This is a genomic window from Halorubellus amylolyticus (assembly GCF_034808145.1).
Taxonomy (GTDB): Archaea; Halobacteriota; Halobacteria; order Halobacteriales; family Natrialbaceae; genus Halorubellus.
On sequence record NZ_JAXHGM010000003.1, the window covers coordinates 57,281 to 114,951 of the forward strand.

General features: G+C 69.6%; 44 protein-coding genes (2 of these 44 running past the window's edge). 19 read left to right on the forward strand and 25 right to left on the reverse strand.

Features of this window, described 5'->3' with window-relative positions:
* Positions 1 to 1,319 carry the 5' portion of a PGF-CTERM sorting domain-containing protein gene (locus tag SM754_RS09195; protein WP_323675927.1) on the reverse strand. It extends 766 nt beyond the left edge of the window, so 1,319 of the gene's 2,085 nt are visible here — the first part of the coding sequence; the start codon lies at positions 1,317 to 1,319; the stop codon falls past the left edge of the window.
* Positions 1,320 to 1,754: 435 nt separating this feature from the next.
* Between SM754_RS09195 and SM754_RS09200 the strand changes: the two genes are divergently transcribed.
* Positions 1,755 to 3,278 carry a lipopolysaccharide biosynthesis protein gene (locus SM754_RS09200; RefSeq protein ID WP_323675928.1) on the forward strand — a complete coding sequence of 508 codons (1,524 nt, stop codon included), beginning with the start codon at positions 1,755 to 1,757 and terminating at the stop codon, positions 3,276 to 3,278.
* 92 nt (positions 3,279 to 3,370) lie between these two features.
* On the forward strand, positions 3,371 to 4,465 hold the full coding sequence (locus tag SM754_RS09205) for a GNAT family N-acetyltransferase (protein WP_323675929.1): 1,095 nt from the start codon (positions 3,371 to 3,373) through the stop codon (positions 4,463 to 4,465).
* A gap of 88 nt (positions 4,466 to 4,553) precedes the next feature.
* Here the strand turns inward: SM754_RS09205 and SM754_RS09210 are convergent, their stop codons facing one another.
* The 3 genes from SM754_RS09210 to SM754_RS09220 form a co-directional block, all read right to left on the reverse strand.
* A complete protein-coding gene (locus SM754_RS09210; protein ID WP_323675930.1) occupies positions 4,554 to 5,582 on the reverse strand; it encodes a glycosyltransferase family 2 protein in 1,029 nt (342 codons plus the stop codon).
* On the reverse strand, positions 5,579 to 7,066 hold the full coding sequence (locus SM754_RS09215) for a twin-arginine translocation signal domain-containing protein (RefSeq protein ID WP_323675931.1): 1,488 nt from the start codon (positions 7,064 to 7,066) through the stop codon (positions 5,579 to 5,581). Before SM754_RS09215 ends, SM754_RS09210 begins: the two co-directional genes overlap by 4 nt.
* 404 nt (positions 7,067 to 7,470) lie before the next feature.
* Positions 7,471 to 9,813: a right-handed parallel beta-helix repeat-containing protein gene (locus SM754_RS09220; protein WP_323675932.1), complete on the reverse strand. Its 2,343-nt coding sequence runs from the start codon at positions 9,811 to 9,813 to the stop codon at positions 7,471 to 7,473.
* A 474-nt stretch (positions 9,814 to 10,287) separates the two neighbouring features.
* Here SM754_RS09220 and SM754_RS09225 point away from each other — a divergent pair, with 474 nt between their 5' ends.
* A complete protein-coding gene (locus SM754_RS09225; protein ID WP_323675933.1) occupies positions 10,288 to 11,580 on the forward strand; it encodes a DegT/DnrJ/EryC1/StrS family aminotransferase in 1,293 nt (430 codons plus the stop codon).
* Between the two features lie 73 nt (positions 11,581 to 11,653).
* On the forward strand, positions 11,654 to 13,072 hold the full coding sequence (locus SM754_RS09230) for a carboxylate--amine ligase (RefSeq protein WP_323675934.1): 1,419 nt from the start codon (positions 11,654 to 11,656) through the stop codon (positions 13,070 to 13,072).
* 79 nt (positions 13,073 to 13,151) lie between these two features.
* Here the strand turns inward: SM754_RS09230 and SM754_RS09235 are convergent, their stop codons facing one another.
* The gene (locus SM754_RS09235) at positions 13,152 to 13,982 is read right to left on the reverse strand and encodes a hypothetical protein (protein ID WP_323675935.1); all 831 of its coding nucleotides are present in this window, start codon (positions 13,980 to 13,982) and stop codon (positions 13,152 to 13,154) included.
* 161 nt (positions 13,983 to 14,143) lie between these two features.
* Complete coding sequence (locus SM754_RS09240; RefSeq protein WP_323675936.1) at positions 14,144 to 15,076, reverse strand: polysaccharide deacetylase family protein; 933 nt, start codon at positions 15,074 to 15,076, stop codon at positions 14,144 to 14,146.
* 372 nt (positions 15,077 to 15,448) lie between these two features.
* Here SM754_RS09240 and SM754_RS09245 point away from each other — a divergent pair, with 372 nt between their 5' ends.
* Genes SM754_RS09245 through SM754_RS09260 form a run of 4 tightly spaced genes read left to right on the forward strand, consistent with a single transcriptional unit; the run spans position 15,449 to position 19,392 of the window.
* The gene (locus SM754_RS09245) at positions 15,449 to 16,426 is read left to right on the forward strand and encodes a Gfo/Idh/MocA family protein (RefSeq protein ID WP_323675937.1); all 978 of its coding nucleotides are present in this window, start codon (positions 15,449 to 15,451) and stop codon (positions 16,424 to 16,426) included.
* Positions 16,423 to 17,808: a nucleotide sugar dehydrogenase gene (locus SM754_RS09250; RefSeq protein WP_323675938.1), complete on the forward strand. Its 1,386-nt coding sequence runs from the start codon at positions 16,423 to 16,425 to the stop codon at positions 17,806 to 17,808. The genes SM754_RS09245 and SM754_RS09250 overlap by 4 nt, the downstream gene beginning before the upstream one ends.
* Complete coding sequence (locus SM754_RS09255; protein WP_323675939.1) at positions 17,805 to 19,151, forward strand: DUF354 domain-containing protein; 1,347 nt, start codon at positions 17,805 to 17,807, stop codon at positions 19,149 to 19,151. The genes SM754_RS09250 and SM754_RS09255 overlap by 4 nt, the downstream gene beginning before the upstream one ends.
* Positions 19,144 to 19,392 carry a hypothetical protein gene (locus tag SM754_RS09260; RefSeq protein ID WP_323675940.1) on the forward strand — a complete coding sequence of 83 codons (249 nt, stop codon included), beginning with the start codon at positions 19,144 to 19,146 and terminating at the stop codon, positions 19,390 to 19,392. Before SM754_RS09255 ends, SM754_RS09260 begins: the two co-directional genes overlap by 8 nt.
* A gap of 241 nt (positions 19,393 to 19,633) precedes the next feature.
* Here the strand turns inward: SM754_RS09260 and SM754_RS09265 are convergent, their stop codons facing one another.
* Together SM754_RS09265 and SM754_RS09270 are read right to left on the reverse strand one after the other, a co-directional pair.
* The gene (locus tag SM754_RS09265; RefSeq protein ID WP_227133045.1) at positions 19,634 to 19,840 is read right to left on the reverse strand and encodes a cold-shock protein; all 207 of its coding nucleotides are present in this window, start codon (positions 19,838 to 19,840) and stop codon (positions 19,634 to 19,636) included.
* Between the two features lie 269 nt (positions 19,841 to 20,109).
* The gene (locus SM754_RS09270; RefSeq protein WP_323675941.1) at positions 20,110 to 21,417 is read right to left on the reverse strand and encodes a sulfatase; all 1,308 of its coding nucleotides are present in this window, start codon (positions 21,415 to 21,417) and stop codon (positions 20,110 to 20,112) included.
* Between the two features lie 249 nt (positions 21,418 to 21,666).
* Here SM754_RS09270 and SM754_RS09275 point away from each other — a divergent pair, with 249 nt between their 5' ends.
* From SM754_RS09275 to SM754_RS09285, 3 genes are all read left to right on the forward strand, one after another.
* Positions 21,667 to 22,674, forward strand: a complete 1,008-nt coding sequence (locus SM754_RS09275) for a glycosyltransferase (protein ID WP_323675942.1) — start codon at positions 21,667 to 21,669, stop codon at positions 22,672 to 22,674.
* 238 nt (positions 22,675 to 22,912) lie between these two features.
* Entirely contained in the window at positions 22,913 to 24,889 is a 1,977-nt protein-coding gene (locus SM754_RS09280; RefSeq protein ID WP_323675943.1) for a putative glycosyltransferase family protein, read from the forward strand.
* Entirely contained in the window at positions 24,889 to 25,911 is a 1,023-nt protein-coding gene (locus SM754_RS09285; protein ID WP_323675944.1) for a DUF1616 domain-containing protein, read from the forward strand. The genes SM754_RS09280 and SM754_RS09285 overlap by 1 nt, the downstream gene beginning before the upstream one ends.
* A gap of 95 nt (positions 25,912 to 26,006) precedes the next feature.
* Here SM754_RS09285 and SM754_RS09290 read toward each other — a convergent pair whose 3' ends face one another.
* From SM754_RS09290 to SM754_RS09305, 4 genes are all read right to left on the reverse strand, one after another.
* Positions 26,007 to 26,402: a RidA family protein gene (locus SM754_RS09290; protein ID WP_323675945.1), complete on the reverse strand. Its 396-nt coding sequence runs from the start codon at positions 26,400 to 26,402 to the stop codon at positions 26,007 to 26,009.
* 766 nt (positions 26,403 to 27,168) lie between these two features.
* The gene (gene glmS / locus SM754_RS09295; RefSeq protein ID WP_323675946.1) at positions 27,169 to 28,980 is read right to left on the reverse strand and encodes a glutamine--fructose-6-phosphate transaminase (isomerizing); all 1,812 of its coding nucleotides are present in this window, start codon (positions 28,978 to 28,980) and stop codon (positions 27,169 to 27,171) included.
* A gap of 460 nt (positions 28,981 to 29,440) precedes the next feature.
* A complete protein-coding gene (locus SM754_RS09300; protein WP_323675947.1) occupies positions 29,441 to 29,650 on the reverse strand; it encodes a hypothetical protein in 210 nt (69 codons plus the stop codon).
* A gap of 452 nt (positions 29,651 to 30,102) precedes the next feature.
* Positions 30,103 to 30,513: a DUF5658 family protein gene (locus SM754_RS09305; RefSeq protein WP_323675948.1), complete on the reverse strand. Its 411-nt coding sequence runs from the start codon at positions 30,511 to 30,513 to the stop codon at positions 30,103 to 30,105.
* Between the two features lie 143 nt (positions 30,514 to 30,656).
* On the opposite strand from SM754_RS09305, the gene SM754_RS09310 reads away from it, so the two are divergent.
* A complete protein-coding gene (locus SM754_RS09310; RefSeq protein ID WP_323676304.1) occupies positions 30,657 to 32,273 on the forward strand; it encodes a cobyric acid synthase in 1,617 nt (538 codons plus the stop codon).
* Positions 32,274 to 32,296: 23 nt separating this feature from the next.
* On the opposite strand, the gene SM754_RS09315 is transcribed toward SM754_RS09310, so the two are convergent.
* The 7 genes from SM754_RS09315 to SM754_RS09345 form a co-directional block, all read right to left on the reverse strand.
* Positions 32,297 to 32,842 (reverse strand): DUF7970 domain-containing protein, encoded by a 546-nt coding sequence (locus tag SM754_RS09315; protein ID WP_323675949.1) that lies wholly within the window; start codon positions 32,840 to 32,842, stop codon positions 32,297 to 32,299.
* Complete coding sequence (locus SM754_RS09320; RefSeq protein WP_323675950.1) at positions 32,839 to 33,711, reverse strand: ParA family protein; 873 nt, start codon at positions 33,709 to 33,711, stop codon at positions 32,839 to 32,841. Before SM754_RS09320 ends, SM754_RS09315 begins: the two co-directional genes overlap by 4 nt.
* Positions 33,712 to 34,800: 1,089 nt before the next feature.
* Positions 34,801 to 37,566 (reverse strand): cation-translocating P-type ATPase, encoded by a 2,766-nt coding sequence (locus SM754_RS09325; RefSeq protein ID WP_323675951.1) that lies wholly within the window; start codon positions 37,564 to 37,566, stop codon positions 34,801 to 34,803.
* 147 nt (positions 37,567 to 37,713) lie between these two features.
* A complete protein-coding gene (locus tag SM754_RS09330) occupies positions 37,714 to 38,931 on the reverse strand; it encodes a CBS domain-containing protein (RefSeq protein WP_323675952.1) in 1,218 nt (405 codons plus the stop codon).
* 219 nt (positions 38,932 to 39,150) lie between these two features.
* The gene (locus SM754_RS09335) at positions 39,151 to 40,122 is read right to left on the reverse strand and encodes an AAA family ATPase (RefSeq protein WP_323675953.1); all 972 of its coding nucleotides are present in this window, start codon (positions 40,120 to 40,122) and stop codon (positions 39,151 to 39,153) included.
* 106 nt (positions 40,123 to 40,228) lie between these two features.
* Positions 40,229 to 41,098 (reverse strand): universal stress protein, encoded by an 870-nt coding sequence (locus SM754_RS09340; RefSeq protein WP_323675954.1) that lies wholly within the window; start codon positions 41,096 to 41,098, stop codon positions 40,229 to 40,231.
* Between the two features lie 68 nt (positions 41,099 to 41,166).
* Positions 41,167 to 41,973, reverse strand: coding sequence for a cytochrome b family protein (locus tag SM754_RS09345; RefSeq protein ID WP_323675955.1), 807 nt, complete (start codon positions 41,971 to 41,973; stop codon positions 41,167 to 41,169).
* A gap of 212 nt (positions 41,974 to 42,185) precedes the next feature.
* Here SM754_RS09345 and SM754_RS09350 point away from each other — a divergent pair, with 212 nt between their 5' ends.
* Positions 42,186 to 43,394, forward strand: coding sequence for a hypothetical protein (locus SM754_RS09350; RefSeq protein ID WP_323675956.1), 1,209 nt, complete (start codon positions 42,186 to 42,188; stop codon positions 43,392 to 43,394).
* A 37-nt stretch (positions 43,395 to 43,431) separates the two neighbouring features.
* On the opposite strand, the gene SM754_RS09355 is transcribed toward SM754_RS09350, so the two are convergent.
* The 6 genes from SM754_RS09355 to SM754_RS09380 all read right to left on the reverse strand — a co-directional run bounded on the left by SM754_RS09355 (position 43,432) and on the right by SM754_RS09380 (position 48,958).
* Entirely contained in the window at positions 43,432 to 45,141 is a 1,710-nt protein-coding gene (locus tag SM754_RS09355) for a hypothetical protein (protein WP_323675957.1), read from the reverse strand.
* Positions 45,138 to 45,941, reverse strand: a complete 804-nt coding sequence (locus SM754_RS09360; protein ID WP_323675958.1) for an ABC transporter ATP-binding protein — start codon at positions 45,939 to 45,941, stop codon at positions 45,138 to 45,140. Before SM754_RS09360 ends, SM754_RS09355 begins: the two co-directional genes overlap by 4 nt.
* A gap of 123 nt (positions 45,942 to 46,064) precedes the next feature.
* A complete protein-coding gene (locus SM754_RS09365; RefSeq protein ID WP_323675959.1) occupies positions 46,065 to 46,943 on the reverse strand; it encodes a DUF726 domain-containing protein in 879 nt (292 codons plus the stop codon).
* A gap of 168 nt (positions 46,944 to 47,111) precedes the next feature.
* A complete protein-coding gene (locus SM754_RS09370; protein ID WP_323675960.1) occupies positions 47,112 to 47,633 on the reverse strand; it encodes a P-loop nucleotide/nucleoside kinase family protein in 522 nt (173 codons plus the stop codon).
* Positions 47,634 to 47,864: 231 nt separating this feature from the next.
* Positions 47,865 to 48,512, reverse strand: coding sequence for a class I SAM-dependent methyltransferase (locus SM754_RS09375; RefSeq protein ID WP_323675961.1), 648 nt, complete (start codon positions 48,510 to 48,512; stop codon positions 47,865 to 47,867).
* Between the two features lie 152 nt (positions 48,513 to 48,664).
* Positions 48,665 to 48,958 carry a PadR family transcriptional regulator gene (locus SM754_RS09380; RefSeq protein ID WP_323675962.1) on the reverse strand — a complete coding sequence of 98 codons (294 nt, stop codon included), beginning with the start codon at positions 48,956 to 48,958 and terminating at the stop codon, positions 48,665 to 48,667.
* A 280-nt stretch (positions 48,959 to 49,238) separates the two neighbouring features.
* On the opposite strand from SM754_RS09380, the gene SM754_RS09385 reads away from it, so the two are divergent.
* The 6 genes from SM754_RS09385 to SM754_RS09410 all read left to right on the forward strand — a co-directional run.
* Complete coding sequence (locus tag SM754_RS09385; protein ID WP_323675963.1) at positions 49,239 to 52,766, forward strand: transglutaminase domain-containing protein; 3,528 nt, start codon at positions 49,239 to 49,241, stop codon at positions 52,764 to 52,766.
* Entirely contained in the window at positions 52,763 to 53,563 is an 801-nt protein-coding gene (locus tag SM754_RS09390) for a DUF7269 family protein (RefSeq protein ID WP_323675964.1), read from the forward strand. The genes SM754_RS09385 and SM754_RS09390 overlap by 4 nt, the downstream gene beginning before the upstream one ends.
* Positions 53,560 to 54,960 (forward strand): DUF58 domain-containing protein, encoded by a 1,401-nt coding sequence (locus SM754_RS09395; RefSeq protein WP_323675965.1) that lies wholly within the window; start codon positions 53,560 to 53,562, stop codon positions 54,958 to 54,960. The genes SM754_RS09390 and SM754_RS09395 overlap by 4 nt, the downstream gene beginning before the upstream one ends.
* The gene (locus SM754_RS09400) at positions 54,961 to 56,592 is read left to right on the forward strand and encodes a DUF7519 family protein (protein ID WP_323675966.1); all 1,632 of its coding nucleotides are present in this window, start codon (positions 54,961 to 54,963) and stop codon (positions 56,590 to 56,592) included.
* 191 nt (positions 56,593 to 56,783) lie between these two features.
* On the forward strand, positions 56,784 to 57,530 hold the full coding sequence (locus SM754_RS09405) for an ABC transporter ATP-binding protein (RefSeq protein WP_323675967.1): 747 nt from the start codon (positions 56,784 to 56,786) through the stop codon (positions 57,528 to 57,530).
* Positions 57,527 to 57,671 carry the 5' portion of a hypothetical protein gene (locus tag SM754_RS09410; protein WP_323675968.1) on the forward strand. The gene runs 1,289 nt beyond the window's last position, so the window shows 145 of its 1,434 coding nt (coding positions 1-145); the start codon lies at positions 57,527 to 57,529; its stop codon lies beyond the right edge, outside the window. Before SM754_RS09405 ends, SM754_RS09410 begins: the two co-directional genes overlap by 4 nt.

The window sequence follows — 57,671 nt, forward strand, 5'->3', positions numbered from 1 at the left end:
GTGACGGACGTGAGCTGGTTCCCGGTCCCCGCGAGGATGGCGGCGGCGGGCAGGTCGACAGTGACGGGGGTGCCGGCGTTGGCGTCCGCGACGCTCGCTTGCAGGCGGTCGCCGGCGTCGTTCGTGGTGACGTCTATCGACATCGGGTAGGGTTCGTTGACGTGCACGACGTCGACGCGCTCGTTCGAGAGCACCATCTTGTAGTCGCCCGGTTCGTCGAACCGGTAGACGAGCGACGTGGTGGTCTCCGAGAGGTGATCGACGGTGACGCGCTTCTCGGCGAGCAGTTCGCCGTTGGTCGTCAGGAACAGGTTGTGCGTGCCCTCGACGAGGCCCTTGTTGCGGAGCGTGACGTTGAACTCGACGGTCTCCCCGGTCTCGATCTCGGTTCGGTTCACCGAGTGCTCGATGGCCTTGATGTTCGGGCCGACCTCGAACTCGTTCTGGCTGTCGTCCCCGTCGGAGTTCTCGGGTGCGTCGACCGCGGTGAAGACGTTGGTGGCGACGCGCTCCATCGTCCGTTCGGCGTTCGTGCCGATGTCGAGCCAGTCGCCGTCGATGTCGTCGGCGAGCACGCGGAGTTCGTTGTCGGCGCTGCTGTCGCACGGCGGCGAGTGAACGTCGCACGTGCTGGCGCTGACGGTCGATGGCGAGACGGAGAGGAACGTGTAATCCTCGAGCCCCTCGACCGCTCGTGCGCGAGTGTCGGCGTCGCTGTCGTCGTCCTCGTCGGTGATGAGGACGATGACGCGTTCCGCGTCGGAACGGTAGTTCATCTCGGTCGCCTTCAGGATGGCGTCGGACGCGCGCTCGGTGCTCCCGGCGGGCGAGAAGACCATCGCGCGCTCGATGGCGTCGAAGTTGGACGTGAACGGTTGTCGGACGGTCGCGGACGACGTGTACGTGACGAGCCCGAATCGCGCGTCGACGTCTCGTTCGAGGAGCGTCCGCTGGAACGTCTTGAGTTCGTTCGCGAGCTGGTACCGCTCCGTGTTCATGCTGTCGGAGCTATCCATCACGAACACGACGTCGACCTGGTTCGAGGCGGCGCGGGTGGTGCTCGTGGACGCGACGTCCTCCGTGGTGTTCTCATCGGTCTGGCTCGTGGCCGAGACGGTACGGGTGGTATCGAGCGCGCGCACGCTGTCGGTCGTCGAGAGCGACTGACTCGGTTCGGCGACGGACGTCGCCGTTGCCGCGGCGACGGTCGAGGTCGTCACGAGGATGGTGACGAGAACGACGGCGACGCGTGCGAGCGTCGTGGTTTGTGGGCGCCCGGTCGCGGACGCCCTGGTGCTGCGAGTTCGGTCGGGTGACATACGACTCTACGAGGGTGACGACGGTACCTTGTAACGGGTAACATACCGACGTGAACGCGTTCCGAATCCGTCCGTAACAGCGGACCAGTTGCTAGGCGCCGCTCGCTGTCGGTTTCGGCCGGAACGCGGTGGATAGGCAGCGGCTGAGGGGTCGGATAGGCGACCTATAACTATCCCCGTGACAGGGGTTCCTTCCGGTAGAACGCCGCGGGTCGCGCTCGGGCGACCGCGGGGGTAGCAGATGACACAGTCCCACCGGCACAGACCCATCGGTTCGATAGGAGACCACCGTCACGACCCGTCCACCGGTTCGCTCGGACGCCGACCGCACGACCCGTCCCCTCGTTCGGTGGCTTCACCTCGTCGTCGCGGACCCGCTGGTCCGCGGAGCGAGTACGGGCGCGTCGCGTCGGGGGCGGGGAGGGCGTCGTAGCGATGGTCGGGTTCGAGAACTTCACCGAGCGCCTGCTCTCGGTCGTGAGCGCTCGCGTCCTGACGCTCGGCATCACGTTCGTCACCACGCCCATCGTCGTCCGGCTCCTCGACCCCGCGGGGTACGGGAACTACGCGGTGCTGTTGTCCGTGTTCACCATGTGGATCCTGCCGGTGAGTTCCGCGGTGACGGAGGGCGTCCAGAAGTACGTCGGCGAGGACCGCGACGGCGACGCGGCCTGGGGGGCGCGCGTCGTCGGGTTCTACTTCCTCTTCGGTGGCGCGCTCGTCGTTGCGTCGGTCGCGATCATGCTCGCGTTCACCGCACTCGGCGGCGCCGCCTGGCTGTTCGGGGACGCGTTCACGCGGTACTTCTACCTGCTCGCGGCCTTCGTGTTCGTCGCGCAGTTCCGCGCGATCGGTTACCACGCCGTCCTCGGGTTCGGGAACGAGAAGACGACCGCGACGTTCGACGTCGCGAAGAAGTTCCTCACGATGGCGGTCGGCATCGGACTCGTCGTCGCCGCCGGCATGGGCGTCGCGGGGATGCTCGTCGGACACGTCGTCGCGAACGTCGTCATCGCGGCGGCGGCGGCGGTCATCCTCGTCCGGACGACCGACCTGTCCGCACTGACCGTCCGGTCGCTGCGAGCGCTGCCGCTCCGGGAGCTCGTCGCGTTCAACGGCCTGAACGTCGTGCTCGTGTTCCTCGTGCTGTCGATGGCGCACGTCGACGTCCTGATGCTGCGGACGTTCGGGTCCCCGGAGTCGACGGGGCTCTACAAGGCGGCGTTGAGCACGAGCGAGTACCTCTGGATCGTTCCGATGGCGCTCCAGACGGTGCTCCTGCACTCGAGTTCGAGCCTGTGGGCCGACGGGCGGACCGAGGAGCTGTCACGTATCGCGAGCCGCCTCACGCGGTACACGCTCCTCCTCGTCACCCTGATGGCGCTCGGGATGGCGGTGCTCGTCGACCGGTTCGTGCCGCTCTACTTCGGCGCGGAGTACGAGGCCTCGATCGTGCCGTTGCTCGTGCTCCTCCCGGGCGTCGTCGGGTTCGCCGCTGCACGGCCGCTGCAGGCCATCGGCCAGGGTTCGGGGAACCTGCGGACGCTCCTCCTGGCGGTCGGTGGCGCCGCGACCCTGAACTTCGCGCTGAACGCCCTCCTCATCCCGCAGTACGGGATGATGGGTGCGGCCGCGGCGACGAGCGTCGGGTACGGGTCGATGTTCGCGTTCCTCGTGTGGTCCGCGTACCAGCTCGGGTACGACCCGCTCCGGGACGTCCGACCGCTGCGGCTCGCCGCGACCACCGTCCTCTCCGCACCGGTCGTGTGGGGCGCGAACGAGCTGGTGGCGAACGACGTCCTCGCGCTCCTCGTGGTGCCGCCCGTCGGGTTCGTCGCGTACTTCGTGATCGCCGTCGGCGTCGGGGCGGTCGGCGTGGACGAGGTGCAGGCCATCGTGGACCGCGCGCCGAACCGGCTCGCCGCCCCGCTCCGCGCCGCACTCTCCTGGGTCAACTGAGGCGAACCGTCGCCGTCTTCGCGCCTAACGCCGTCATTACGGCCACGTAACCACGTCATTACCACGTGCGTCTGCCTCGACGGTCGAGTCGGATGACAGCTGTCCGCGCGTTCCGCCGGAGCGACGACCTCGAGGCGTTCCTGTCGCTGTACGAGCGGGTCTTCGGGCGAGCTCGCGACCGCGCGTGGTTCGACTGGAAGTACGCGTCCGGGCCGGGGATGTCGGCGCCGCGCATCGTGGTCGCGGTGAGCGACGGAACCGACGACGGCGCGGCGGGGGAGCTCGTCGGTGCACGACCGTTCCTCCCGATGCGTCTCGCGGTCGGTGAGCGGCGCGTGCTCGCGGTCCAGCCCGTCGACGCGATGGTGCACCCCGAGTTCCGTCGGCAGGGCGTGTTCACCGCGATGACGAAGTGGGCGCTCGCGGCGTTCGAGGCGAGCGACGCGTCGTTGTGTTTCAACTTCCCGAACGAGGCGGCCGCCGCCGGGAACCGACGGCTCGGCTGGCGGAAGGTCCAGGAACGCGCGTCGTTCTATCGGTTCCTGGACCCGAGTCGCGTCGCCGAGTCCGCCGACCTGCGACCGCTCGCGAAGGCCGCGGCGTCGGCGGTCGCCCCGGCCGTCTCGGGGTACAACGCGATGCGGCGAGCGATGACGTCGACCGACGAGGCGGTGACGGTACGCCGGGAACGAGCGGTCCCGGTCGAGGAGCTCGCCTCGCGGTACCGGGCGCGGCCGCCGGACGCGATCCACGTGGTCCGGGACGCTGCGTTCTGGGAGCACTGGACGGCGAACCCGGACTGGCGGTACGAGACGTACCTCGCGGACGACGACGAGAGCGCGCTGCTGGTCGGCCGGTCGACGCGCCCCGACCGCGACGTCGCGCGAGTGACGGACGTTCTGCCACCGGGCGAGAGTCGGTCGAGGGCGGCGCTCGCTGCACTCCTCAGCCGTGCGCTCGACGACCACGATGACGCGGCGATGGTCGTCGCACCACCGCTCGCGGACGCGGCCGACCTCCTCGCGGACCTCGGGTTCCTCTGCGACCGCGACCCGCCGCTCCAGTACGTCGCCACGCCAACGAACCACTACGTTCGGACGCTCACGGGCGAGTGGACGGTCGCCGGCGTCGACATCGCGGACGCCGCGAACTGGACGCTGACGTCCGTCGAGCGCGATACCACTTGAAGAACGGGACGGGGCCTGGAGAACGCGACGCGGAAGGTCGCGACTCCTCGGCGAAAGACCGGGAGAACGAGTATCGATTGGGCGTCTGTCAGTCGAGCTTCGAGCGAGCGTAGCCCTCGGGGAGTCGGCCGTCGTCGACGACCTCGATGGCCGACAGCGGGTACGTCTCCGCGGGTGGCACGGGGGCGAGGAGTCCGCGGGTCGCGCCGACGGTGGCGAGGCTCTTCGTCAGCACGAACTGGATCGCGCGACGGACGCCGAGTCGCTTCGCGACGATCGCGAACGCGAACGCTGACGCGAGCGCCCAGGCGACGACCGCGACCGGACTGAGTATCGAGAGCGCGCCGACGGCGAGCCAGGCGAGGAGCGCGAACTTGTACCGCTGGCGCGCGACGAGTTTCGCGAGGACGCGTGGGTTCCGGGCGCCGTACCGGATCGCTTGCCCGACGCCGTGATAGTAGCCCGCGCGCCACCGGCGGAACGGCTCCGCGAGCGGGTCGTCTAGCGGATGGTTCGCGGAGACGATGGGGAGGCGCACGAGCCTGTGACCGGCGGTGGTGAGGCGGAACCCGACCTCGATGTCCTCGTACGACTGGAGGTAAGGCGCGAAGCCGCCGATCGATTCGAGCGCGTCCCGGTCGTACAGCGCCACGCCAGCGATGGCGTCGACCGCCATCGGGGCGGTCGCGTCGCACTCGTTCAGCCAGCCCTCCACGCCCGCGACGTCGTGAGAACGCAGGTACGAGAGGGCCCGACCGAGCCACTCGTCGGTCAGCGCCATGTCGCCGTCGGCCTGGAGGACGAGGTCGCCGCGCGCGACCCGGTTCCCGACGAACCGCCCGGCGCCGACGGACGTCAGTTCCTCGGGGATGCGGAGCACCGTGATCGGGTAGTCCCTGGCCAGGTCGACGGTGTCGTCAGTGGACGCGGAGTCGACGAGGATGACCTCGAAGGGGTCGACGCCGTCGGCGGCGGTGAAGACGGACTCGATGCAGCCCCGGATGCGGTCCTCCTCGTTCCTCGCGATGATGACGACGGACAGCGTCGGCGTCTCGCCCTCGCTGACGAGGTTCTCCGGCGCTGTCGTCGTTCGTTCCGTGTGGATAGCGTCAGTCATTTCGGGTTGAGAACGCTGTTCTCGACGACGGCGTTCTTCACGTGTCGCGTTCCCGCGGGCGTTACGATGGTCGTGTTCTGGACGAGGACGTCGCCGTCGCTCGCGACGACCGGGTTCCTGGTCGCCTCGATGTGCGAATCGACGATGCGACAGCCCGCCGAGTCGGCGAGTCGGATTCCACCGCGGTTCTTCCCGGATTGCTCGAACGTACAGTTCTCGAAGCTCGTCTCGTCGCGGCCGGTGATTGTGGCGGCGTACGACCCCGCGGCGCTCCCGGTGACCGCGAGGTTCTCGAAGACGAGCGGGTCGGTTTCGTCCTTGTTCGGTTCGAACGCGTGGATGGCGGGGACCATGTCCGCGTCCACGTTGAGGGTGCTGTCGCGAACGTGAGCGCCCCCGTTGTCGCCGTGGACGACGAGCGCGCCGAAGCTCTCGCCGGCGTCCGGGCCGAACGTGACGCTACAGTTCTCGACGAGGATGTCCCGCCTGTTCCGGAGGCGGATGCCGCGCGCGTTCACGTCGTCCCCGGACGGGACTGTGTCGACGACGACGTCCACGTTCCTGGCGGTCGACCCCGTCGACCCGAGACGGACGCCGGAGATGTTGTTGTTCACGTACGACCCGCCGACGGCGTGGACGGCTCCGTCCCCACCGTCCGGGAGCCCCATCGCGGAGGCGTACAGTCCGTTGTCGGAGAACCCGGAGACGTCGCAGTCCTCGAACGTCACCTCGCCGGCGTGGCTCTCTCCGACGAAGAACCCGGTGAGTTTCGTCGTTGCCCGGTGGTGCGCCCGCAGGTTCTTCACGAGACCGACGCCGTTCGGATCGGTGACGTCCATACGGAACCCCGCGATCTGTCTGTTGCAGTTCCCCGTTATCTCGACGTTCTGGACGGTCACGTCACCGTCCGCGACGACGCGGAACTCGCCGCCTGCACCGCGGCGCGTGAAGTCCAGGTCGATGCCGTCGAACAGGAAGTCCGAGACGTTCTGGAACCGGAGGTACGCGAGGTCCAGGCAGACGTCCCGGGTGGCGACGAACGTCGGGCGTTCCTCGGTCGCGCCCGCAATAGCGACGTTGTGCAGGTCCTCGAGCCGGAGCGGGTCGATGCGGTACGTTCCCTTCGGGAACGAGACGAGGGTGCCGTCGCTCGTGGCTTTCTCGAGGAGTGCGTTGATCGGGATGGTGCCGTTCGGGTCGGCGCCCGCGTCGACCGCATCGATGACGTTCGGGTACGCGTCGGCGTGCCTGACTGCCTGCTGACCCGGTTCCTCCGTGTCGGTGACCGGTCCCTGCGTTGGTTGGTCGTCGACCGTCGGTTCGCTGGGGTCCCGGGGCGAGCTCGGATCGCCGTCTCGCGTGTCGCCCGTGAGGTCGCCGATCGCGTACCCGATGGCGCCGGACGTCCCAGCGACGCCCAGTCCCTTCAGGAGGTCCCGGCGGTTCACGCGCGAGCCCCGGTCACCGGGTTCGTCCCTACCCATCGTCGGGCCCTCGTCGGGTCACGGACTGGAGCGTACCGGGAGCGGTTCGTGCGGCCCGTCGCGAACGCGCGCCACGGGTGAGCCTCGTCGTCTTCTCGTCGCGCGCGCCAGGGAACCAGTGAAGGTCGTCGAGCAGGCACGCTCCGACGAGAGTGCGGGGCGGTCGGTCCGTCCGTCGGCCGGCGACAGGGACCACGAGCGATGCAGCGACCTCGGGTGTGTGTCGACTCGCGTGCGTCTTGGCGTGGGTTCGTTCCCGTCCGGCATCCGAGCGGCCGGAGCGGACGGTCGCGATGGAGGTCACAGGGAGAACACTCGCCAGCGACCGCTTTGTTATGGCGAGCCTACACCGCTCGCGTCCCCAGAAACGCGTGAGAGAACGGTCCTGTTCGGAGTCGACGGAGTCAGTTCGAGCGACTGCCGTCGTACCCCGGGATGATGTCCGAGAACGTGACGTTCGCGTCCTCGCCGTAGTAGTTGTTCCGGAAGGTCACGTTCGTCCAGGAGTCGTTCTCCGGCTGGATGATGGCCTCGTACGACCAGCTGCCCGGGGTCGAGGACGTCGGTTCGTTGGGGTTGAAGAACCAGTTGTCCTCGACGAGGGTCAAGTCGTCCGCGTAGCCGCGCTGTGCAACGGCGTTCTCCCACTCGTCCGAGCCGCGGTCGTTGACGTCCTCGTACTTCGTCTCGACGACGTTGTTGTGGATGTCGAAGCGCACGCCACCGGGTTGGTGAACGTCGATGACGTGGTCGATCGACTGCGGCCCGAAGTGGTTGTACCGGCACGTGTAACTACCGTTGGCCTCGCTCATGGCGACCGAGTGCCGGTTGTTGTTGAAGTAGTTGTACTCGATTATCGGGTCGGCGTCCTCGACGTGGACGCCGTAGCCGAGACCCGAGCGGTTGTTCTCCACGATGACGTTGTGGTGGATGTGAACGCGCGACCCGTTCTCCGGGCCGATGCCGTCGTAGGTGAACCCGGACACGCGGCAGTTGTCGAGCTCGCCGTCGCCACGCACCTTCACGCCGCTCGTGTTCGAGGGGCCGTCGGTGTCCGCACCGGGATGCGCGCCACGCAGCCTGATGCCGGTGAACCGACCGGTGCCGTACATGTAGAACGTGTCGTCGACGTCCTCGTCCGTGAAGAGGAGCGCACCCTCGGACCCGCTGACGCCGCGGTTCGACGCGAGCGTCACGCCGTCCGGGATGTCGAAGCTGTTCCATCCGAGGTCGACGCGCTCGTCGCCGGGGACGAACACGACCTCGCCCGAGCTCGCCGCGGCGAGCGAGTCCTCGAGTTCCGAGGCGGTACGCGCGATGAGGTTCGCGTCGTCGCGCGTCACCGTCCGCCCGTAGCCGTCGCCGCCACCGATGAGTGCGGTGCTCGACGAGGACCCGTCGTCGCTGCCGCCGTCGCTGCCGCCGTCAGACGGCGGTTCCTCGCCGAGGAGCTCGTACGTCGTCGTGAGCTGGCCGTTCAGGTACAGCGAGAACGTGCCCTCCATCGGACTGAAATCCAGGGCCTCGCCCTCGTACTCGAGGGTGTCACCGTAGCCGTTCCCGGTGAGGCCCGTCATCGTCCACGTCCCGTCGCTGTTCTGCGTGACGGTGTCGTTCTGCTCCTCGGCGGAGTCGTCACTGTTGTCGATGACCTTCGATATCTCGCCGGACGTCGTCAGCGAGTACTCGACGCTGCCGTCCGTCGGCGTCGTGATCTTCAGCGTCTTCGAGGGGACCTGCTGGCCGGTGAGGTCAGGGACCGTGATCTCCTGGCCGTCGAGGTACAGTGTGAAGTCGCCCGTGACGGGCGTGAACTCGAGGGCGTCGCCGACGAACTCGATGGTGTCGCCGTAGCCGTTCCCGGTGAGGCCCGTGGCCGTCCACGTCCCGTCGTCGTTCTGCGTGACGGTGTCGTTCTGCTCCTCGGCTGAGTTGTCGCCGTTGTCGAGGACCTTCGATATCTCGCCCGAGGCGGTGAACGTGTACTCGACGCTCCCGTCGCTGGGCGTCGTTATCTCGAGGAGGTGCGGGGTCGGCTCGGTCGTCGACCCGTCGCCGCCGCCGTCGACGGTGAGTTCGTCGACCGTGACCTCCTCGCCGTTCAGCAGGAGCGTGTAGGTCCCGGTCTCGGGGAGGAACGAGGTGACGTCGCCGGTGAGGTCGAACGCGTCGCCGTAGCCGTTCCCGGTGAGGCCCGTGACCGTCCACGTCCCGTCGTCGTTCTGCGTGACGGTGTCGTTCCCCTCCGCGGAGTTCTTCCCGTTGTCCGTGACCTTCGCGGGTTCGCTCGTCGTCACGAACTCGTACTCGACGCTCCCGTCGGCGGGAGTGACGATCTCGAGGAGGTCGCCGTCGGTCTTCTTCGTCGTGTTGTCCCGGTAGTCGATGGTTACCTGGACCGAGCCGTCCACCTGGAGGCTCGAGAGGGACCCGTTGAAGTCGTAGGCGTCGCTGTCGCCGGAGACGGTGCCGCTCGCGGAGGCCGCCGCGACCTCGTCGCTGTTCTCGACGCTGTCCTGGGGGGAGATCCCGTCGGTGACGCCGAAACTGTAACTCGCTTCCACGGACGAGTCGGTTCCGGTGAAGGTTATCGTGTTCTTGTACTTGGTTGCCGCGCTTCCACGGATGCTCGCGAGCGTCGTGCCCACCGTCGTGACGCCCGCGAGTTGCATCAGTCGCCGCCTGCCGAGTCGCTTGGGTTGTTCGTCCGCGTCAGTGCCATTAACCGCACCATTACGGTCCGACATACTCTGGTATCCACCCCTTACCTACTAAGTCGGTTTTTACGGGTATGCCACCGGAATGGGACCGCTACTGACCGCTCGGCGAGGTTTGGTTACCAGATACCAACAGCGATTTCCGTTGGTCCGAGAACCTTTTGAGACCCCAGAAACCCAGTTCTACGGCGAGTAGGACGCTATTACCGGTGAGTTAGCGGCCTAGAGAAGCGTTGTCAGGGCCGTCAGCGCGAATCCCGGGGCGCGGAGTCTAGCGGCCTGACACGAACCGAGCGCGCCGTGGTATGCCCGACCTTCGGCCCGGCCGAACCACGACGGCCCGGCCGAACCCACCGTTGTCCCACGCCAGTCACGAGTACGACCGACCGCTCCGGCCCACCAGCATCCCGGTCCGACCATCGCAGTCACCGCGACGGCCGACCCCGCGGATACGTTCGGGTACGCGACCCATTACTTAACCCCGAGAACGGGTTCTATCGGTCGATGCGGACGGACACAGCACGCGAAGCATCGGCGAGGGACCACGGCGAGCGCGGGACCGGCCCGCAACCCGCGAAACGACCGTTCCACGAGCTCCCGGGGGCGCTCACGCGAGTGACCGCGGGCGACATCGCCGCGGGGCTCGGCGCGCACGCGCTCGGCCGGGGTCGCGCCGGGTTCGTCGACGACGTCCGCGCGTACCTCGACGCCGACAGCGCCGCGACGTACTCCTCGTACCGGCGAGCCCTCGGCGCAGCGCTCCGCGCGCTCGACGAGGCGACCGATGGGAGCAGACGGACCGTCCTCCTGCCCGCGTTCTGTAGCTCCGACTTCCTCGACGCCGTCGACGGCGTCGGCTTAGACGCTCGACGGTACGACGTCGACCCGGAGACGCTCGCCGCGGACGAGCGTTCCCTCCGCGATGCCACCGGCGAGGACGTCGTCGCGGTCGTCGCCGTGAACGTCCTCGGGTACGGCTCGGACGTGAGCGCGATGCGCGCGATAGCCGACGACGCGGACTGCTTCCTCCTGGAAGCGCTCGGGTACGCGCTCGGGGCGAGCTACGACGACCGACGGCTCGGGACGTACGGCGACGTGAGCGTCCTGAACTTCCAGCAAGGGAAACCGATCCCCGTCGGCGGCGGGATGGCTATCGGTCGCCACCCCGACGTAACGTTCTCCGACGTCGGCCGCGAGCCCGCGCCGCCGAACGTCGCCGCGCTCGCCGGGTACGCGCTCGTCCAGGGGCCGCGTCGGTACTACGCGTACTCGCGGGTCGCCGCGGAGTTCGACCGGAACACCGACGGGAAGCACCAGATGACGACGCATCCGGACGCGAAAGACGATATCGCGTACGACGCGGATACCACCTTCGCGACGATGTCGAACTTCCAGTGCGCCGTCGCACGCCGCGTGTTCGCTCGGACTCGACGCGAACGCCGGGCGCGCGCCCGGACCGCCGCCGCGTACGCCACCGCGTTCTCGGACCTGCCCCACGTGCGCGTCATCCGACCGCTCCGAGGGATCTCCGACCACCAGTGGGTTCGATTCGGGCTCCTCGTCGACTCGTACGAACGCCGGAACGAGATCGCGTTCACGCTCGACGCGCACGGCGTCGGGACGTCGCGGCTCTACGACTGGCCGAAGATCGACGGCGACGCGTTCCCGGGTGCGCGAGCGCTCCAGCGGCGCATCCTCCCGCTCCCCACGCACCACCTCGTCGACGACGCGGACCGCGAGCGGGTCGTCGACCTCGTCGCGAACGTCTGCAGAGCCTACGACGACAGACTCGACTGACCGAATCCGGCGACGGACTCGACCGCTCGGTAGGACGCGATTTACTACACGTCGGTCTCGCGTGAGTGAGCGTATGCGAGACCAAGTTCAGAGGGGTGGGTCCGTCGTCGTTCCCGCGGTGGCCGCGGCGCACGCCGCGACCGTCCTGCGGTCTCTCGGCCGACGCGACGTTCACACCGTCGCGACGTCCGAGCGCGACGACGCGCCCGCGCTCTGGTCGCGCTACTGCGACGAGCGCGTTCGCGTCCCGGACCCGATGACGGACGCCGCGGGATACCGGGACGCGCTGCTCGCGCTCGCGGAACGCGAGGACGTCGCGGCCATCGTCCCGATGCGCGAGGCGGACCAGTTCGTGCTCTCGAAGCACCGCGACGAGTTCGCGGAGCACGTCGCCGCGGTCTGGCCGACGATGCACTCGCTGCGAGCGGTCCACGACCGCTTCGAGTTGTTCGCCGCCGCGGAGCGTGCTGGCGTCCCCGTCCCCGAGACCCAGTTGCTCACCGACGTCGAGGACTGGGACCGCGAACGCATCGTGAAAGGGCGGTGGGCGCTGCTCGCGAGCGACTACGACGACCAGTTCCCTGTGGGTCGGTTCGCGTCACCGGCGAAGACTATCTTCCTGGACCCCGGCGAGGCGCCGGACGTCGACGCCCTCGTCGACGCGATGGGGCACGTCCCGCTCGCGCAGGGGTTCGTCGACGGCGTCGAGTACTGCATGCGAGCGCTCTACCACGACGGCGAGCCCGTCGCGACCAGCCAGAAGCGCCTCGTCCGCGGCTACAAGTACTCGCGCGGGCCGAGCATCTACCACGAGGCCGTCGACATCCCGGAGCTCGAACGTCTCGGGCTCGCGCTCCTCGACGAGCTCGACTGGGAGGGCATGGCGTCGGTCGGCTTCCTCCGCGACAGCGACGGCACGTTCAAACTACTGGAGGTGAACCCGCGGTTCCCGGCGAGCGTCCCGATGGACGTCCACGCCGGCGTCGACTACCCCGCCCTGTACTGGGAGCTCTCGACGACCGGCGAGACGTCGACGCCCGTCGACTACCGACCGGGGACCGCGAGTCACCTCGTCCGCGGCGAACTCGTCCACCTCCACAGCGTCCTCACGGAACCGAACCCGCTCGTCGACCGACCGTCAGCGCTCCGGACGACCGCGAACATCGCCGCGAGCGTCGTCACGAACCCGCGCTTCGACCACCTCGACCCCCGCGACCCCGGACCGTTCCTCCGTGACCTCGTGAACATGACCACGGCGACGGCACGCACGGTCATCCGCGAACTCGACCCTCGGCGCGTGTCGGCGACGGCGACCGACGCCACGACCGCGAGTCCGCCGCCCGCCGACGCGTCCTTCGCCGACGCATCACCGACCGACCCCGAGCGCGACACCGGCGTCGAGCCCGCAGACGCGGTCGGTCACGCGACCGCGGACCCACTCACGAGAACCGGCGACGAGGAGTCGGACGACGTCACAGTCACCACCGACTGACCGAGTCCTCACGCCTGCACTCACGACTTCCGACGACCGAGCGACCCGAAGAACGAGCGACTGCGACCGAACGAACCCCTCAGCGACCACGGTCGTTCCCTTTGCCCTTCCCCTTACCCTTCCCGTTCCCACCGCCCTTCCCCTTACCCTTACCGTTCCCTCCACCCTTCCCCTTACCCTTGCCGCCCTTACCATGCCCCTTGCCGTTCCCACCGTCCTTTCCATTCCCTCCACCCTTTCCGTTCCCACCGTCCTTTCCGTTCCCACCGCCCTTTCGGTTCCCTCCGCTCCCGCCGCTGTCGTCGTCGCGGCCATCACCATCGCCGTCGTTGCCGCGTTCCCAGCTGCCGGTGACGATATGATCGGGGCACGGATAGTCGGCCTCGTCCCCGTCGAGCTTCTGGATACAGTCCGCGTCGGAGAAGGAGGCGGCCCCCGGCGTCTTTGCGCAGACGTGCTCGTTGACCGCCCAGCAGGACGGATAGCTGAACCGGGTCCCCCACGGTTCATCCGGGCGTCGGTTGTAGGTGAGGACGCCCAGTATCTTCTCGCCGTCGTCGACGGGGAACTTCAGGACGGCGAGGTCGCCGTACTGGCCGGGGACCGTCGTCGCGTTCTGGTGGGTGGCGAGGAGCTCGCGGCACTCCGTGGTGCCGTCGTCGAGTCCGACGACGACGTTCGCGAGCGGCGGGCTGGACTCGTCGACGTCGTCGCCGTCCTTCAGGTCGCTCTCGGTCGTCATCACCCACACCTCGCTGCAGCCCTTGAACTCGATGTGGCGGTCCGTCCACGCGAGCGCGCTCCCGGAGAGCGCGGTGAGACCGGTCGCACCGACGATGGAGCCGGCTGCGAGGGCGAGCATGCGTCGTCGGTTCATCGGGAGCGGGCCGTCTTCTGGTGTCCGTTGCATGGTGGTCGCCTCTCCGAACGAGGTCGGCAGGTATTGTTATGCGATAGCCATCGCGCGGTAGTCGACTTGTTACCGCGGGTGACCGTGGTACCAGGGTGCATCTACGGACGCCGAGCCGTCGGGACGGGGGAGTTCGTTCGCCGTCGAGCGACGGTCGCGGGTCAGGCGACGGTCGTGGTCGGTTCGGTCTCGAGGACGCGGTCTGCGACGTCCCGCATCGTCTCCACGACGAGGCCGTCCTGGTCGCGGCGACGGGCGACGTGCGCGACGATGGCTTCGAGGCGGGCGCGGCCGGCGTCGTCGACGACGTTGTTCGGGTGGAGCCAGAGATGGCAGACGCCGTCGCCGGCTGCGGCGCGGTCGATGGCGTCCGTCGCCTGCCGGACGATCGGGTCCGTCCAGGCCGCCGCGAGGGTGTCCCGCGCTCGGCCCTCGAACCCGAACAGGAACAGCGACGGTGGGAGGTCGACGAGCCCGTACTCGTCGACGCGCGGTTCGACGAGCGGCACGCGCCCGGGGTCGACGACGGCCGCGATCTTCCGGGCGGCGCGTGCGAGCCCGGTACCGGTCGGCGCGCCCGCGCTTCGGTACGTTCGGAAGCCGTGCTTGGCGAGCAGGTCGCGGAACCCGACGGCGTTCCGAGGGAACACGAACGATTCGAGCACGACCCCCTGATCGGCGGCGACGGCGACCGCGCGGCCGAGGTCCGCGTCGACGAGTTCGCGCGTCGTCTCCGGGTGGTCGAAGGGGACGTGCGCGAACGAGTGCGAGCCGACGTCGTGAGCGACGTCCGCGTTCCTGACCGCGGCGACGAGGTCGGGCGCGAAGCGGACGTCGTGGCGGCCGGCGAGCGCGCCGCTCTCGTGCGCGAACCAGCCGTCTGGAGCGTCGAGGTCGGCGTGCCGGGCGTCGCAGTCCTCGAGGAACAGGTGGCCGACGACCGCCCACGTGGCGGGGACGTCGTACTCGTCGAAGAGGTCGACGAGCCACGACCAGGCGTCGCGGGACGCGTCGACGCGGTCCATCGGGAGGGACGCGAAGTCCGGGAACCCCCACGCGAGTTCCGCGTCGAGCGAGAACACGACCGACCCCACGGCTATCGACCGCCTCCGAGTGGGTCTTGCGGAGTTCGCGGATACATGAACGGTACGAAGACGGTACGAGGGGTTAGTTACGGTCCGCCTTCGCCGGTCCTCCAGGTGAGCGCGAGTCGGTACCGGTCAGACGGCCGGATTCGAATGACTGCGTGGCCGTCAGTGCGCGACTATCGAAGGCAAGCAGAACATAACAATACGTCTACCAGCGGGAGTTTCCTCCGTGACTTATCGACGCCGAAGAACAGTTCGGAGCCCGCCACCGACCGACGTGCAGGGAGCGCGCTCGGTAACACGGAGTTACCGAGGACGCGAGTGCCGGAACGATGCCGACGGCCGGCGTCGCGACCCCACGGGTAGCGAGGGAGGACGATGAGCGGTCGTCGCGAACGCGTCCCCGCCGGCGTGGTCGGCGTCGGGAGCATGGGCCGCCAGCACGCTCGCGTGTACGCGGAACTCCCCGGCGTCGACCTCGTCGGCGTCTACGACGCGAACGAGTCGTGCGCCGAAGCCGTCGCCGACGACTACGAGACCGACGTCCTGTCCCTGCCCGACCTCCTCGACGCGGCCAGCGTGGTGTCGGTCGCGGTCCCGACCGAACACCACTACGACGTGGTGAAGACGTGCCTCGAGCGCGACGTGCACGTCCTCGTCGAGAAGCCGTTCGTCGAGGAGCGCGAACGCGGCGAGGAGCTCGCGACGCTCGCACGCCAGCGCGGACTCGTCCTCCAGGTCGGGTACATCGAGCGGTTCAATCCGGCGACGCGCGTCCTCCAGGACGTCGTCCCGGACCTGGACCTCATCGCGTTCGACGTGGAGCGGCTCGGGCCGCCGATCGACCGCGACATCAAGGACAGCGTCGTGCTCGACCTGATGGTGCACGACCTCGACATCCTCCTGTCGCTCGTCGACTGCGACGTCGCGTCGGTGTCCGCGATCTCGCACGGCCCGCAGTACGTCGTCGCCCAGCTCGTGTTCGAGGACGGGACGGTCGCGTCGCTCACCGCGAGCCGGCGAACGCGCCAGAAGATCCGGGAGCTGTCGGTGACCGCGGAGTCCTGTCGCGTGAACGTCGACTTCATCCAGCAGTCGGTGAACATCCACCGGGAGTCGTTCCCCGAGTACCTGGAGACGAACGGCGACATCCGCTACCGGCACGAGAGCGTCGTCGAGCAGCCGATGGTGGAGAACGGCGAGCCGTTGAAGGCGGAACTGGAGTCGTTCGTGAACGCCGTCCGCGAGGGCAAACCCGCGGAGGTGACGCCGGAGGACGCGCTGCGCGTGCAGGCGCTCGCGGAACGCATCGAGGCGCTGGCGCTCGCGGAGCGCACGGAGGTGACCGCGCGATGACCGGTGACGGTGCGGTGCGCGCGGTCGACGCCTCGCGTCGCCCGGCGTACGACCCGGCCGCGTCGGACGACGACCTCCGCGAGGCGTTCCTCGCGGGCGAGATACCGGTCGCGGTCTACGGCCTCGGGAAGATGGGGCTCCCGCTGGCGGCGGTGTACGCGGACGTCTGCGGGAACGTCACGGGCGTTGACATCGACGAGGCCGTCGTCGAGACCGTCTCCGCGGGCGACTGTCACGTCGAACGCGAACCCGGCCTCCCGGCGCTCGTCGCGGACGTCGTCGACCGGGGTGCGCTCTCGGCGACGGCCGACCCGGTCGCGGCCGCGCGAGCGGCGAGCGTCCACGTCCTCATGGTCCCGACGCTGCTCGACGGCCACGAGCCGGACCTATCGACGGTCGAGGCCGCACTGGAGAGCATCGGCGCGGGGCTGTCGCCCGGCGACCTCGTCGTCGTCGAGTGCACGGTCCCGCCACGCACCACCCGGGACGTCGTCGTTCCGACGCTCGCGCGGATCAGCGGGCTGGAGGTCGGCGAGTTCGGTGCGGCCGCGTGCCCGGAGCGCACGTCGAGCGGTCGGGCGCTCGAGGACGTCCGCGGCGCGTACCCGAAGGTCGTCGGCGGCGTGGACGCCGAGAGCACGCGCGTCGCCTCGGTGCTCTACGGCGAGATCGCCGAGAACGACGTCGTCGCGACGAGCGACGCCGCCACTGCGGAGGCGGTGAAGGTGTTCGAGGGCGTGTACCGCGACGTCAACATCGCGGTCGCGAACCAGCTCGCGCTGTACGCGCGGCCGCTGGACGTGGACGTGAACGAGGCCATCGACGTGGCGAACACGCAGCCGTACTGCGACATCCACACTCCTGGTCCCGGCGTCGGCGGGCACTGCATCCCCGTCTACCCGTACTTCCTCGCCGGCGCGTACCCGGCGGTCGACGCCGACCTCCTGCACGCCGCTCGCGGCGTGAACGACGCGATGCCCGAGCACGCGGTCGCGCTCCTCGAAGCGATGCTCGAAGCCCACGGCGTCGACGGCGACGCGCCGACGGTGCTCGTGCTCGGGCTCGCGTACCGCGGGAACGTCGCCGAACTCCGCTACTCGCCCGGCCCGGTGGTGGCGCGCGAACTCGCCGCCAGCGGGATGCGCGTGCTCGCCGCGGACCCGTTCGTCGACGACTGGTCGAGCTTCGAAGGCGTCGAGCGCGTTCCGATGGACGCCGTCGCGGAGCAGGACGTGGACGCGGTCGCGGTCCTCGCGGGCCACGACGAGTTCCGCGACCTCGACTGGGCGGCGTTCGACGCCCCGGTACTTGACGGCCGGTTCGTCCTCCCCGATGACGTCGACGCGCCGGTCTACACCGTCGGCGGGAGGTGGCCGCGATGACGAGCATCGACGCCGTCTCCGCCGAGGAGTTCGAGGCGTTCGTCGACGGCGAACGCGACGCGGACCCGAAGCGGGTCCTGTTCAACGTCGGCCATCCGGCGCAGGTGCACCTGTTCCGGAACGCCATCGCGGACCTCGAGGCGATGGGTCACGAGACCCTCGTCGCCTCCCGGTACAAGGAGGTCGCCATCGACCTCCTCGACGCGTACGACGTCGAGCACGTCCCGATGACCGAGCAGGCGGACTCGTTCCCCGGGCTCGTCTGGGAGATGTGCGTGAACGAGAAGCGCCTCTACGGGCTCGCCCGCGAGTTCGAGCCGGACGTCATCGTCAGTCGACTCGCGCCGCCGCCAGTGCACGTCTCGAAGCTCGTCGGCTGCAAGAACCTCATCGTCTGCGACACGCTCCGCGGGTCGAAGGCACTCCGTCGCATCAACCACGCGCTGACGTTGCGCTGGGTGGACCGCGTCCTCGTCCCGGACCAGTTCCGGCTCGATATCGACCCCGGGAAGCGCCGGCATCTGCCGTTCCAGGAGCTCGCGTACCTCCACCCGACGCACTTCACGCCGGACCCGTCGGTCCTCGAGACGCACGGCGTCGACCCGGACGAACGGTACTTCCTCCTTCGACTGACGGGGTGGGGCGCGTACCACGACGCCGGCCATAGCGGGCTGTCGCCCGAGGGGATGCGCGAACTCGTCGACTTTCTCCAAGACCACGGGACGGTGTATCTCTCCGCCGAGGAGGGCGTCCCCGACGACCTCCGGCACCTGACGCTGTCGACGCCGCCGGAGGACGTCCACCACGTCATGTACTACGCGGACCTGTACCTCGGCGACTCCTGCACGATGGCCGCGGAGGCGGCCATCCTCGGGACGCCCGCGATCCGGACGAACTCCATCGTCGGGACGACCGGCGAGATGATCTACAAGGCGCTCGCGCGCTACGGGCTCCTGCAGTCCATCCGCGACGAACGTGCGGCGATCGCGGCCGCGAAGGACCTCGTCCTGAACCCGCCGGACCGCGCGGAGCTCCAGCGCCGCCGCGAGCGGATGCTCGACGAACAGATGGACGTGAACCGCGTGCTGGTCGACGAGATACTCGCGATGGCGGGGAGCTCGCGCGCTTCGAGTCCGCGCCAGCTCGCGGCTCGCGACGCGGACGTCGACGCGAGCGTCGCGACCGTCGGCACCGAACCGGACGGCGACGGCACCGACGGTGGCGACGAGGCCGGGACGGTCGACGACGTCGAGGCGCGCTCGGACGGCGACCCGCAGGTGGAGGCGACCGACGGCGGCCCCGACCAGAGTGACCCGACGCGGACGGAGGGGGACGATGCCTGAGGAGCGAGCGGAGACCGTCTCGGTCGAGCTCCCCGAGCACGTCGTCGAAGCCGTCGAATCCCGACTGCCGTACACGCAGTACGAGTCGGTCGAGGAGTACGTCGCCGTCGCCCTCGAGGCGCTCCTCCGCGAGGTCGCCGACCCGACCGAGGACGCGCCCGATGGAAGGCCCGCGGCCGAGGACGTCGACGTGGACGCCGAAGCCCTCGAGGAACGCCTGAACTCCCTGGGCTACCTCTGACCTCGGTCCCGCGACCGGCCGAACCGCACTCGTCTTCGGTTCATCGCGACCGCTCTTCATTCATCGCACTCGTTCCCCGTTCATCACGCCCGCCACCGAGCGAACCGTCCTCCCGCACGGGTGACGCGTAGCTCAGGACGACCGAGCCATCGGACTCCGCGACGGCGCGGTCGCTCTGGGGTGTGGTGCTGTGAGAAATTGGGTCGTCGTCCGTCGCCGCTAGCGACCGACGAGAACTAGTTTACTTGCGGACGAGGTTCGTCGCGCGCGGTCCCTTGGGGGACGATTCGATGTCGAACTCAACTTCCTGACCCTCTTCGAGGTCGGGGCCGCCGACGTCCTCCATGTGGAAGAACACGTCCTCGTCGTCGTCGAGGTCGCCGTCGTCAGTCGAGATGAAACCGTAGCCGCCAGTGTCGTTGAAGAAGTCAACCTTACCGTTTGCCATTGCGATTGTATCAAACGCCGCCGGAGGGATAACCCTTCCGAGAGTCGGGGTACCACGACCCGTCCGCCGGGAAGTAGGTCCGCTGAGTCCCTGAACCGCGTAGTTGAGTGGGTGAGGTCGCTCCTGAGGGCAATCTCCCGGATTCACCGCCATGGAGGACTCTGCTAGTGAATGACGACCGAATGTACCCGTCGACCGTCCGGGGTGCTCGAGCGAGTTCGAGTGGTGGTCGCGCGGCGAGAGGTCGCCGCGTGTCGTCGGTGCCGCGGTCAGAGGTCGCCGCGAGCTGCGACGACGCGCGTGGCGGCGTCGAGGCGGCCGGTCTCCGCGACGTGGTCGTCGTGCGTGCGGAGGACGCGTTCGAGCCGGTGGCGGACCGCCTTGTGGTCGGCGGAGACGTCCGTCGTCTCCTCGGGGTCGACGTCGAGGTCGTAGAGGACGACCTGGTCGTCCGAGCGCACGAGCTTGAAGCGGTCGTCGCGCACCGCGACGTGCTCGCCGGCCTCGCTGGCGGCCACGACGGCGTCACCCGACGGTTCGGGGTCGAAGGTGCCCGCGTCCGCGATCTCGGTGAGGACTCGCGGAATCGACGCGAGCGACGTCGGTTCGTCGACGCGGCCCGCGCGGTCGAGACCGTGGACGAGGTACGGGACGTGCACGTTCTCCTCGTAGACCTCGCGGTGGTGATGGCCGAAGTTCCCGTGGTCGCCGAAGGACTCGCCGTGGTCGGAGTGCACGACGGTCACGGGGTTCGCGTGCGCGAGGTCCTGCTGGATGGCGTCGAGGAACGCGTCCGCTGCGCGGACGGTGTCGCGGTAGCTTCGTTTCGTGGTGCCGATCGCGCGTGCCGGCATCGAGTCGTCGGTGCCCCGCATCGCGCCCTGGGAGGCCAGCGTACTGTAGTACATGCCGAGTGCGGACTGCTCGACGCGGTGCTCGCGCGTCGTGACGAACGGGAAGTGCGTGTCCATGAGGAACACCCAGAGGAAGAACGGCTCGGGAGCGTCCGCGACCGCCGCGAGCACGTCGTCGTAGAACGACCCCCATTGCGCGAAGAACGACGACCCCGTCACCATGTCCTTCGCGAGCTCGAACGCCTTCCGGTCGGGGTTCTCGCCGAGGACGCGCGTCGCGACGCGGTCGCGCAGCCGCTCGGAGTCCCCGGACGCCTGGGAGAAGTCGACGAAGTGGTCGAAGCCGCGGTCGAACCCGGAGACGGTCGACGTCCACGGGTTCGGACTGAACCCGATGGTCGTGTACCCGCGGCGCTGGAGGCGCTCCGGGAGCGTCTCGAACCGCGTGATGTGGTTCTCGATGGCGCCCATGCGTCGCGCCCAGTGCGAGGACGCGTCGACGGATTCGAGCGAGTTCGGCGGGCGGTACTCGCCGGTGAACGCGACCGGCATCGACGAGAACGTCTGCGGGCCGGGTGCGATCGCTTGCGTGAACGCGACGCCGTCGTCCGCCAGCGCGTCCATCGTGGGCGTGAGCCCGCGGTCGTCGCCGACGTACCCGCAGTGGTCCGCACGGAGGCTATCTATCGAGACGAGGACGAGGTTCGGTGGTGACTGTGGCATGGGTTCGTGGGGAGTCCCGAGCGCGGGTTCTGCGCAGTTACTGGCCGCAAGACGTGCTGGTGGCTTTGTTAGGCGGCGGCAACTCCGAGACGAGTTCGCGTTCGACCGCCACGCGGGTCGGGACGCCGACCGTGTCGTCGGCGCGACGACGCTCTCGTCGGGCGTTCTCGTCCGTGGAACGGGGTGGAACGCGGGTAGGTCGGCCATAACAATCCCCGTCGCATCGGTCTGTCGAGTGAAGCCACTCTCATGCGCGTACTCAATCTCGTGACGAACGACGAAGCCGAGTTCTTCCGGCAGCAGGTCGCGGTCCTCCAAGCCCAGGGCGTCGAGGTCGACGTCCTGCCCGTGCCGGGGAAGCGGGTGACGACGGACCACGCCGACCGGTCGCGGTCCGTGCTCGACTACGTCAGGTACTATCCAGCGGTGTTGAAGGCGTCGTTCGGCGAGTACGACGTCCTGCACGCGAACTACGGGCTGACAGCGCCCGCGGCGCTCGCGCAACCGAACCTCCCGGTCGTCCTGACGCTGTGGGGGTCCGACATCCTCGGGAAGCCCGCGCCACTCAGTCGGTTCTGCGCGAAGCGCGCGGACGCCGTCATCGTGATGAGCGACGAGATGGCCGCGGCGACGGGAACGGACTGTCACGTCATCCCGCACGGCGTCGACCTGGACGTGTTCAGGCCGTTCTCCAGCGAGGTGGCGCGCGACGTCCTCGGGTGGCGCCGGGACGGCAAGCACGTCCTCTTCCCGTACGCGAAGCAGCGCGCGGTGAAGGACTACCCGCGAGCGGAGCGGGTCGTCGACGAGGTCCGGAACCGACTCGGGACGCGACCGGTCGCGGTCGAGGTCGGCGACGTGACGCAGACCGGGGAGTGCAGTGCGGACGGCGCCGGTGCCGCCGATGCCGTGGCGTTGCACGCGATACACGGCGTCCCCCACGACCGGATGCCGCTGTACCTGAACGCGGCCGACGCCGTCCTCCTGACCTCGAAGAGCGAGGGGTCGCCGAACGCGATCAAGGAGGCGCTCGCGTGCGACACACCGGTCGTGTCGACGCCGGTCGGCGACGTCCCCGACCTCGTCGCCGGCGTCCGGAACGCGACGGTCGCGAGCACCGACGACGAGCTCGCCGACGCGCTCGCGTCCGTCCTGGAGCGCGGCGAGCCCTCGGACGGCCGCCGGACGATGACGGAACTGTCGGCCGAGCGGATGGGCGAACGCATCCGTGCCGTGTACGACTCGGTGGCGAGATGACCGCCCGGACGTTCCCAGTATCGAGCGGCTCGGCCCGGCGTAGTAGCGTTCCTAACGGCGGTATGGCGAACATAACGAAGCCCGTCTTCGTGGAACTCCCTTCGAGAACAGTGTCGCTGCACCAGTCATTCCTGTCCGAACACCTCGGCCGTGGGTCGCGACCGCGTCGCGACCCCCGAGGCGCCCGCATCGATCCGTCGAACACGTCCGCGAGGACGGTCGGCAGCGAGGTCGAGAGATGAGCTACCGGAACTCGTTCGAGGACCGGTTCGAGGACCGAGACGTCGACGTCACGGTCGCGAAGCTCGGTCTCGTCGTCGCCGTCCTCCTCCTCGGCCTGCGGTTCTTCGCCGATCAGCCGTTCATCACCGTCATCCCGGTCGCGGTCGGGCTCGCGTGCGGCACGTACCTCGCGACGCACGACCGCGTGATGGACGAGGTGGCGCTCCCGCAGTTCTCGGAGACGATCGCCGGATATCTGCCGGCGGTCGTCGTGCTGGCGGTCGCCGCGCTCGTCGCCGCGGTCCGTCTCGTCGGCGAACGCTCGCTGCCCGTCCTCCTGCTGACCGGGCTCGTGGGGTCGCTCCTGCTCTTCCAGATACTGCTCGTGAGAGCGGAGTCGCTCAGTCCCCCGGTCGTCCTCGTCGAGATCTTCGTCGCCGCGGTCGTCATCCGCACCACCGCGCTGTTCGCGGTGCCGGGGTTCGTCGGCGGCGACATCTGGGTGCACGGCCCCGTGTGGGTCGACGGCATCGCCGCGACCGGGTCGCTCGACCCGCTCAGCGAGAGCAAGTACCTGCTCGCGCCGCTGTACCACGTGCTCGCGTCGCTCGGCGCGCTCGTCACGGGGTCTGCTCGGGCGGGAATCTACCTGACCGTCGGGCTCGTCGTCCCGCTGTCGGCGCTGTTCGTGTACGGTATCGGCGCGATGTTCGTGCCCGCGCGGTGGGCGCTCGCCGCGACCGCGCTGTACGCGTTCGCCGACCAGTTCATCCGCTGGGGCCTCCACGTCATCCCGACGAGTCTCGGGCTCGCGTTCTTCATCCCCGTCCTCTACTTCGTCCTGAAGACGTTCTACACGGACGGCGAGAGCTGGGTCGCGGTGGGGGTGTTCGCGTTCAGTCTCGCGGTCGTGTTCACGCACCAGGTGTCGACGGCCGTCCTGCTCGTGACGCTCGCGGTCGCCGTCGGCGTCGCGATCGTGCGTGATGCGACCGGCGAGTCGGGCTGGCAGCGCAGCACGCTGGTCCTCGGCGGGACGTTCCTCGCATCGCTCGTCGCGACCGCGGTCTCGTGGACGCTCGCCCCCTGGAGAGGTGGTGGCGCGGACACCGCCGGGGACGGGTTCCTCGTGCGGATGCTCGGGATAATCCAGGAGACGTTCGTCGAGGACGCCGGCTTCCTGAACCTCATCAGCACGAGCGAACCGGCGGTTCCCGGGGCTGGCGGGTCGGAGACGTTCATGGACGCGGTCCTCCCGTACGTCGAGCTGTTCGGGTTCGCGCTCCTGCTCGCCGGAGCGGTCGTCGGCGCCCTCGTGATGCTGCGCTGGCGGCAGCGGATGGACGCGACGCTCACGGTCCTCGTCGCGGGCGCCGTGATGTTCCTGTTCACGTTCGGGTTCAACACGTTCGGCATCACCGTGTTCATGCCGGGGCGCTGGATCGCGTTCCTGTACGTGCCGCTGTCGCTCGTCGCCGCCGTCGGGCTGTTCCACGTCGTGTCGCACGCGCCCCGCGGCGCGATGGTTGCAATCGTCCTCGTGCTCGCGCTCGGGTACCCGACGTCGATGGTGATGGCGGAGAAGGCGACGCTCGACGACCCGGCGTTCGACGACCGCCACGTGCGGACGTCCTTCACCGACGCCGAGCTCGCCGCGAGCCAGACCATCCCCGGCCTGCTGTCGGCGGGAACGATGGCGGACGTGCAGACCGACCATCCGTACTGGCGTGCGTTCCATCCGCAGAAGCCGGTCGAGATGGCGACGCTCGTCGTCGACGCCGACGGCCCGGTCGCGGACGTCCCGGTCGTCTACCGGTCGTATCAGACAACGGGTCCGTCGACGTTCCAGTACCAGCTCGGTGAGGCGCCGTACCCGAGCACCGACGCGTCGTACGCGCAGTCGGAGGTCTGCTCGGACGGCCGGAACCACGTGTACGCGAACGACGAAGTCCTGCTCTGTACGTCCCCCGGTGACTCGGAGGTGAGCGAGTGATGAGCGACGTCGCGTACTGGCGGTGGTTCACGGACCTGGCGCTCGTCGCGGTCGTCTCGGTGCTCGCGGTGCTCGCGTTCGTCGTCCCGGGCGTCCCGTGGCCGATACGGTGGACGCTCGGGCTCGCGGTCCTCGTGTTCGTTCCGGGGTACGCGGTCGTCGCTGCGGTGTTCCCGGAGCGGTCGTCGGCGTTCGACGACGCGGAGCCGGCGCCGGCGGCGACGCCGTCGGCCGCGGTCGTGGTCGCGCTCTCGATGGTCGGGAGCGCGCTCCTCGCTGCGGTCGTCGGCACGGCGGTCGTGACGGTCACGGAACTGACGTTCCTCCCGGTCGCTGGTATCTTGGCGGCGATGACGGTCGTCGCGGCGGCGGTCGCGGCGGTGCGTCGTGCGCTGCTCGCGCCGTACGTGCGCCGCGGCCCGCTGCGTTCGGGCGCCTTGGAGCGAGCGTGGACCACGCTCCCCGGTTCGCGGAACCAGAACGTGGCGTTCCTCGCAGCCGGGGTCGTGCTCCTCGCGGCAGTCGGCGTCACCGCCGCGTTCCCGCCCGCCGGCGACCCGTTCACGGAGTTCTACGTGCTGAACGAGAACGCCGACGGCGACCTGGTCGCCGAGGACTACCCGGACGAGCTCGTCGCGGGTGACGGGCACACGTTCCACGTCGGCGTCGAGAACCACGAGCACACCGAGACGCGGTACTCGGTCGTCGTGCTCGCGCAGTCCGTCGGCGACGACGGCACCGTCACCGGGACGCGACAGCTCGACGCGTTCGAGGTGTCGCTCGCCGCCGGCGAGAAGACCGTCGTCCCGCGCGACGTCGCCCCCGAGCAACCCGGCGAGGACGTCCGCCTCGTGTTCCTGCTCTACAAGGGCGACGCGCCCGCAACCCCGGGGCCGGACTCGGCGGACTTCACGCTCCAGATATGGACGGACGTCGTCACCGCCGATAACGCGTCCGCGACCGACAGCGCCCGCGTCGACGCCGCCGACGCGGTCGCCCGGCCCGCGCTCGTCGCAGCCTGACCACGTCTCTTTTCCTGACGAGGCTTCCTTTCCTGACGACGCCCCACCGTCAGAGTTTACGCCTCGCGTAAACCCACGAGTGCTTGCCGTCGCGGCTACGCCTCCGCCGCGACGACCGCTATCGCCTCCATCTCCACGCACATCTCGGGGTCGACGAGGCCCGATACCTCGACCATCGTCGTCGCCGGCCGGACGTCGTCGAACGCCTCGGCGTGCGCGCGACCGATGGCCTCCCAGTCGTCGACGTCCGTGACGTACATGCGGGTGCGGACCACGTCCGCGAGCGAGGCGTCCAGTTCCGCGAGCGCGCGCTCGACGTTCTCCACGACCTGCACGGTCTGCGCGTACGGATCGCCGACGCCGACGACATCGCCGTCGTCGTCCGTCGCCGTCGTTCCCGACACCTCGACGCGGTCGCCGACGCGGACCGCCCGCGAGTACCCGACCGCGTCCTCCCACTCCGTGCCAGAACTCACACGTCGTCGTTCCATGGCGAACGCTCGAAGCGGGAACCCAAAGGAGTACGGGAGCGTGTTCGCGAACGAGACCAGAGCGCGCTCGGTCGCCGCACACTCAGTGACCCAGCCGATAGAACCGGCTTTCGGATCGATCGGCTGCATCGACCGCGAACTCGACCGCGAGATATGGCCTCGTTCCCAAGAGCAAGAACCGGTACGTTCCGGGCTGAACCCCGTCACTGAGGCGGGCAGCTACAGCTGCCAAGGCGCTCTCTGAAAGCGTGAGTTGGACGGTTGTGCGTTCGCCAGCGGGGAGTACGAGGCATAGAGGTCATGGTACCCCCCGGCAGTCCACGTCAGGTGTGTCCACCCGCATTCGTCTGCCGGTGTAGTGCCCACGGATTGTGACAGCCGAGCGTGAACTCGGACGTACTCGTATTCTGGATCTCGAACGTGACTGGGTCACCTAGCCGCACAGCATCTGGTTGCACAGAGAGAGCTAGTTGCTCCTGCTCGTAGACGACGCCGGTCTCGTCCAGGTAGGCCGGACCTGCGTGCGCTTCCTCGGAACGGAATGCAGAGACAGCACAGCCGGCGAGTGGCACGGGGAGTGATGCACCAGCAACTCCGAGAAGGTGTCTCCGCGATGGCGAGGAAGGCATGTCAATCTGGGACTGCGGCGAGAGGGATGCAACTGGTTCTGGAGAACCCTCCCGGGTTTAGATGGGCTAGAGAAACGAGCGAGCGCCTGTTGGCGGAGAGAAGCGGGAACGTGGTCGTGACTGCCAGCGTGCGTCGGTCACTCGACGGTGACGCTCTTGGCGAGGTTCCGGGGTTTGTCGATGGGGCGGTCCAGGTCGTCGGCGGCGTGGTAGGCGACGAGCTGGAGCTGGACGTTCGCGAGGATGGCGACGAGGTCAGGGTGGGTGGCGGGGACGGTGAGGACTTCGTCGGCGGCGTCGGCGAGCGCGTCGCTGGAGCGCGGGCAGACGCCGACGACCGGGCCGCCGCGCGTCTGGACCTCGCGGACGTTGCTCGCGAGCTTCGCCTCGTTGTTCCCGTTGCAGACCGCGAACACGGGCGTGTGTTCGGTGACGAGCGCGAGCGGGCCGTGCTTGAGTTCGCCCGCGGCGAACCCCTCGGCGTGCTCGTACGTGATCTCCTTGAACTTCAACGCGGCTTCGAGCGCGACGGCGAACGCGCTCCCGCGACCGATGAAGAAGTGCGACTCCTCGTGCGCGTACCGGTCGGCGACCTCGGCCGCGCACGTCGTCTCCAGGACGGTCCGGACGTGCTCGGGGAGTTCCGCGAGCGCCCGGAGGCGCGCGGCCGAGTCCGGCGTCGACGCGCCCGTGACGTCGCGCGTGATGCGTTCGCCGAGGAGGACGAGCGTCGCCACCTGCGACGAGAACGTCTTCGTCGCCGCGACGCCGATCTCGGGGCCGGCGCGGATGAACAGCGCGTCGTCGCAGAGCCGCGCGGCGCTCGACCCGACGACGTTCGTCAACGCGAGTGTTCGCGCACCGCGCTTATCGGCGATCTCGAGCGCGCCGAGGGTGTCAGCGGTCTCGCCGCTCTGCGTGATACCGACGACGAGCGTCCCGTCCCCGATGGCGGGCGGATGGGTGGCGTACTCGCTCGCCAGGAACGTCTGCGCGTCCACGTTCCAGTCCGCGAACAGGCTCTCCGCGTAGAGCCCCGCGTGATAGCTCGTGCCGCACGCGACGAAGTGCACGCGCTGCACGTCGGCGAACGCCCCCGCGTCGAACGCTTCGAGTACGACGTCGTCGCCGTCCAGTCGACCCTGGATGGTCTGCTGGAGCGACGTCGGCTGCTCGTGGATCTCCTTCAGCATGAAGTGGTCGTACTCGCCTTTCCCGGCGTCCTCCGCCGCCCAGTCGACGGTCTCGACGGGTCGGGACACCTCGAAGCCGTCGGCGTCAGTGATGTGGAAGTCGTCGGCGGTGAGGACCGCGACGTCGCCGTCCTCGAGGTAGACGACGCGGTCGGTGTACTCGAGGAACGCGGGCACGTCGCTCGCGAGGTAGTTCGCGTCGGCGCCGACGCCGAGGACGAGCGGCGACCCGGTGCGGGTCGCGAACACGCTGTCGACGTCCTCGTGGATCATCGCGAGCGCGAAGCTCCCTTCGAGCTCGGCGATGGCGGCGCGGAACGCCGCTTCGGGGTCGTCGCCGGCGTCGAGTCGTTCCTCGACGAGGTGCGGGACGACCTCGGTGTCGGTGTCGCTCCGGAACTCGTGGCCGCGGGCTTCGAGCGCACGACGGAGTTCGGTGTGGTTCTCGATGATGCCGTTGTGGACGATGGCGACGCGCCCCGAGCAGTCGACGTGGGGGTGCGCGTTCGCGTCCGACGGTTCCCCGTGCGTGCTCCAGCGCGTGTGCCCGATGCCGAGGTCGCCCTGGAGGCGGTTCTCAGCGACCGCGGCACGGAGCGCGGCGACCTGTCCCTCGCGCTTCTGGATCTTCAGGCCGGTGCCGTTCTTGACGGCGATACCGGCGGAGTCGTAGCCGCGGTACTCGAGGTTCTCGAGCGTCGCGACGAGCGACTCCGAGGAGTCGTCGGTCCCGACGCGCGCGGTGATGCCGCACATCGGTCCGATTACCTCCCCCGTCCGCCGGCGTGTGGCCGGGCGGACGGACGAGTGGGGGGCGAGCTCGCCGCGTGGAGGTCGAGCGTTCTCGAGGAGGACGAGTACGGGGGATTCGGGTGGTGGAAATCTTTGCTTTGCATTCGTTGTCACGACCTTACTGATACCAACAGGGAGGGTAGAGACGGGCTTTGTTATGCGTCAGTTGGCGAGAGCAAGGGACGGTGGTCGGTCGGGTAGTTCGGTCGTACTGCTCGGCCGTCGTCGGCGCCAATCCACCCGACAATTTGCAAGGAGTTACCAATCCTCATGACCGGCTGTTATCAGGTGACTACCACGTGCTCGGAGTAGGAGACCGTGGACTGTCACGACCGGACCGACCGGTCCGGCCGGTCCGACGAGCAGCGATAGACAGCCAGGTCACTGCACCCGTCCGTGCCAGTGAGCCAGTCCGCGGCGTCCGTCAGCGCCGGTCGGCGAGGTCGACGACCAGCGATTCGTCGGCGACGACGAACGAGTCCTCCTCGAGGATGTCGTCGTCGCTCGGCAGGAACAGGAGCTGTCCGTACTGTTCCGCGACCACGACCTCGACGTCAAACGGCCGATAGCCGAGGTCGCGTTCCAGATCCGGGTCGTCGTCGACGCCCTCCCACGCACGTTCGAGGTCAGTCACGCCTGAGTCACCCCCATCACCCACCCCATAATCATGCTTGCCTCCGTCCCCCACGCTCGCGCCGAAGCCGGTCGAACGGGCCGTTTCTCGTCGGTAACGCCCCCTTACCGCCGCCGAACCGGCGACGGATGGGGAGCGAAGCGGTTCGTGACACCATGCACGAGTAGCGAGGGACTACATGAATAGACCTTTCCACCACTTCGCGGCCCGTATACGACGGTCGGTTACCAGTCGATTACGTGATACCGACGTTTTCCGACTGGTAGTCGACGTATTACACACGCACCGTTTACCGGGCTGTTGCGGCCGCAAGCGCGGTAAGCTCGCCTTATCGGTCTGAGCGTTCGCCCCGTTTCACCGGACGACCGCTCGACGCCGAATCATCCGACCGCTCGACGCCGAACCATCGCATAGCGGCTGTTTCGAGTGCGATGGCGTCGACCCCGGGGACGTCACGCGAACAGCGGCGCGTGCTCGACGAGGAGCACGACGTTGTTCGTGGCGGCGTACAGCGAGACGAGCGACGGCGTCCCGTACCCCACGAACCGGACCGCGCTCCCGGCGAGGACCGACCGACGAGTCCGGGCGGCGACGACGCGAACCGCCGCCTCGGTGACGCCGACGACCACGACCGCGAGGAGGACGGAGATGAGGACGACCGACTGGAGGACGCCGTACTCCGCGAACAGCGCTCTCGCGAGCGGGTTGCTCTCGACGAGGACGGGTGCGAGCGAGAGCCCGGCGACCGTGGACGCCGCGTCCAGCGTCGACGTCGTCGCGACCGCGAGGACGCCCTGGAGCGCCGACGGCACCGCTCTCGACCGCGGAACCGACCCCGGAAGGTCGACGTCGACGTGCGACACGACCCATCGTACATCCCCGAACGGCTTTGTTATCTGAACGGTACCGCGGGTACCGTCCGTGTACCGAGCGAGCACCGTCGAACGGCACGCTTTTCGACGGTCGCATCGAGGAGCGAGTCGTGACCGAGAGACGCGACCGCTCGATGCGTGAGCGCGGAGGGGGCGACGCGGCCGACGGGTCGACCGCGACGACAGTGCTCGTCGCCGGGACCGCGAGCCACGTCGGGAAGAGCACGGTCGTCGCGGGGCTCTGCCGGCGGCTCGCGGACCGCGGCGTCGACGTCGCGCCGTTCAAAGCGCAGAACATGAGCAACAACGCTCGGGTGGCGCTCGCACCGGACGGCGGCTGGGGCGAGGTCGGCGTCAGCCAGCACACCCAGGCGCGCGCCGCTCGCGTCCCGCCGTCGACCGACCACAACCCCGTCCTCCTGAAGCCACGGGGCGACGGCGAGAGCCAGCTGGTTGTCGACGGCGACCCGGTCGGCACGTACGCCGCCGGCGAGTACTACGACGAGCACTGGGGGGTCATCCGCGAGGCGGCCGCACGAGCGCACGCGCGGCTGGCGGCCGAACACGACGTCGTCGTCGCGGAGGGCGCGGGGAGTATCGCGGAGATCAACCTCCACGACCGCGACCTCGCGAACGTCGAGACCGCGCGGTTCGCGGACGCGAACGTCGTCGTCGTCGGCGACGTGGAACGCGGCGGCGTCTTCGCGAGCCTCTACGGGACGCTCGAACTGATGCCGGACGACGTCCGCGAGCGCGTCGTCGGCACCGTCGTCTCGAAGTTCCGCGGCAACCGGTCGATCCTCGAACCGGGCGTCGACGAACTCGAGGCCCGGACCGGCGTTCCCGTGCTCGGCGTCCTCCCCTACGACGACCCGGGGCTCCCCGAGGAGGACAGCCTCGGCATCCCCGACGCGAGTCGGACGGACGGAACGGCGCGCGGCCCCGGCGACGTCAGCCACGTCATCGGCGACGACGACGGCGTCCCCGAACCGCGGACCGTCACGGTCGGCGTCGTCAGGCTCCCGCGGATCTCGAACTTCACGGACTTCGGGCCGCTCGCGCGAACGCCCGGCGTCCGCGTCGCGTACATCGAGCCCGAACGTGCGGTGAACGCCGTCGCGGACGTTCACGCGCTCGTCCTCCCCGGGACGAAGAACACCGTCGACGACCTCCACGCGCTCCGCGACGCCGGGTTCGAACGCGCGCTCGACGCGTTCGACGGCCCCATCCTCGGCGTCTGCGGCGGCTACCAGCTCCTGGGCGACCGCATCACGAACGCCGCGGTCGAAGGCATCGGCGACGCGGACGTCGTCGACGGCTTCGGCGTCCTCCCCGGCGAGACCGCGTTCTCGACCGACAAACGCGTCGAAGCCGTCGCCGTCCCCTTCGACGCCACCGGCTATCTCGACGCTGGAGCCGAAGACCATCACGCAGCGGCGGCCGTCGAGGGCTACGAGATACACATGGGGGAGACGACCGTCGACCGCGACCACCCGTCGGTCGCCGGCGCCGACGTGCGGCCGCTCGGCCAGAGCAGCGTGGCGACCGACCGCGCGGTCGGGACCTACCTCCACGGGCTCTTCGAGAACCGACCGGTCAGAGACGCGTTCGTCGACGCGGTCTACGCGCACGCCGGTCGAACGCGAACGGTCACCGACGACCTCGACGCGGACCCGTTCGCGGCCGCCGCGGCACTCGTCGCCGAACTCGACGGTCCGTTCGCGGACGACCGCTGGACGCCCGTCCGATAGAAGACAGCTAACCGGGTTTCAGGTTACTTCAGGTACTCGTATCCCCACTCGCGGAGGACGGCCGCGATCGCCTCCGGGTCGGCGGACGCGACCATCGCCTCGCGGACGTCGAGCTTCTGGAGGTCCTTCTGGCGCATGTCGAGTTCCCCGGCGACCGCTTCGAGGATCTCGTCCTCGCGAGTGCTGTACTCCTCGCGGAGGAAGAACTGGTGGACGTTCCCCCGGTCCTCCTTGACGCGCGACCGGCGGAGCACCCACGGGATTCCGTCGGCCTCCGCCTTCGTCTGCCCGTCCTCGCGTCCGCTATCAGTGCTGTCGGAGCTATCGGTAACCTCTCCCTTATCTACGACGTCGCCGCCTGAGCCGCCCGTCTCCGGACCGCCATCCACCGAACCGCTCCCAGACGAATCCGTATAGCGCTCTTCGGTTGATGAGTTGGGGTCCTCGTCGGACCCAGCCGGATCCGCCTCCTCACCGTCCGACCCCTGGGGGTCAGCCACCTGATCGTCGTCTCCACCGGCCTCCTCGTCGAGGTCCGCGAACGGGTCGTCGCCGCTACCTTTCTTCATTCGAACTCACCCTCCACGTGCGAGGCGAGGTCGCGGTACTGATCGAGCGTGTCCGTCTCGCGGTCGTACTCTCGCCGCAGTCCCTTCTCGCCCTCCTTCCATCCCTCGTCCAGCACGCGGAACGCCGTCGCCTGGGACTCCCACATCTCCTGCATCAGACTCGAACGCTCGCCGAACACCGCCGGGACGTCGAACGGCGACGCCTCCAGCTCGGAGAGATGCTCCTGCTGGGTGTTCGTCCCCTTGTACGCGACCGGGACGATGCCGAGCACGCCGACGTCGATACCGACCTCCGCCTCCAGTCCCTCGGCGAGGTCGGTGAGGCCGTCGATGGAGAGCGCGCCCTTCCCGGAGAGCTCGACGGGCAGGAGCACGGACCGGGTCGCGTAGATCGCGTTGTACAGGGCGTCCCCTTCGGTCGCCTGCGGGTCGCAGATGACGACGTCGTACTCGTCGGGGACGTCGTTCTCGCGGAGGAGTCGAAGCAGTTGCTCGTTCCGCGGCCACTCGTAGTCGTCGTCGACGTGCATGTCCTCCTCGATCTCCGCGGCCTTCATCATGTTCTGCGTGAGGTTCGCGAGCATGTTGTGCGCAGGAAGGACGTCGACGCCCGCCTCGCCGGTGTCCGTCCGGATGAGGTCGGTGAACTCGCCCTTCGGGCGGCCGATGAGGTGCCGGACGATGTTGTCCGCGCTCCCGTCCGCTCGGTCGTCCGCGACGTCGAAGACGTAGCTCAGCGAGCCCTCCTGTGGGTCGAGGTCGACGACGAGGACGCGATGGCCGCGTTCGGCGTGCGCGGCCGCCAGGTTCGCCGCTGTCGTCGTCTTCCCCACCCCACCGGCTTCACTGTACGTCGTGTACGTGATCATCTGGACTGTACGTACTGACCCATCCGTAATAAAACACAGTCCATGCACACAGACAGTGCAGCCAACAGTATTGGTCAGGTATCCTGCCCAACCCCACTGAGCAAGCAAATTCACCAGTTCAGTTGCCCACATAACCTGTCCAGCCAGTGTTCTCAGTTACACTGAACAGTAACACCAAGCAGTGTTACTGTTCATCTGTGTTGGATAGTGCGCGTGGTGAGGTTGAGCCACTCATCTGAATGGGCAAGGTGACTGGTCAAGAGGAAAGGTCGTACTCACTGCGTGGCGCAACTGAGTAACGGGACTGTAGCGGGGGGTGTCAAGGAGTACCTCTGGAGTGGTCGGTACGGCTGAACTGCTCTGAGTCCCTAGGGGATGGCGCAGGGAGGTCGGACTGTTCGTGACCCTGGCTGTACGGATTGGTTGGATGGCGAGGGGTCGAGTGCAAGATCGACGTGTTCCTGAACTCCACATTGGGAGAACGAGAGGTGTGAACTCGTGGTTCGAGTCATGGCCAGGCAGGGGAGCGGGAACTCCTGGATTGGGAAAGAGGTGAGAGAGGGGTTGGGTTTGGTACCTGAGGGAACGTGGTTGGTTGATAGACCAGGGGCGGAGGGGATGCCGGTGAGTACGCGAGGCCGAGTTCGCGTCCGCCGGAGGCGGTACCAGTTCGGAACCTGGGCTCCGGGAGGGTAGTAGTTGGAGCGTGAGCTCGTCGTGGCGACAGTCGGAAGTGGCCGGGGAGGAGTGACGTTGCGCCGGGGGATCAGCCGAGTGTCGAATGGGCGTGCCGGGACGGGACGAGGTGCGGTGGGACTGTCGGGGTCGGCGCGTTTAGGGGGGAACACTCTGGGAAGCGTTCATGAATCGGATGTCACTATATGCTTCTGTTCGGGTTGAGTGACTGGATGTCGGAGCACGTGGGGTCGCGGAAACGGTCTCGGAACTGTAGAGGGGAGTGAAGTGGTGAGTCACGGACACGAGATGAGCGTCATCCGGTGAGTTCATTCCTGCACGGTGAACGCGGACTGGGAGCCACAGGAGACGGCGACTGGGGACGAAGGTCAGGAGGGATGAGGGGACTGCCGGTCAGGACGCGGCGGTGCGTTCGACGTGGGATTCGGCTACGAGTGCGAGGGCGACGAACGCGAGGAACGCGCCACCGATCCACGTCCAGTGCGTGAGCGACGGTGCGACGACCGAGAAGAACCCGCGGAGTGGCGTGTAGAGGACGGCGAGTTGGAGGGCGAGCGAGAGGATCACCGCGGCGACGAGCCACGGGTTCGAGAGCGGTGAGAGGTCGTACCGGGAGCGGATGAGGTGGATGCGGACCATCTCGACGGTGACGAGGAGCGTGAACAGGAGCGTCTGTGCGACGACGAGGTCGCGCGTCACCTCGAGCGCGTACAAGAACAGGGAGAGTCCGGTGATGGTCATGATGACGGCGATGGTGCCGATGGAGTACGTCATCCGGCGGTCGATGACGGGGTCGTCGTCGCCGCGTGGCGCGCGCGCCATGATTCCGTCCGCCTTCGGGTCGGTGCCGAGGGCGAGCGCGGGGAATCCGTCGGTGACGAGGTTGATCCAGAGGAGCATGACCGGCGTGAGGACGAGCGCTTCCGTGTTCCCGGCGAACAGCGACGGGTAGAGCGCGCTCCCGACGAGGACGCCAGCGAAGACGACGAGGACCTCGCCGGCGTTCGCGGACAGCAGGTAGTTCACGAACTTCCGGATGTTGTCGAAGATGCCGCGGCCTTCGGCGATGGCGTCCCGGATGGTCGCGAAGTTGTCGTCCTGGAGGATCATGTCGCTCGCCTCCTTCGTGACGTCGGTGCCGCGTTCGCCCATCGAGATGCCGACGTCAGCGTTCCGGACGCCCGGGGCGTCGTTGACGCCGTCGCCGGTCATCGCGACGCGATGCCCGTTCGCCTGCAGGGCGTCGAGGATGCGGACCTTGTGTTCGGGGGCGACGCGAGCGAACACCTCGACGGTCTCGACGACCTCCTGGAGTTCCGCGTCGGTCAAGGCTTCGACCTCGGCCCCGGTTATCGCGCCCGTGGGGTCGAACCCGATCTCTTCGCCGATGGCTTTCGCGGTCTCGACGTTGTCGCCGGTCGCCATGACGACGCGGATGCCGGCGTCGCGACAGTCGGCGACGGCCCGTGGGACCTCGTCGCGGGGCGGGTCGAGCATCCCCTGGAGGCCGAGGAACACCATGTCGTCCTCGAGGGCGTCCGCGTCGACGTCGGGGTCGGCGACGCGCCTGTGCGCGAACCCGATGACGCGGAGCGCGTCGCTCGCGAACGATTCGGTGCGGTCGAGGATTCGGTCGCGGTCGGCGTCGGTGAGGTCGCGTTCCGCGCCGTCGACGAGCACGCGGTCGCAGCGGTCGAGGACGACCTCGGGCGCACCCTTCATGTACGCCGTATGCGTGCCCTCGTCGACATCGTCCCCCGAGTCGGGTCCCTCGACGACGACGGTCATCCGTTTGCGGTCCGAGGAGAAGGGAACTTCGCGGACGCGGTCGGCGTCGCGCTCGACGCCGGCTTTGAGGGCGGAGACGAGGAGCGCGACCTCCGTCGGGTCGCCGAAGTACGCGCGGTCCTCGGTGTCGGGCGCGGGTTCGGCGTTGTTACAACGCGCGCCGCAGCGCAAGACGGGTTCGAGCACGGCCGGGTCGACCGGGTCGCCGTCACGCACGAACTCGCCGTCGGTCTCGAGGCCCGCACCGGTGACGTCGTAGACGTCGTCGCCGGCAGCGACCCGCTGGACGGTCATCTGGCTCTCGGTGAGCGTCCCCGTCTTGTCCGTGAGGATGGTGTCGACGCTCCCGAGGCTCTCGACGACGGGGAGCCGGCGGACGAGCGCGTTCCTCTCAATCAGCTTCTGCGAGCCGAGCGCGAGCGTGAGCGTGACGATGGCCGGGAGGCCTTCGGGGACGGCGGCGACGGCGAGCGTGACGGCGGTCAGGAAGATGCTGATGGCATCGGTCTCCGTGAACAGGAACTGGACGAGGACGACGAGCGAGATGAGTGCGAGCACGCCGAGGCCGATACGGCGGCCGAGTTCGTCGACCTCCGCCTGGAACGGCGTCTCGCCGTCCTCGGCCGCCTGCATCTGGGTGGCGATACTCCCGACCTCGGTGTCCATGCCGGTGCCGACGACGACGGCGCGCGCTCGGCCCCTCACGGCGTTCGTGTTCATGTACACCATGTTCCGTCGTTCGGCGAGCGACGTCCCCGCGTCGACCGGGGTCGCGTCCTTCCCGACGTTCGCGCTCTCACCGGTCAGGGCGGCTTCCGCGGTCTCGAGGTTCGTGCTCTCGACGAGTCGTGCGTCCGCCGGGACGGCGTCGCCCTGTTCGAGGACGACGACGTCGCCGGGGACGACCGCGGTGGCGTCGACAGTGCGTCTCTCGCCGTCGCGAACGACGGTCGCCGCGGGCGAGGCGAGCTCGCGGAGTCGCTGCATCGACCGTTCCGCGCGGTAGTCTTGGACGAACCCGAAGACGCCGTTCGCGGCGAGGATGACGAGGATGAGGGCGGCGTCGACGACGTTCGCCGTCTCGCCGGGGAGGAGGCCGACGGCGAGCGAGAGGAGCGCGGCGAGCACGAGGAGGTAGATGAGGACGTCCTGGAACTGCGAGAGGAAGATACGGAGCGGCGAGACGGCGTTCTCGCCGCGGATCTCGTTCGGCCCGTACTCGTCGAGGCGTCGTTCGGCCTCCTCGGTCGAGAGGCCGTCGGTGGTCGCGTCCAGTTCGTCGAGGACGGCCTCGACGGTGCGAGCGTGCCAGGGCGTCGACGCGGCCGGCTGGTCCGACGCCGGCTGGTTCGCGGCCGTCGCCGAGGTCATGTCTCGACCGACCACGCCACGGCCGTTCGAGTCCGCCGCTCGCGGCTGAGACCGCGAGCCGAGACGGCTGCAGTCGCGTTCATGCTACGGCCGTCGAACCCCTCGCTCTTAGAGGTACGTCCCGGAGTCGAAGGACGCCCTCGGTCGTCACTCCTCGAGCAGCCACCCGAAGCGCTTGTCCCAGAACTCCGGGCTCGGCGGTTTCTTCGTCCGACCGTACGTCTTGTCGTCCCGGACCTGGCGTTCGATGACGTCCCGAGCCTCGTGCAGGGCGTGGTTCGCGCCGTAGCCTTCGCCGGACGCGATGAACAGGCCGTCGTCGGTGTGGAGGCGGATGCGCGCGAGCAGCAGCGGCGTGCCGCGATGGGTCTCTTCGTGCTCGTGCAGATGGACCTTCGCGTCGAGGACGTTCGTGTCGCCGTCCATCGCGTCGAACGTGTCGACCATCTCGACGACGTCGTCGTACTGGACGTCGTCGAGGAGGTCCGTCCCGGACACCTGGACGGCGCGAGACCCGCCGGTCTCCCACGTGAGCGCGTCGAGGACGTCGGTCTTCGTGACGATCCCGGACGGGTCGCCGTTCTCGGTGACGACGAGCGACGACCCGTCGACGTCGAACATCTCGGCGACGGCGACGTCGAGCGTCTCGTCGGGATGGATGGTTCTGACCGGTGCGACCATCACGTCGCGGACGGGGAGGTCGAGGACGCGAGCGCGCTCGCCGTCGCGAGCGCCGAACCCACCGGCTCTCACCCGGGCGGTGCTCGCCGCGATCTGCCCGCCGCCGGCGTCGGTTCCGCCGGCGTTCCCGCCCCGACTGCGGGTCTCCGCGCGCGTCGTCACGTCGACGACGTCGTGGAGACTGAGGATGCCGACCGCGTCGTCGTCGTCGACGACCGGCAGGTGCGTGAAGCCGTGCTCTCGGAGGACGGAAAGCGCCCGCCCGAACGTGGCGTCCGGGCCGACCGTGATCATGTCGCTGGTCGCGGCCTCTCGGACGGTCGCGGCGTCGAGGAACGGTTCGACGGCCTCGACGACGTCGTCGACGGTGACGACGCCGACGAGGTCGCTCCCTTCGAAGACCGGGAGGACTCGCGAGTCCGCGTCGATCATGAGTCGCGCGACCTTCCGGACGTCGTCGTCCGGCGAGAGCCGGGGGACGTGCCAGACGAGCGACCCGACCGTCTCCTCGGGCGGATGCTGCGAGCTCGCGAGCTGTCGTCGCGTGACGACGCCCCTGAACGCGTCGTCGCGGACGACGACGCCGTTCACCGCGGGGTCCTCGAAGACCCCGACGAGCTTCGAGACCGCGTCGTCGGGGCGGAGTGCTACGAAGTCGGTCGAGATGATGTCAGCGATGTCCATGGGCTTGCGTTCCGTTACCGCGGGCGTTCGTGAGCGATACCTCGGCCGCGCGACCACATCCGATGCTACGGGCGAGACGTACAAGAAATCGGCCGTCGTTCCCGCGCCGTGAGAGTCCGCGGCGACACGCGCGGCGGGACCCGACGAGGTCCGCGCTTGGAGGTCGTTCGAACCGGGGCGAGGAGCGACCACCTGGCGCCGCCTGGGACGACCGCGGGTTCAGGAACCGGCGACGTTCGGGACGTCGACGCTCTGGAGCGCCGCGTCCACGACGTCGGCCTTCGTGACGCCCTGGATGTTCGCCTCGGGCGTGAGGACGATGCGGTGACGCATCACGGGGTCGGCGACGAACTTCACGTCGTCGGGCGTGACGTAGTCGCGGCCGGCGATGACGGCGCGAGCGCGCGCCGCCTCGAAGAACCGCTGGATACCGCGCGGTGACACGCCGATCTCGGCGCGGTCGTCGACGCGTGTGGCGCGCGCGACGTCAACGAGGTACTCGCGGACGTTCCCCTCGACGTGCACGCGCTCGGGGACCTCCTGGAGCGCGCGGACCTGGGTCTCGTCGACGGCCGCCTCGATCGTCGGCATCTGCGTGAAGCGGTTCGCGCGCCGGTCGATGAGTTCGAGCTCCCCGGCGCGGTCGGGGTACCCCATCGCGGTCTTGATGACGAACCGGTCGCGTTGCGCTTCCGGGAGCTCGAACGTCCCCTCCTGCTCGACGGGGTTCTGCGTCGCGATGACGAAGAACGGGTCGGGGAGGTCGCGCGTCTCGCCGTCGACGCTCACCTGCTTCTCGTCCATCGCCTCCAGTAACGCCGCCTGCGTCTTCGGCGGGGCGCGATTGATCTCGTCGGCGAGGACGACGTTCGCGAATATCGGGCCTTCGTTGAACTGGAACTCCTGGGTGTGCTCGTTGTAGACGTGCGAGCCCGTGATGTCGCTCGGGAGGAGGTCGGGCGTGAACTGCACGCGGTTGAACGAGAGCCCGAGCGCGTGCGCGAGGCCCTGCGCGGTGAGCGTCTTCCCCGTCCCCGGGACGTCCTCGAGGAGGACGTGGCCGCGAGCGAGCACGCCCGCGAGGACCGTCTCGAGGAACGCACGGTCGGTGATGACGGCGGCGGCGATGCGGTCGATGACGTCACCGGCGTAGGCGGCCGCGTCGGGGACCGACATGTCGTCCGTTGGCATCGTGTACGTATCGGAGGGAGCCGGGTTAAAGCGCTTTGGCGAGGGGCGACCGTGGAGGCCGGTCGAGGTCGCCGAGCAACGTGGTTTCCGCGGTCGGTTCGTCGGGTCAGTCGCCGTCGTGGCGGACGGTGAGGACGGGGACGGGCGCGGTCCGGACGGTCTTCTCGGCGACGCTCCCGAGGAGGACGCGGTCCATGCCGGTGCGACCGGTGGTGCCCATCACGACGGCGTCGACCGCGTGGTCGTCGACGTAGGACGCGATGGCGTCCGCCGGCAGCCCTTCGACGATCTCGGTGCGGACGTCGGAGATTCCGCGGTCGGTGGCGTCGGTCTCGACGTCGCGGACGAGGTCCTGTGCGCTTTCGCGAGCGCGCTCCGTGACGAGTTGCGCGCGAACGTCCGGTCCGATGCCGCCGGTGTCGACGACTGAGAGGACGTCGACGCCCGCGTCGAGCGCGGCGGCGAGCGAGAGCGCGTGTTCGCTCGCGCGACGCGACGCGGCGCTCCCGTCGACGGCGACGAGGAGACGGTCGTAGGGGAACGCGAGGTCGTCCTCGTCGGTTCGCGCGGTCAGGACCGGGACCGGGGAGAGTCGGACGACCTTCTCGGTGACGCTCCCGAGGAGGTAGCGCTGCAGGCCGGTTCGGGCGTGCGTCGGCATCGCGACGAGGTCGTGCTCGTAGCGGTCGACGTAGTCGACGATGGTTTGCGCGGGCGACCCCTGGACGACGTCGGTGTGCGCGTCGAGCCCGAGGGATTCGAGGACGCCTTCGGCGTCCGAGAGCGCCTGCTCGCCTTCGGTTTCGAGGGCGTCGACGACGTCGCCGTCGACGAGCGTGACGCTGTCGCGGTTCGTGTCCGCGACCGCGAGCAGCGTCACCTCGGCGTCGATCGCGGTCGCGAGCTCGCCGACGTGGTAGAGGAATCGCGTGTCGCTGGTCTCCGCGGTCACCGGAACGAGAACGTCGTGATACATGAGTGGGAGTTCGACGTCGGGTCCAAAAGGCCTTGCTACGATTCCGACGCGTTAGCTGCCGTCGGGCGTCACTTCGGTGGCCGCAGCCGGTAGTATCGGCGGTTCAGGTCGTACATGTATCCCTCCTGCATCGAGCGGAGGACGGCGTACGCGATGGGGCCGGTGACGAGCGGCAGGAGGAACGAGAGGTCCAGGAGGAGCTTCGGGTCGACGAGGCCGCTGACGATGTTCTTCAGCGAGTAGACGCTGATGGTGAACGCGAACGTCACGCCGGCGACGCCGACGGCCGCCCAGAACGGCTGTTCGACGGGGCGGCGCGCGCTCCCCTTGTTCAGGAACGGCACGATGGCGATGAACCCGACGACGACGAGGTTCGCGACCACGCCGTACGTGCGGTCCGCCATCAGCTTCGCACCCTCCGCGGCCGTCTCCCCGCCGAGGATGGAGAGTTCGGGGTTCAGCGGGCCGAGCTTCAGGAGGCCGAACGACCAGTAGAGGTACCAGTCCGGCAGGATGACCACCGGCGTCTCGTTCCCGTTCGCGGGCGGGCCGATGTGCGGAGGGAGCGTGCCGGCGAGGAACAGGATCATCCCGACGAAGAAGCTCGTCAGGGCGAGGTTCCGGATCATCTCGTGAGGCCACGCCGGGAACCCGAGCACGTCGCGTTCGACGTAATCGGACTCCTGACGGAGGTCCTGATCCTCGCGTCGCGCACGCTCGAAGTACTCGTACGTCAACCGGGAGAGCCCCTGCGTTCGGGTCTTGCGTTCGGTCCAGGTCGGGGTGTCGCCGTCGGGTGCGACGACGCCCGTTCCGTCGGTGCGTGCCTCGTGGCTGTCGCTCTCGTCGACGTCGCCGTCGTCGGTGGCTGTCATGGTGGAGGGCTACGGCGAGAACTCGGGACGGTACGCAAAAGGGAGACGGGGTCGGGTTGCAGTTCGTATGATTCAGGCGGGACATTCATTATGATTGACTGGTCAGTCCGACAGTTGGGCTGGCGTCCCGGAGTGCGTCCCGGGGGCGCGGCGTCGAGGACGCGAACGTATCAGGCACCACCGATTTGACGGTGGTCCGCGAAGCGTGCACGATGGCGGTTGCGCTGGTGTCGCGGTGGGCGCGTCGGTACGTCGCGTTAGCGGTCGCCGCGCTCGTCGCGACGCACGCTGCGGTTCTCGCGGGCGCGTCGACGCGGTCGGTCGTGACGCTCGCGCTCTACGGGTTCGTGCTCCACGTCGTCTTCGGGAAGGCGTACTCGCTCGTCCCGACGTACTTCGACCGCGACCTCGCCGCGCCGCGGGCGATGGTCGTCCAGTTGCCGCTCACGGGACTGGGCGTCGCCGGGATGGCGGCGGCTGCCTCCCTGGAGTCGGTTCCGGGGGTCGTCGGGACGGCTGGCGCGCTCGCGTGGACCGCCGGTGTCGTGGTGTTCGTCGCCGCACTGGCGTGGACGATACGCTCGAATCCGACGGGCGCCGAGACCGCGACCGGCGAGGGGAAGGCCCATCTCGCGGGGCTCGACCGTGCGGCGAACGCGTTCGTCCCGTTCGCGGTCCTCTATCTGCTCGCGGGCTCGTACGCCACGCTGGTCGCGTGGAACGGCGCGCCCGCCGTCGACGTCCTCGCGGGCGCGGTGCCGGTGTTCGACGGGTACCCGCCGCGGGCGACGCACCTCCTCGGGGCCGGGACCGCGACCCTGCTCGTCGTCGCGCTCGGCGCGCGCCTCTGGCCGCGGTTCCTGGTCGTCGACCCGCCGCGGGGTGCGTTCGTGCTCGCGCTCGCGACGGGTGCGGTCGGTCCGGTCGTCCTCGCCGCGTCCGTCCCGGTCGGCGACGCCCTCGCCGCTGGCGCGCTCCTCGAGGCGACCGCGGTGACGGCGTACGCGGTCGCGTACGTCGACCTGTTCCGGCGGTCGGATCGACGGCGGGTCGCGTTCCGGAGCGTCCTCGTCGGCGCACTCGCGGGCGTCGCCGCGGTCGGGCTCGGTGCGTGGTTCGCGGTCGTCGGACTCGACGGCGGGCTCGTCGCCGCCCACCGTCGCCTCACCCTCCTGGGGTTCCTCGGCCTCACGGTGGTCGGCGCGACGTTCCAGTTCTATCCGCCCACGGTCGGTCGCTGGCGGTACTGTACGGACCGTACCGCGAGCGTCGTTGTCGGTGCGCTCGCCGCGGGCGTGGCGCTTCAGGCCATCGGTGCCGGTGGTGGACTCGACGGCATCGAGACGCTGGGAGCGCTCGTCGGACTCGCCGGTGCACTGGGTTACGGCTACCTGCTCGCCGGCGCGTTCGCGACGCGATGAAGGAGACCGTCTCGGGGAGCGCGAACGCGCTCGGCGGTCAGTCGACGGTGACCGTGTCGAACCGCCGGACCGCGTACCAGACGGACGCGAACGGCGCGACGGCGAGCGGGACGAGCGCGGCGCGTGCGCCGAGCGCGACGGTGTCCGCGGTCACGCTCCACCCGAACGGCAGCAGCCAGCTGGCGATGGCGGCGACGAACGGTTCGACCGCGGGCTCGTAGACGATGCCGGCGGCGGCGACGACGAGCACGAGGTACAGCGAGTACGCGAGGAACGCGAGGAGGCTCGGGACGACCGCTTTCGTCGACCGCGTGATGTTCACGGCCTCGTAGCGCGGGAACAGCATCCCGATACCGACCGCGAAGAGGCTGCCGACGATGACGCTCGCGGGCGTGCCGAGGACGACGGCGGCGAGCACGTCGCCTTCGAGGGGGACGGCGAGCGCGAGCGCGGCGACGAGCGCGGTCCCGAGCGGGACGGTGACGACGGCGCCGGCGAGGACGTGCGCGCCGACGAACTGGCGGCCGTCGACCGCGGAGAGGACGGTCGCGGGGAGTGCCGACCCCTGGTCGCCGAGCGGGTTGAGCGTGAACACGACCGCGCCCGCCCACGCGACGAACAGGAGCGCTCCCGCCGGTGCGAACGGCGGGACCTCGCCGGTCTGGACGATATCGGCGAGGAACCCGATGGCGAACAGGAGCGGGTACGCGACGTACAGGAGCTTCAGGGGGGCGCGTGCGGCGCGCTTCCACGCGAGGACGGTGACGGCTGCGGTGCCGCGACCGACGTACCCGCCGAGTGCGTCCTCGACGCGGAGGAGGAGGCCGTCGTCGTGCCGGTCGGTGTGCGGGTCGACGTCCGCGTCGTCGTCATCGGTGCCGGCGAGGACGGGGTCGGCGAACCAGTGCTCGTCGGCGACGCGCGTCGTCACGAGGACGCTCGCCGCGGCGAGCGCCGGGACGAGCGCGAGCGCGAGCACGGCGCGGAGCGGACTCGCGGCGACGGGACTGCCGAGCAGGAGGAGGTCCGCGAACCACGCGGTCGGCGCGCCCTGCATCGGCTCGAAGATGGTGACGACGACGTTCCCGAGGACGTCAGAGAGGATGAGCCCCATGTACGCGACGAACGCGAGGACGATGAGCGGGCCCTTGTGGCGTGCGACGAACTCGATGCGCGTGACGACGTGCCTGATGGCGAGCCCGACCGGATACGCGACCGAGACGGCGGTCGCGCTCGCGGCGAGCGCCACGACGGGCGCGGTCGCGAGGAGCGTGTACGTGCCGGCGCCGGCGCTGTACCCGACTGCGAGGACGGAGAGGAGCGGCAGGGCGTACGCGAGCGCGAGGCCGGACTCGGAGACGAGGACGCCGAGCACCGCCTCGCGCGTCGGGACTATCGAGAGCACGCCGACGTCGTTCTCGAGGGTGCCGCGGGCGCCGACCGTGCGGACGACGACGAGGGCCGCGAAGAACAGCCAGAGGATGGCAAACGCACCGCGGGCGACCTCGAGCATCGTGTAGTCGAAGGGGAGGTCGCCGCCGAGACCGACCTCGCGGCCGAACAGGTACGATCCGTATCCGCCGGCGCCGCCGAAGACGACGAGGAGGACGGCGTACGCGAGTATCTGGGACTTCCGGTCGACGGACTTGCGGAGGATCCGTCGGAGGTCGACGCGCCCGAGCGTGAGCCCGTGTCGGAGCGTTCGCAGCCCGACCCCGCGGTCGGCGGTGTCGCTGGGCGTGCTCACGCCATCACCTCCTCGTCGGGTTCGAGCGGTTCGTCGTCGTGGTCCTCGGTGATGCGGAGGAACGCGTCCTCGAGCGTGCTCTCGGCGGTCTCCTCGGCGCGGTGCTTGAGTTCGTCGGGCGAGCCTTCGGCGACGAGTTCGCCGTCGTGGAGGACGGCGACGCGGTCGGCGAGCTCGTCGACGACGCTGAGGATGTGCGTGGAGAGGAAGATGGTGACGTCGCGGTCGGCGAGTTCCGCGATGAGGTCCTTGACCGTGCGGGCGGCGCGCGGGTCGAGGCCGCTCGTGGGTTCGTCGAGGAAGATGACGTCCGGTTCGTGGATGATCGCCTGGACGAGCCCGAGTTTCTGCCGCATCCCCTTCGAGTAGCCCTCGACGCGGCGGTCGGCGGCGTCGGCGAGCCCGAACCGGTCGAGGTACTCGTCGATCTCGGCGTCGGCCTCGCTGCGCGGGATGTCGTGGAGGGACGCGACGTATCGGAGGTTCTCGCGCGCGGTGAGTTCCTCGAAGACGGGCGGGCTCTCGGGGAGGTAGCCGACGTGCTGGATGACGGCTTCGCGGTCGGTGGTGGGGGACCCGGCGACGAACGCCTCGCCGGACGTCGGGCGTGTGAGCGTCGTGAGCATCCGCATCGTCGTGGTCTTCCCGGAGCCGTTCGGGCCGAGGAACCCGTAGACGACGCCGGCGGGTATCGAGAGGTCGAGGTCGGTGACGGCGTCGACGTCGCCGAACCGCTTGGTGAGTGCGCGGGTCTCGATTGCGAGTGACTGGTTGGAGGCGTCACGAGGACCGGGTGACATGCGTCGACGTACGACGCGAGCCTTCTTAAAAGATGACGAACAGTTTCCGGGTTGGAAGGAACCCCGGTCGGGCGGCGGTCGGACCGGTCACCAGTTCTCCGGGTCGGTCGTCGGTCGCTCAGCTCACCAGTTCTGGACGACGACGTCCATGCAGCCGCCGTCCTCCTTGAGTTCGGGGTACGAGTAGTGGTCGGGGACGACGCTCGTGACGTCGACCTCGGTCATGTTCGCCGGCGGCGTGCCGTCGACGCCGGATTCGCCGACGGCGGTGTTGAGTTCGCCCAGCGAGTACGCCCATTCGAGGACGGAGTCGTCGGTCTTGTAGCAGTTGAGCACGGATCCGGCGGCGTATTCGAGACCGGGTCCGTACTCGCCGTCGACCGCGCAGGCCTCGTTGTCGGCGGCGCCGCCGACGAGGACGAGGCTGTCGACGACGTTCGGGTTCTCCCACGCCCGGAGGTTCTTCATCGCCGAGCACGCGACCTGGGCGCCCAGGGAGTGCGCGACGAGTTTGACGGGGCGACCGTCGCTCGCCTGCCAGTCGAGGAGGAAGTTCGCGAGCTTCGGGCCGTTCTGGGCGGCGATCTCCTGGGCCTCGTACCAGCCGTCGTCGATGCCGCCGCCCTTGTCGGCGTCCCACGTGTAGACGGCGCCGGTCGGGTCGTAGTCCTGCTCCTGGAGCGCTTTCTCGGCGGTGTAGGCGCCGTTGATGTCGCCGTCGTCCTCGTTCTCGGTGCGCCAGCCGTGGACGAACAGCGTGAGCTCGTCGCCGTCGTCGTACTTCGCCCAGTCGCCGCGGTGGTCGTAGCTGTACGTGCCCTCGTCGAGTTCCACGGACCCGTACCAGTTGATGTCGAAGTGCTCGCGGGTCGATACCCCCGGGTAGTCGTCGGGGGCGTCGAGTTCGTCGTTGCCGTCGCCGCCGGCGCTGGCGAGTCCGGTGCCGGCAATCGCCATGGTTCCCGTCGCCGCTGCCCCCTTGAGTATGGTACGTCGCCTCATGACATAGCAAACGGTAATCGCCGCCGGAATAGCTCTTTCGGAACTTCGATGAACGAACGTGAGGTTTCTTCGTGGCGGCGGCTTCGACGAAGAGAGAGCTATCGAACGGGCCACAGGACCCGCGAACAGCCATGGGAGCGGTATCGACGGCCGGTTCGGCCGACGCCGTCAGGCGTCGGGCGGCAGGCCGACCGGCGTCGGGTTCGCGATGGCGTCGGCGACCTGTTCGCGCGTGGCGTCGAGACTCCCCGAGTTGTCGACGACGACGTGGTCGGACCGGATGGGGTCGAACTTGTCGCGGTAGTGCTCGTAGATGGAGACGTCCGCGTCGCTCGCGTCGTCCTCGCGCTGGCGGATGCGTTCCCTGACCACGGCGTCGTCCGCCTCGACCTTCAGGAGGACCATGTCGACGTCGTGGTCGCGCGCGAGGGCGTACGCTGGCGTCCGGAAGTCCCGCTCGCGGAACGTGCCGTCGAGGACGACCTGCTCGTCGTCCTCGAGGAGCGCGTCGGCGCGTTCGACGACGGTCCGATAGACGGCGTCGGTCTCGGCGTCGCTGTACTCGGGGTCCGGGAAGAGGTCCTTCCGGACGACGTCGGTGCGGACGCGGACGGCGCCGAGTCGGTCGACGACCTCGCCGGCGACTGTCGTCTTCCCGGCGCCGGGAAGACCACAGACTAGGACGAACATGGTGTCGATGTCGGCGATGTTGGTGTACGTCCGTCTGCCTGACCGGTCTGGGAGTGCGCCCATGGCGCCCGTTCGGTGGTCATCTGACAGGGTACCGTCGCCGCTTGGCCACAATAAAGGTGTAGAATCGTTCGCGGTCGACGACGGATTATCACCACGTTCGTGCATATCCGTCGCCTGATGCTGATGGCCGAGAGTGGGGTGGTGACGGTCGAGAGGCGGACGTCGTCCTCACTCGGTCGCGACGGCGACGCCGCGGACGAGCGGCGAGACGGGTGGGACGCCGTCGCGGCGCTCGACGGTCCGGACGTCCAGTCCGGGATGCGCGCGGTAGGCGGCTTCGAGGTCGCGGTCGAGGTGGCAGCCCGCAGCGAGGCGCGTCCACGCCGGGTCGATGGCGGTCTGGACGCGACCCTGGAGGCCGTCTGCTGCGACGTGCTCGAAGAACCGGAACTGGCCGCCCGGGCGGAGGACGCGACCGACCTCGTCGAGCGCGGCGTCGAGGTCGGGGACGGTGCAGCCGACGAGCGCGGACAGGACGGCGTCGAAGCTGTCGTCGGGGTAGGGGAGCGATTCGGCGACCCCGCAGACGACGGTCGCGTCCAGACCGTGGGTTCGAGCGGCCCGACGGGCACGGGAGAGCATGTGTCGGTCGGGGTCGAGGAGGTGCGCGTCGAGGTCGTCGTCCGCCCGGCGTGCGTCGTCGCGAGCGGCGACGAGGAACGGAAAGGACGCGCCGGTACCGGTGCCGAGGTCGAGGACGCGCCCCGCGAGCCCGTTCGTCAGGTACCGACGGTGCGGAGCGAGCACCGTCGCCTCGGCGAGCGCGGTCGCCGGGTCGTATATCGCGGCGAACAGCGGGTTCTCGTGGTCGGTCACGGCGAGAGCGACGGCCGCCAGGGGCTTCAATCCCGACGGCGTCGCTGATCGCGTGCGCTCGCGGAGCGTCGGCGTCGGAACTGGACGTGTCGTGCCGAAGGAGGAAAATCAATCAACCGCGGAGGGGACCGGAGTGGGACCGTCGAGCGGTGTTACTGGGAGGCCTTCTCCGCCTGTTCGACGTACTGGTCCTCCCACTCGCGGCGGTCCTCGAGCTCGCGCCGGCCGCGACGGGTGAGGGTGTAGTAGTTGGTGCGGCGGTCGAGTTCGCCCTTCTCGACGAGGCCCTTGTCGACGAGCGTGTCGAGGTTCGGGTAGAGTCGACCGTGGTGGATCTCCGATTCGTAGTACTCCTCGAGTTCGTCCTTGATCGCGAGGCCGTGCGGTTCGTCGAGGCCGGCGATGGTGTACAGCAAGTCCCTCTGGAATCCGGTCAGGTCGTGCATGTGGTAGTTTCTGGGGACCAGTTGGTTTGAGTGTTTTGACCTGTCGGCGTCAGTTGGCCATGGTAATCAGCAATCTTTACCGGGGATTCTCTTCGCATCAAAGGTCTGGTACGGTCGTTTCCCGGTAGTTCGGGAATCGCGCCACCCACGGTTTAGTGTTGTTAATCTTACATCAGTTCTCGGGGGACGACGACGGTCACCGTCGGCCGACCCCAAGGGCTTATGCGCACCCGTCCGGTACGTCATTCAAGTACTGCGTCGGGCGATTGGGGGACCCACAATGACAGAGACGAGCGCGGACGACGGCGCCGGACGACGTGTCGGGCAGGTCGTCGTGGTCGTCGGGTGCGCGCTGGCGCTCGTGCTCGCCGGCGCCATCGCACCGTCGCTCGGATCGCCGTTCGATGACGGCCCGGCGGTGAACGCGTCGCAGTTCGCGAACGGTGACGTCGCGAACGCGCTCGCGAACGAGAGCGACGGTTCGGCGCCAGGGAACGCGAGCGGCGCGAGAGACGCGACCGAAGGGGTGACGTCGTCGCCGTCGAGCGTCGTCGGGTCGCCGAGGAACTACCAGGTCGGTGGTGCGCAACCGCTCGCGAACTTCAGTCGGCAGTCCGGCGGCATCCAGTTCGTCGTGGAGGCGGCGTCGAACTCGTACTATCGCGTCGGCGCGTACCAGTCGTTCGACGGGTACGGCTGGTCGCGCGACGACGCGCGGACGGCGTTCTCGGGGGCCGTTCCGGGAGCGACGCCGCCGGGACAGCGGAGCACCGCGCGCGTGACGTTGAACACGTCGGCGTACGCGGTCCCCGTGCCGTGGAAGCCGACGAGCGTCGAGGGGCCGACGCCGCTGTCGGTCCGCGACACCGGCGGTATCGTGCCGCGGGAGTCGCTGTCGGCGAACCAGTCGTTCACGGTGACGGCGGTCCGGCCGACGCGCGACCCGTCGGTGCTCTCGGACTCGGGGTACGATTACCCGTCGGCGGTCGAGCGCACGTACCTCGAGGTGGACGACAACGTCTCGGACCGCGTCGTCGACCTCGCCGACGAGGTGACTGCGGATGCGACGAATCCCTACGCGGAGGCGACGGCCATCGAGGCGTGGTTGGAGGCGAACAAGGAGTACTCGCTGAACGCGACCACGGACCCGGAGCGGCCGGTGACGCGGCAGTTCCTCTTCGAGATGGAGGCGGGGTACTGCCAGTACTTCGCGTCGAGCATGGCGGTGATGCTGCGGTCGCAGGGTGTCCCGGCGCGGTACGTCGTCGGGTACGCGCCGGGGACGCAGATCGGCGAGGAGACGTACGCTGTGACCGGGTCGCAGGCGCACGCGTGGGTGGAGGTGTACTTCGAGGGCGTCGGGTGGGTGCGGTTCGACCCGACGCCGTCTGCGGGCCGGGAGGCGGCCGATTCCGCGGTCGCGAACGAGTCGGCAGTCCGGGAGTCGTTCGCGGAATCGTCGGTGAGCGACGCGGTGAACGCGTCGTCGTTCGATCCGCCGGGGAACGGGTCGACCGGTGCGGGGTCGGGCGGGAACGGGACCAAGGGCGGGTCGACGAACGGGACCGACGGGTCGGGCGGCGATGGGAGCGGTGACGGCGGCGACGGGTCGGACGGGGATTCGCCGACGGGTGACGACGAGCCCCGTTCGGTGAACGTCTCGCTGAACCGGACGGCTGCGCCGGGGTCCGACGTGACGGTGACGGTGACGCGCGACGGCGAGCCGGTGTCGTTCGCGGCGGTGTTCTTCGACGGCGAGTACGTCGGGACGACGGACTACGACGGCGAGGTGGTCGGGACGGTGCCGTTCACGCGGAACCTGACGGTGCGCGTCGAGAACGTGAACGAGTCGGTGCGCGTGGCCGGTGACGGCGCGACGACGATGCCGGCGGCGTCGGTCCCGGGACCACCCGGCGGGGGCGACGGGCGGTCGGTCCGGTTCGACGTGGACGCGGTCTCGGCGAGCGAGTTCCGGGCTGCGGTCTCGGCGGGCGACCTCGCGCGGTCGGCGGCGACGCGCGACGACGCCGGGACGCCGGACAACGACTCGGCGACGCGGGAGTTCGCGGTGTCGGCGGACATGACGTTCGCGCTCGCGGACGAGCCGACGCTCGGCGCGACGGTCCCGGTGCAGGTGAGTATCGAGGGGCGGCCGGTGCCGGACGCGACGGTGCGTCGCGACGGCGCGGTCGTCGGGACGACGAACGCGTCGGGGTGGGTGCGGGTTCCGTTGCCGTCGGACGCGAGCGAGGTGACGGTGGCGGCCGAGCGCGGCGAGGTGTCGGATTCGGCGGTCGTGGCGCTCGTGACGACCGCGGCGGTGTCGGCGGACGGGGCGGCGGTGCCGGGCGGTGACCTGCGCGTGACGGCGCGGTACGACGACGCGCCGCTGGGGAACGCGACGGTGCGCCTCGACGGGGAACGTGTCGCGCGGACGGACGCCGCGGGGATGGCGACGGTTCCGGTGCCGACGGAGGCGACCGGGACGGTGACGGTGCGCGTGGAGCGTGGGCTCGTCGCGGGCGAGGCGTCGAAGGACGTGGTGACGAACGCGACGCTCTCGTTCGAGGACCCGCTGTCGCCGGGAGCGGACGTGGTGGCGGCGGTTCGGGCGGCCGACGAGTCGGTCGCCGGCGCGACGGTGCGCGTCGACGGTCGGGCGATGGGTGAGACCGACCGGGCCGGGCTCGTGACGCTCTCCGTGCCGGCGAACGCGACGGGGAACGCGACGGTGTCGGCGACCCTGGGTTCGTTGTCGACGACGCGCGACGTGGACCTGTACGAGCCGAACGTGTCGACGACGCCCGCGTACCTCGTGGCGCTCCCGGGGACGCCGATGTCGGTGAACGTGACGGACGCGGGCTCGCCGGTGGCGGACGCGACCGTTCGAGTGGTCGGCGGGGCAAACGCGAGCCTGCGGGACGCGCGGGACGCGAACGCGACGACGACGGGCGCGGACGGGACCGCGGAGGTCGCGCTCCCGGTGCGGAACGCGGCGACGGTCGTCGTGTCGTCGATGGGTGCGTCGGCGTCGGCGCGACTCGACTGGTTGTTCGTGAACGCGTTCGGCGCCCTGGCGGTGGGCGTGCTGGCGGTCGTGGTCGTGGTCGGGTCGCTGTTCGAGCGGAGTCGGGCGGCGCGAGCGGTGCGAGCGCTACGGCGGTACGCGAGCGCTGCCGTCTCGATGGCGATGAACGCGCTGTTCGCGGTCGCGAGCCGCGTGGACGCGTTCGTCGCGTGGCTGCCGTCCCTGCCCGCGCTCGTCCGGGAGACCGTCGAGCGACTGGTGCGGTCGCCGGTGCGGGCGCTCGGCGCGGCGTGGCGTCGCGTCGCGGCGTGGGTGACGGGCGTGCTCGCGGCGCTCGTCGCGGCCCTCCGCGGTCGGCGTGATGGCGCGCCAGGTGAGTCGGTCGGGCCGGGAGGTGCTGGTGGCGGGGACGAGCCTGGCGCAACGGACGGCGCGGCGCCGCGGTCGCTCGTCGAGGCGTGGCTGGTGCTCGTGTCGCTCGTGTCGCCGTCGCGCCTCGACCGGCGGACGCCGGCGGAGATCGGACGGATGGCGCTGGAGCGAGGGCTGCCGGGCGAGCCGGTGCGGACGTTGACGGACGCGTACGAGCGAGCGGTGTACGGGCCGAGCGGCGCGAGCGAGGAGGACGTCGAGCGGGCGCGGGCGGCGGCGGCGTCGCTCGAATCGACGGCGGAGCCGGGCGATGGGAGCGTCGCCGACGACGGGACGGCTGGCCAGGACGGGACGGGTACCGACGACGTGACCGCAGACCGTTCCGGCGAGGAGGGGGTCGGGTCGTGAGCGTCCTGCGTCCGTCGATGCGCGAGGTAGTGGGCGCGGTCGGTGCGGTCGCGTTCGCGGTGGGGGTGGTGGCGGCGTTCGCGCCGTCGCTCCTGCCGTCGTCGGTGACGGCGTTCGCTCTCGACGTGGAGTCCCGGGTCGAGCCGTGGGTCGTCGTGCTCGCGTTATCGCTCGTGGTGTTCGCGTACGCGGTCTATCGATTCTGGCGGGCGGACGACGGGACCGTCGAGCGTCTCGTTCGCGACGAGGACGCGACGGCAGGGGACGTGGACGCAGCGACGGTGGACTTCGACCCGGAGCGGCCGGGGCGGGCGTTCGACCACGCGCTGGCGCGGACGGTCGCGCAACTGGAGGCGGACCCGAACGCTGACGCGTGGGAGGCCGACCGGGTCCGGGAGGACCTGGAGACCGCGGTGGTCGCGGTGCAGGCCGCTCGGGGCGCGTCGCTGAACGCGGCGCGAGCGGCGGTGGAGTCGGGGACGTGGACGGACGACCGGGTCGCGGCGGCGTTCCTCGGTGGGCCGGAGGCGCCCGGGGTGTCGCTGTGGCGGCGCGTGTACGCGTGGCTGTATCCGGCGCGTGCGTTCCGACGGCGCGTCGAGCGCGTCGTGGTGGCGGTGGAACGTCAGGCCGGCGTCTCCGAGGCGGACCGAGCCGAGAGGACGAGCGAGAGTGGAGGGACGGACGAGGCCGGAACGGGCGATGAGGGCGGAACGGGAGACGAGAGTGGAACGGGAGCCGAGTCCGAGGGTCGCGGACGCGAGGGGTCGTCGGACGCGACGGGGGTGGCGTCGTGAGCGAGAGTCGCCACGAGCCGCGATGGCGGACGGCGGTCGCGCCGGCGGCGCTGCTGGTCGCGGTGGCGTTGTGGACGGGCGACCGCGTGCTGTTCGTCGCGGCGGCGCTCCCGCTCGGGTACCTGGCGTACGGCGCGCTGTCGTCGGTCCCGGACGTCTCGGGGGCGGTGCGCGTCGAGCGGTCGCTGTCGTCCGACACGCCGTTCCCCGGCGAGCACGTCGAGGTGACGCTCGCGGTGACGAACGAGAGCGGGCGGTCGCTCCCGGACCTCCGACTGGTGGACGACGTCCCGGATGGCGTCGAGCCGGTGTCGGGGAGCCCGGAGGCTGTCTTCGGGTTGCGTCCCGGGGAGACCCACGAGGTGACGTACGAGCTCGTCGCGCAGCGGGGCGCGCACGAGTTCGGTGACGTATCGCTGCGCGCCCGGAGCCTGAGCGCCGCGGCGGTGTCGAGCGCGACCGTGACGCCAGCGGGGGATTCGGGGATGTTCTGTCGCGTGCACGTCGAGGACGCACCGGTGCGCGACCAGACGATGCAGTTCGTCGGGGCCATCCCGACGCAGACCGGCGGGGCCGGTATCGAGTTCCACTCGACGCGGAACTACCGGCGCGGGGACCCGATGAACCGCATCGACTGGCGGCGGCTCGCGAAGACCGGCGAGTTGACGACCATCGACTACCGCGTGCAGGAGGCGGCGCGCGTGATGGTGGTCGTCGACGCTCGCGAGTCGGTCGCGGTGTCGTGCGGGCCGGAGTACCCGAGTTCGCGCGAGCTGTCGTCGTACGCCGCGGAACTGCTCACCGGCGTGCTGCTTGACGAGGGGCACGAGGTCGGGATCGGCGTCTTCGGGCTCTCGCTCCCGGGGACCCGTGGCGCCGGGTCGCCGTCGGTCCTGGAGCCGTCGGGCGGGGATTCGTTCCGCGCGCACGTCTCGGCGGTGTGTTCGGCGGTCGCGGAGGGCGACCCCGAGGTCGCTGCGGCGGCGGCGAAGGGCGGCGACGGCCGCCGTGAGCGCACGGGCGAGTCCACGGCGGCGGGCGCGGAGCGACCGTCGGTGACGGCGACGCCGTCGGCCGACGGTGGGGTCGACGACGCGGACGCGGCGACGCGACGGCTGCGCGCGTACCTCGACCGGCACACGCAGGTGTTGTTCGTGACGCCGGCGCTGGACGAGTTCCCGGTGACGGTCACGGAGACGCTCGCCGGGCACGGGCACGCGGTGACGGTGGTGGCGCCGGACGTGACGGACGGAGAGACCCTCGGCGGGCGCGTGTCGCGCGTGACGCGGACCGACCGCGTGCGTCGACTCCGCGAGACCGGCGCGCACGTAGTGGACTGGTCGCTCGACGACCCGCTACCGCTGGCGCTGGCACCGGCGTTCAGGGAGGTGCGGTAGATGTCGGACGGGGACCGCACGGCTGGGTCGGTCGGCGGGTCGGACGCCGGGTCGATGGATGACGTATCTGGAGGAGCGGACGCCGGGCCGATGGGTGCCGTCGCTGGGGGGTCGGGGGGTCGGTCGGTGACGGAGGCGGTGGCGGCGACGGCGGTGAGCGGTGCGGTCGTCGTCGGGACGACCGCGGTCGTCGTGGCGGCGGTCGGGTGGGTGCTGGGGTTCCTCGGGCTGGCGGTCGCGGGGCTCGCCGCGGGGGCGTCGCTCGCGGTCGCGTCGACGCTCTGTAACGGGGAGTCGCCGCTGTGGATGGCGGCGGGGAGCGTCGGCGTCGTGGTCGGCGTCGTCGCGGCGGTGTACGCGCTCTCGCGGCCGCTCTCGGACCCGAGCGTGCCGTTGACGGTCGGGCCGGCCGTGTTCGCGGTCGGTGCGCTCGTCGCGGGCCTCGGTGCGACCGCGGCGGTTCCGGGGTCGCTCGGCGACGGGCAGTGGGCGCGGACGGTCGTGCAGGCCGCGGCGACGACGGCGCTCCCGGGCGTGGTGGTCGTCGTCGCGGGCGTCGGCGCGGTCGGTGGCGGCGGCGAGGCCGTGACCGCGGTCGAATCGGCGGTCGGGGAGGGGACGACTGCGCTCCTCGCACCGCAGGGGCCGAACGCGAACGTCGGCGGGTTCCTCGGGCTCGCCGGCGCGGCGGCGCTGTCGGTGGCGGTCGCGCTCCGGACGCTCCCGATAGTGAACCTCGTCGCGAGAGCGCGGCGGGGCGCCGTCGCGCGTCGCGTCGGTCGTGCGCGGTCGTGGCTCGTTCGCGGTGGCGTCACCGCGCTGTTCCTCGCGGTGGTGGTGACGGCGTGGCCGGCGGCCGCGTTCCACGACGTCCTCGCCGACGTGGGCGTGGAGGGCGTGCTCGCGGCGGTCGTCGACGTTCCCGTCCTGCGTCAGGCGCTCGCCGCCGTGGCACTGGGCGCGCTCGCGGCGTCGACGGTCGCGGTGGGCGTGCGGCGGGTGGCGAACGTCGACGGCCGTCGCGTCCTCCGGCTCGCGGCGACGACGACGCCGGGCGGGAGCGTCCTGCTCGCGGTCGGCGTTCTCCGACCGGAACTGGTGCTGTCGAGGCTCCGAATCGGGCCGGTGTCGGAGATGGTGGACGCCGGCGCGGACCTGGTCGGCGTGGAGGCGCTGGCGCTCGCGGTCCTGATATCGCTCGTGCTCGGGACGACGCTCGCGCTGAGTGCGTTGACGACGGCGGCTGGCGTGGGGTTCATCCCGAACCGGACGGCCGCGCCGAGCGTCGCCGCGGGTGGCGTCCTGCTGGTCGCTGTCGCGGCGGGGATCTCCGAGGGCGAGTACGCGCTCGCGACGTTCGCGGCGGTCGTCGCGTCGATGGTCGTGTGGGACGTCGGGAACTACGGCGTGGACGTCACGGCGGAGTTGGACGGAACGACGTCGCGCGTCGTGGAGGTCCTGCACGCCGCGGGGAGTGCGACCGTGGGAGTGATACTGGTTGGGGTGGCGTTCGTGGCGCTGTGGGCGTCCCGCCGGCTCGCGGCCGGTGGTGGCATCGACGGCCCCGGCCTGCTCGGGTTGGCGTTACTGGTCGTGGCGACGCTCGGGTTGATGAGCACGCTCCGCGGATGAGCGTCGACGACCGCGAGAAGGAATCCGTCTCCGAACGGTTGCGTGCCTGCTACGCCAGTGGACGTGCGTTCGCTACAATCCGGTCCGCTCGGCCCGTTCCGGCCGGTTCGCCGCCATCTCGAGCCGGTCCGGCCGGGCGGCGTGCTGCCCAACAAGGATAAGAGCGCACCGCCCCACCTTCCGGCCAGTAGATGGTCGCCATCAGTACGTCGAACCTCAGGAAGACCTACGGTGACGTCACCGCGCTCGCGGACCTCTCGCTCTCGATAGACGAAGGCGAACTGTTCGGCGCGCTCGGCCCGAACGGCGCCGGGAAGACGACGACGATAAAGATACTCACCGGACAGCTCCAGCCCGACGGCGGGACCGCGTCGGTCCTGGGCCACGACCCGGTGAGCGAGCCCGTGGAGACGCGACGACACATCGGCATCCTCCCCGAGCAGGAGTCGCCGCCGTCGTTCCTCACGCCGCGCGAGTACTTCGACTTCGTCGGGACGGTACGGGACATCCCCAGTGACGTCGTCGACGAGCGCGTCGAGACGTGGACCGACCGGTTGTCGTTCGCGGAGAAGCTCGACACGGTGTCGACGGACCTCTCGCGCGGGCAACAGCAGAAGGTGATGATAACGCAGGCGTTCCTCCACGAGCCCGAGGTGGTGTTCATCGACGAGCCGCTCGCGAACCTCGACCCGATCGTGCAGGAGCACGTGAAGGACTTCCTCAAGTCCTACCGGGACGACGGGAACACGATATTCATCTCGACGCATCACATCGAGGTCGCGGAGGAGATGTGTAGTCGCGTCGGCATCGTCTCCGGCGGGGAGCTCATCGCGGAGCGACGGCCGAGCGAGCTCGGCGCGAACGAGTCGCTGCTCGACACGTTCCTCGAGAACGTCGGGTCGTCGACCGCCGAGGTCCAGGGTCTCGTGGGGCGATGACGCGGTCGCTGAACCGACGGTTGTTCGTCGGGATGCTCCGCGAGGAGTGGCGGATGCACGCGAACCTCTTCGGGGGTGCGCGGTTCGCGGCGTTCCCGCTGTTCGTGCTCGCGCTCGGCGCGGGCGCCGTGTGGCTGTTGA

Coding starts and splice junctions, on each gene's coding strand:
- SM754_RS09310 (WP_323676304.1), top strand. CDS start 30,657: ATGCGTGAGCGCGGAGGGGGCGACGCGGCCGACGGGTCGACCGCGACG.
- SM754_RS09250 (WP_323675938.1), top strand. CDS start 16,423: ATGACCGGTGACGGTGCGGTGCGCGCGGTCGACGCCTCGCGTCGCCCG.
- SM754_RS09220 (WP_323675932.1), bottom strand. CDS start 9,813: ATGTCGGACCGTAATGGTGCGGTTAATGGCACTGACGCGGACGAACAA.
- SM754_RS09290 (WP_323675945.1), bottom strand. CDS start 26,402: ATGGAACGACGACGTGTGAGTTCTGGCACGGAGTGGGAGGACGCGGTC.
- SM754_RS09255 (WP_323675939.1), top strand. CDS start 17,805: ATGACGAGCATCGACGCCGTCTCCGCCGAGGAGTTCGAGGCGTTCGTC.
- SM754_RS09285 (WP_323675944.1), top strand. CDS start 24,889: ATGAGCGACGTCGCGTACTGGCGGTGGTTCACGGACCTGGCGCTCGTC.
- SM754_RS09215 (WP_323675931.1), bottom strand. CDS start 7,066: ATGGGTAGGGACGAACCCGGTGACCGGGGCTCGCGCGTGAACCGCCGG.
- SM754_RS09230 (WP_323675934.1), top strand. CDS start 11,654: ATGCGAGACCAAGTTCAGAGGGGTGGGTCCGTCGTCGTTCCCGCGGTG.
- SM754_RS09280 (WP_323675943.1), top strand. CDS start 22,913: ATGAGCTACCGGAACTCGTTCGAGGACCGGTTCGAGGACCGAGACGTC.
- SM754_RS09205 (WP_323675929.1), top strand. CDS start 3,371: ATGACAGCTGTCCGCGCGTTCCGCCGGAGCGACGACCTCGAGGCGTTC.
- SM754_RS09360 (WP_323675958.1), bottom strand. CDS start 45,941: ATGTCACCCGGTCCTCGTGACGCCTCCAACCAGTCACTCGCAATCGAG.
- SM754_RS09350 (WP_323675956.1), top strand. CDS start 42,186: ATGGCGGTTGCGCTGGTGTCGCGGTGGGCGCGTCGGTACGTCGCGTTA.
- SM754_RS09275 (WP_323675942.1), top strand. CDS start 21,667: ATGCGCGTACTCAATCTCGTGACGAACGACGAAGCCGAGTTCTTCCGG.
- SM754_RS09200 (WP_323675928.1), top strand. CDS start 1,755: ATGGTCGGGTTCGAGAACTTCACCGAGCGCCTGCTCTCGGTCGTGAGC.
- SM754_RS09340 (WP_323675954.1), bottom strand. CDS start 41,098: ATGTATCACGACGTTCTCGTTCCGGTGACCGCGGAGACCAGCGACACG.
- SM754_RS09325 (WP_323675951.1), bottom strand. CDS start 37,566: ATGACCTCGGCGACGGCCGCGAACCAGCCGGCGTCGGACCAGCCGGCC.
- SM754_RS09335 (WP_323675953.1), bottom strand. CDS start 40,122: ATGCCAACGGACGACATGTCGGTCCCCGACGCGGCCGCCTACGCCGGT.
- SM754_RS09260 (WP_323675940.1), top strand. CDS start 19,144: ATGCCTGAGGAGCGAGCGGAGACCGTCTCGGTCGAGCTCCCCGAGCAC.
- SM754_RS09380 (WP_323675962.1), bottom strand. CDS start 48,958: ATGCACGACCTGACCGGATTCCAGAGGGACTTGCTGTACACCATCGCC.
- SM754_RS09400 (WP_323675966.1), top strand. CDS start 54,961: ATGTCGGACGGGGACCGCACGGCTGGGTCGGTCGGCGGGTCGGACGCC.
- SM754_RS09345 (WP_323675955.1), bottom strand. CDS start 41,973: ATGACAGCCACCGACGACGGCGACGTCGACGAGAGCGACAGCCACGAG.
- SM754_RS09370 (WP_323675960.1), bottom strand. CDS start 47,633: ATGTTCGTCCTAGTCTGTGGTCTTCCCGGCGCCGGGAAGACGACAGTC.
- SM754_RS09225 (WP_323675933.1), top strand. CDS start 10,288: ATGCGGACGGACACAGCACGCGAAGCATCGGCGAGGGACCACGGCGAG.
- SM754_RS09320 (WP_323675950.1), bottom strand. CDS start 33,711: ATGATCACGTACACGACGTACAGTGAAGCCGGTGGGGTGGGGAAGACG.
- SM754_RS09405 (WP_323675967.1), top strand. CDS start 56,784: ATGGTCGCCATCAGTACGTCGAACCTCAGGAAGACCTACGGTGACGTC.
- SM754_RS09330 (WP_323675952.1), bottom strand. CDS start 38,931: ATGGACATCGCTGACATCATCTCGACCGACTTCGTAGCACTCCGCCCC.
- glmS (WP_323675946.1), bottom strand. CDS start 28,980: ATGTGCGGCATCACCGCGCGCGTCGGGACCGACGACTCCTCGGAGTCG.
- SM754_RS09210 (WP_323675930.1), bottom strand. CDS start 5,582: ATGACTGACGCTATCCACACGGAACGAACGACGACAGCGCCGGAGAAC.
- SM754_RS09315 (WP_323675949.1), bottom strand. CDS start 32,842: ATGAAGAAAGGTAGCGGCGACGACCCGTTCGCGGACCTCGACGAGGAG.
- SM754_RS09245 (WP_323675937.1), top strand. CDS start 15,449: ATGAGCGGTCGTCGCGAACGCGTCCCCGCCGGCGTGGTCGGCGTCGGG.
- SM754_RS09265 (WP_227133045.1), bottom strand. CDS start 19,840: ATGGCAAACGGTAAGGTTGACTTCTTCAACGACACTGGCGGCTACGGT.
- SM754_RS09270 (WP_323675941.1), bottom strand. CDS start 21,417: ATGCCACAGTCACCACCGAACCTCGTCCTCGTCTCGATAGATAGCCTC.
- SM754_RS09365 (WP_323675959.1), bottom strand. CDS start 46,943: ATGAGGCGACGTACCATACTCAAGGGGGCAGCGGCGACGGGAACCATG.
- SM754_RS09385 (WP_323675963.1), top strand. CDS start 49,239: ATGACAGAGACGAGCGCGGACGACGGCGCCGGACGACGTGTCGGGCAG.
- SM754_RS09235 (WP_323675935.1), bottom strand. CDS start 13,982: ATGCAACGGACACCAGAAGACGGCCCGCTCCCGATGAACCGACGACGC.